Genomic DNA, 57,671 nt, shown 5'->3' on the forward strand with positions numbered 1-57,671 from the left:
AGCAGCGTGGTCTTGCCGGTGCCGTTGGGGGCGACCAGACCGATCACCTGACCGTCCTGCAGGTCAAAGGCGACGTTGTCGAGAATCGGCTTGTCGTGGAAGGCGAAGGTTAGGTTTTTGACGGTTAACAAATTCTCACCCCATACTCATTTTGGTCTCATCATATCACCGGTGACGGCGCAAGTCATTACTATTTTTTTATTCTTTAGCATTTTTGTAGTTCTCCTCGAACCGCTCGCTGACATCGGTTACAATGGGGCAGAGGTGAGCGTATGCAATTTCCGGAATTGGCCGATGGGTCGCTGTATTATCCGAGTGGCCACGCGATGCTTGAGGCTCAGCTGGCCTGCCAGGACCGCCTGGCGCAAGCCAACGCGCTTGCGCCGACCGCGCCGAACCGCCAGGCGGCCTACGCGGCGCTGTTCGCGGCGGCCGGGCCGGGCTGCCACGTGGCCGGCGCCTTAGCCGCCAACTGGGGCGGGGCTCATGTGCGGCTCGGCGCCGGCGTCCGCATCGGCTACGGCGTGATGCTGGTGGATGACGGCCCGATTACCATCGGGGCCCGGACCGTTTTGGCCGCCCGGGTGACCGTCGCCACCGGGGCCCATCCGGTGTGGCCGGCGCTTAGAGCGGCCGGCTACGTCCACAACCAGGCGGTGCGAATCGGCGCCGATTGTGTGCTGGGCGTCGGCGCCACGGTGCTGCCCGGCGTGACCATCGGCGATGGGGCCTGGGTGGCGCCGGGCAGCGTGGTCGACCGTGATGTGCCGGCCAGCAGCCGGATTGGCGGTGTTCCCGCCAGAATATTGAAGAAAGAAGCGGATTTCACAATGAAAATGGAACAACTGAGCAATGGTGACCTGTACCTGCCCAACGACGCGGCCCTGATGAAGGAGCAGATGCACTGGCAGGACCTGCAGGCCAAGTACAACCAGACGCTGCCTTCCGAGCAAAGCAAGCGAACCGCAATGCTGGCGGCCATGTTCGGCCAGATTGGGGAAGGTTGCTACATTGAAGCGCCGCTGCATGCCAACTGGGGTGGTCACCACTGCACGTTCGGCAAGGCGATTTACGCCAACTACGGCCTGACGATGGTCGACGACGGGCCGATCACCGTGGGGGACAACACGATGTTTGGCCCCAACGTCGTTTTGGCGACGGCCGGCCACCCGGTCGAGCCCAGCCTGCGAGCCCAGGGTTACCAGTACAACCTGCCGATTGTGATCGGGCGCAACTGCTGGTTCGGTGCCGGCGCCATCGTGCTGCCCGGCGTGACCATCGGCGACAACGTGGTGGTCGGGGCCGGTGCCGTGGTTACCCACGACCTGCCGAGCAACGTGGTGGCGGTCGGCAGCCCCGCCAAGGTGCTGCGCCAGGTCAACGCGCATGACCATGAGTTCTACTACAAGGACCGCCGCATCGACTGGGACGCGATCGGGAACGTGAATGCGTAGACGCCTGGCCGTCGGGGCGTTCGGCCTGCTGGTCAGCGCCGTCATCGGGCTGGGCGCCGCCGGCTTTTTGATTGCCGACAACGCCTTGACCGCGCTGTTGTGGCACGGCGAACTGGCCCCTGGCCTGGTGATCGGTGCGGCGATCGTGCTGCTGTGGGGGCTTCAGACCCGCTGGCCGGCGGCACCGGCCACCGCCGCCCAGGCCCTGTCCGCGCTATTTTGCCCCGTTCAGCTGGCGCCGGTGGTGCTGATTGTGACCGCGCTGACCTGGGCGAGTCGCCGGTTTTGGCCCGGCGCAACCCCGGCGTGACGGCATGTAACAGCCTTGTTGCTGGGCAAGCCGGCCGCGGCGGTGGATACTTTCTCTTGGAGGTGGGAGACATGACTTTGGGTGCGAACCTGCAGGCGGCGCGAGTGGCCGCGAACATGAGCCAGGAAACGGTGGCGCAGGCCCTGTACATCACGCGGCAGACCGTGTCGCGCTGGGAGCAGGGCCACACGCTGCCCAACATCTACGCGCTTAGCGACTTGTGTCAGCTGTACGGCTGCAGTCTGGACGCCTTGGTCGGTCCTTCCGCCGCAAAAAAGGAGGAAGTCAACATGCACAAAATCAATTGGATGGCGCTGTTTGGCCTGATCTGGTTTGACATCATCGTCGCCTTGGCGGTCGTCAGCGTAATCGGCAGTCTGATACTCACCGCCTGGGCCATCGAGGTCAGCTTCGTCGTGTCGCCGCTTCTGGTGATCGGCGCCAACCTGCTGGGCTACGCGGTGCCGTGGCACCAGCTCGCGTTCGCCGCGGTGCTGGCCGGCGTCGGCATCGCGCTGTACCAGCCGGTGCTGCGGCTGACCCTGTACGTGTGGCAGATGCTGCGCCACTACCTGCGCTACAGCCGCCAAGCCGTCTTTTCCCGGTGATATTTCCCGGGCAATATCACCGGCGGGAGCCTGCCGGTTTCGCAGCGGCGCTGCCGCAGCGGCCCGACTATTTCCCGGGCAATAACGCCAAAAAGGCGCGGTACCATCGCATTTTTAAGCGGTGGTGCCGCGCTTTTTGGCCGGTTGACTCGGTTGTGATTGACACCCGTTGCGCAAGCGCTCATGATGGGGACACCCAAACAGATTGGAGTGGTCACATGCAAGCCAAGTTGATTCCGTACATCGCCTATCCCAGCGCCAAGGCGGCGCTGGCGTACTACCAGCGCGTTTTTGGCGCCACCGACGTTTACCGCCTGAGCCCGACGCCCGAGCAGGCCAGTCAGTTCGGCATTCCGGCTGGTCAGGACCTGGACGCCCTGACCATGCACGGCGGCTTTCGGGTGCTGGGGACCCAGGTGGAATGCGCCGACGCCTTCAACGGCGCCGCGGCCCCGGCCCAGCAGCAGATTGTCCTGCAGCTGGACGTCAATTCGGAGGATCCGGCCAGTGCCCAGGCGGCGGATGACCTCTGGGCCCGGCTGCAGGGCCAGGTGACGGTTACGATGCCTTACGCACCGCAGTTTTGGGGTGGCAAAATGGGCCAGTTTACCGACCAGTTCGGTGTGACCTGGATGCTACACGCGCAGCCGTGGTCCAACCGCCCGGCGGAGGAGCAAAAATGAGCTATCAAGTGGATTTCAAAACCGTCTCGCTCGTTGGCCTGGAAACCTCGCCGGTGGCCCCGGCCCTGGCCGGTCTGCGAGCCAACGAGGCGCGGTACTTCTGGAACAAGTACAAGGCGGCGTTCGTTACCGAGCCGGCCGCGGCGCATCCGGACTGGCTGGACTATGTGGCTGCCATCCTCAGCGAACGTGACGTGGTGATCGAAGCCAAGCCGCTCGAGGTCGCCCGGCTTGAGGTCGCAGGCATCCGCTACACCTACGTGTTCTACGAAGACGGGCTGTGCCTCAACGTGCTGTGGACGCTTGAGGACGGCGGCAAACGCGCCGTGGGCTTCAAGCTGAGCGCCGGCATGCCGGCGCCGGCGGCCTTGGCCGACAAGTTCAAGTTCGCTCGCCAAAAGTCCAAGCTCGCCGGCACCATCCGCGGCAGCTATTTCGTGATCAAGGGCACGTACTGATGCGCTAGCTGGACAGGCAGGGCCGCTCACGCCGAGCGGCCTTTTTGGTGGTCCGACGCAAGCAAGCTTAAAAATTGACGGATAAAATGAGAGGGTTTACACTGACTTTGGATGATTATTCTAGGACAGGGAGGCGGCTCCCGGACAGGGCCGTCGCAATGCCACTGCCCCAGGGGGAATGGCCGGAGCATAAGCATCTCCAGTACCCCCGCCCATACCAAGCCGAACCTGGCTTTCAACACACGTGTTTTCGCGTTACGGCTCCCCTCGATGGGACCGAATACCAGGGTGTACGCCACCACCCACGCGCAGTCTCACTGTCTCTCCTACTCGCTTGCGAGGTAGCTGCGGAGAGCCTCGGCGCGTGGCTTGTTTCAACCGGCCTTGAACGCAGCACCACGCCGAGGCCAATCCTGCAAGATTGCAACGAATCAGCAAAAATACCGAGGCTGCCGGGGTTCTAGGACCCGCGGTGGCTTCGGCGCGTCCGGCGCCGGCAGGCCTGCCGGCGCTTTTTGCGTGACCCAACGCAACCGCCCGATTCACCCGGTTGTTGCCAGGAAAACGGGCGGCTCGGCGACTGTGTGGTGCAACCGCTCAGCAGTGGGTGGCGGCATACGCCAGCATGTCGGCGTTTTGCTGGTTGAGCAGCGGTGGCAGGGCGTCGAAGGGCCAGAACTTGACCGCGACGGTTTCGTCGGTCGCCTGGGTCAAGGGGGCCCCGCCGGTTTGCTCAACCAGATACAGCATCGCGATTGTGTGTGCAACATCACCATTGGGGTAGCGGGTCTCGCCCTTGTCGAACAGGTGCAGCTGCCGCACGACGCGAACTTCGATGCCGGAATCCTCGCGGTACTCCCGCACCATCGCCTCGGCGTAGCCCTCGCCGTACTCGAGGTAGCCGCCGGGCAGGCTCCAGTTACCGGTATCTTGGCGCAAGTTCAGCAGCACCTCGTGGCGGTCGTTGAGCAGAATGCCGCCGCAGCAGTTCAGGATGATCGGCGTGTGGCCGACCAGGTTGCGAATTTTTTGGATGTAGCCATAGGTCATGGCGCGTTCCTCCTTGTGTTGTCTCCCACTATCATAACGTTTTTGAAAACAGGCGTGTTAGAATGGAGGCAGAAAGAGGGGGTTATCTGATGAAAATCACAGTAGTGGGCGCCGGCGGCATGGGCAGCCGGTTCGCCCTGGCGCTTCACGGCGCCGGCTTCGATGTCACGCTGGTCGACGGCTGGCAGGCCAACATCGACGCGATTCGCCGAGATGGCTTGCAGGCCGAGCTGAACGGCGAGCACGTGGTGGCCAAGCTGCCGATTTACTCGCCGAGTGAAATCGACCAAAGCGGCGTTTCCGCCGACTTGATCATCGCCTTCACCAAGTCCAACCAGTTGGCGTCGATGTTCGAGCAGATTCGCCCGATCATTCACAAAGACACGTACGTGCTGTGCCTGCTCAACGGCATCGGGCACGAGGACGTGCTCGAGCGCTTCGTGCCCAAGGACCACCTGATTCTGGGCATCACGATGTGGACCGCCGGCATGACCGGCCCGGGCCACGTCAAGCTCGAAGGCTCCGGCGAAGTCGAGCTGCAAAACTTCGCCCCGGCCGGCGAGCCGTTCGCGCTCGATGTCGTGAACGCCTTCACCAAGGCCGGCCTGAACCCGAAGTACTCGCAAAACGTGAAGTATTCGATCTGGCGCAAGGCCTGCGTCAACGGCACCCTGAACAGCCTCTGCGCTCTGCTCGACTGCAACATCGGTGAGCTGGGTCGAACGGCCCAGGCCGAGACCTTTTTGCGGGAAATCATCGCCGAGTTCGCGGCGGTGGCCGAGCACGAGGGTCTTAACCTCGACCAAGAGGAAATCTACCACCACGTGGCCGCGACCTTCACGGCCAACATCGCCGGCCACTACCCGTCGATGCACCAGGACCTGGTCGTCAACCACCGCATTACCGAAATCGACTTCATCAACGGCGCCGTGGTGCGAAAAGGTGAGAAGTACGGCGTCGCCACGCCTTACAACGCGCTATTGACCCAGCTGATCCACGCCAAGGAGCAGCTGATCGGAGCTAAGTGAATCACAACACGAAAAGGACCGCCGCGGCGGCCCTTTTCGTGTGGCCTTAGCGGCTGGATGGCGGCGTCACCGCGACCCAGGCGTCACCGCGACCCAGGCGTCGCTGCAACGCGGTCCGTCACCGCGACCGCGCCGGTCCCGACGACCTGTTCGGGGTAATCCGCCGGCTGCCAGGCGGGGCGGCCGGCCAGCCACGCCAGCGGCCGCAAACGCAGCAGGGCCCAGGCCAGCGCGAAGCTCGCGGCGACCACCGCGGCGTAGCCCAGCGGCAGCGCCGCCACCAGGGCCCAATCCGGCAGGTTGGCTGCGGTCAAGGCGCCGCGCAACCCGGCCAGCACCAGGGTCTGGTCGAGGTAGACGCCAAAGCTTGCCAGGCCACCCAAGTGAATCAGGCGGCGCAACCACCGCGGCCAGCCGGCCCGGGCGACGGCGCCGCGTTCAGCCCAGCCGAACACCGCCAGAATCACGACGGTGTCATAGACCAGCATGAAGGGCTGGTGGGGCGACACCGCGTGAGTGTGATCGAGGCCGAGCAAGCTTTTGTTCAGGAAGTAGTAAGGCACCGTCAGAATTCCCAGCCCCACCGCCCAGGCCGTCAGCGCGGCGAGGTGGCGCTGGCACCAGGCGGTGAAGGCGGCGCGGTGAAAGCTCGCGTAGACGCCCAGCAGCAGGTAGAACTGGTAGGACAGGCAGTTGATGCCGTAAGCGCGGCACCACCACAGCCACTGGCTGCGGTCGACGCCGGGCATCAGGTACTTGATCCAGAAGACGGCGGCCAGCTGCAGCAAAAAGCTGACGCCAAGCACCCAGCCGTGGTGGGAAACCCGCTCAAACAGGCGCAGCACCAGCGGCAGCGCGAGGTAAAACTGGAAGGTGATCACCAGGTAGTACATGTAAAACTGGTTGCCGTGCAGCAGCGCGGCGGCCGCGTTGCGGCTCAGGTAGGCCAACCCGCCGCCGCCAAGCGCCGCAAGCGCCAGGTACAGCGCGTTCCAGGCCAGGTAGGGCAGGCCGGTGGCGGTGAAGCGCCGCGCGAAAAAGTGCCCCCACCGCCGGGTGCCGCGGTAGCGGTAGGTCAGCACGTAGCCGGTGAGGAACATGAAGCCCATGCGGGTGAAGTGAATGGTGAGGTGGGTCCCGAGCAGCGCGGTGCGAGCGGTGCTGGCGCTTGAAAGCTGCTGGATGAAGGCGGTGGTGGTGTGGTTGAGCAGCACCCCGCAGATGAAAAACACGCGCATCAGGTCCAGCGCATGCAGGTAAGGACGGTTGGCAGGCGACATGGCGGCACTCCCTTTTGGGCTTTTCCTCCACGTTACGGGGCGGCTGTGCCCAAAATGTGGCCAAAAACGGCGGAGTTTGTGAAAAACGCCGCCCGGTCGCGCCAACAATGCGCCTTGCCTCACGATGCCGGTTCGCGATGCCGGTTCACGATGCCGGTTCGCTGCCGCCGCTCGCCTTCGCCGCACAGCTCCACACAGCTCCACTATTGCTGCCCGGCTTGGCCTCCGCTGCCGCCCGGCTCCGCAGTCGTCGCCGCCTCGAAACAGCCGGCGTTGAGCCGCTGTTGCCACCTCGAGACCTGCGTTGCTCGACCGCCGCCGAGCCGTTGGCGCCGGATCACCAGCCAGGTTGCGGCCAACCGGCCACTCCGTTGCGGCCAACCGCGACGCCGCCGCGATTGGCGGTTGCTTTTGGCTGTCAGTTCGGTAAACTAGTTGCTAATCGGTTCGTGCGAATGGACACGGGAAGAAGGCAGCGGATGACTGGAGAATTGAGTTTCAAGGCGGGACTGCGGGATGTGCTACCCACCGTTTTTGGCTACATCGGCGTCGGGCTGGCCTTTGGCATCGTCGCGCGAACCAACCACCTGAGCGTGTGGCTGGTGCTGTTGATGTCGCTGGTGGTTTACGGCGGCTCGGTGCAGTTCGTTTTGGCGACGATGCTGGCCAGCGCCAGCCCGATCGGGGCGATGCTGGTGTCGGCGGTGTTGATTCACGCCCGGATGAGCCTGATGAGCATGACGGTGGCGCCGTACCTGCGCCGCGAGCCGACCTGGCAGAACGTGCTGATCGGGACGCTTTTGACCGACGAGACCTTCGCGTTATCGATGAATAAGTTGAATAAAACGGGCCGGGTGCTGCGGCCGGCGTGGTTCCACGCGGCCAACTTGACCGCCTACCTGGTCTGGGCGGCGGCGACGGTGGTCGGCGCGATGCTCGGCGGCCTGGTGCCGGATTCCCAGGCGCTGGGGCTGGACTTCGCCGCCGTGGCGATGTTCATCGGCCTGTTGTACCTGCAGATGATCACCGACCGCAGCAAGCCGCTGGTTCGCCACCTCGAAGTCGCCGCCTTCGTCGCCGTCGCGATGGTGGTTGCGATGCGTTTCGTGCCGGGAACCACGGCGATTCTGATCGCGACGGTGGCCGGGTGCCTGTTTGGAATGGTGGTGGAAAATCATGGCCACTAGTTACGTGGTATCGACCATTGTGGTCTGCGGGGTCGCGATGTGGCTTTTGAAGGTGGTGCCGTTCCTTTTGGTCAAGGCCGTTGCGCTGCCGCAGTGGCTGCTGCAGTTCCTGAGCTTCGTGCCGGTGGCGATCTTGACGGCGATTTTCGTGGAAAGCCTGCTGGTGTCCCGCCCCGGCCAGTGGCCCGGCATCAACTGGGAGAACGCCGTCGCGTCCCTGCCGGCGGTGGCCACGGCAATCCTGACCAAGAGCCTGCTGGCGGTGGTGGTGGTCGGCGTCGTCGCGATGGCGCTGCTGCGGCTGTTTGGGTTCTAGCCCCCACGATAGACGCCAAAATCGCCCAGAATTGGTCTGTGAAAACCAATTCCGGGCGATTTTTGCGTTTGATTTGGGTTTTGGCCATGCGTCGTCGCAGTGAACTGCCGAGGTGGCCCCAAGCGGTCGGCGGCCTGACCCGGCTCGCAGTCCGTGGTCCGTTGCGGCTCGCAGCCGCCGGCCGCTCACGGGCTCACATGCGCCGCGGCGCCAGCTGCTCGGTGGCTCACTTGGGCGACTCCAGCGTCAGGAGGATGTCGTCCTCGCGCAGGATGGTGTCGCTGTTGACCGGCACCTGGGGGCGACCGTCGCGGATCAAGGCGATCACCTCGACCTTGGCGCTGCGGCGAATGTCGGCCTCGGCCAGGGTCTGGCCGACCCAGGCGGCGTCCGGGTGGCGCTCGGCGATGCCGATGCCGGCGACTTGGTCCAGCACGTCGACGATGTTGGGGTTGACCAGGCTCTTGGCCACCTTGGCGCCCATTTCGACCTCGGGCAGCACGACCTCATCGGCGCCGATGCGGCGGAGGATTTTGGCCTGCCGGGCGTCTAGGGCCTTGACCACCACGCGGGGGCAGCCCATTTCCTTGGCGGTCATCGTGGCGAGGATGCTGGCCTCGAACTCCTCGCCCATGGCGAAGACGACGACGTCAAAATGCGCCACCGCCACGCGTTCGAGAAATTCGGGGTCGCTGGCGTCGCCGGCGACGGCGGAGTCGACCAGGTTGGCGACGGCTTCGACCCGTGCGAGGTCGCGGTCGGCGGCCAGCACCTCGACGCCGGCGGCCGCGAGGTGCTCAACAATGCTGGTGCCGAAGCGGCCGAGGCCGAACACGGCAAAGGCGGTAGCTGTTTGCGGTTTCACGTGGAACATGTTGTCCTCCTTAGAGTGGCCGGCGGCAATCAGCCGACGATGACTTTTGCCTCTGGGTAGGCGATGGTGTGGGGATGCGCGTCCAGGCGGGTGTTCAAGGCGACGGCCAGCGTCAGCGGCGACAGGCGGCCGATGAACATGCATAAGGCGAGCACCAGCTTGCCGGCACTGGACAGCGCCGGCGTGATGCCGGTGGTCAAACCGACCGTGCCGGCGGCCGAGGTGACCTCAAACAAGAGGTCCAAGGCCGCGGTGCCGGGTTCGGTGAAGTGCAACACCACAACGGCACCGGCGACCACACCAGCGAGGGTGCCGACGATCGCCAGCACCTTTTGCAGCACGGCCACGGGCAACGCCTGGCGGAAAATCACCAGCTGGGCGTGGCCGCGCAGCGCCGACACCACCGCGGCGCCGAGCACCGCCAGCGTGATGGTTTTGATGCCGCCGGCGGTGCCGGAAGGGGAGCCGCCGATGAACATCAAGGCGCAGGCGACCAGCTTGCTCAGGTCGCCCAGCTGGGCCTGGCCGACGGTTTCAAAGCCGGCTGTGCGAAGCGTCACAGACTCAAAGGCCGCGGCGAGCCATTTTTGTGCGGGACTGAACGCAGCGAAGGCGCCGCGCCACTCCAGCAGGGCGAATAAGGCGGTGCCGCCGAGCGTCAGCGCCAGGCTGACGCTCAACACCAGCTTGGTGTGGACGCTCAGCCGACGCTTGCGGTGGGTCCAGTGAAAGCGCAGCTCGTGCAGCACCGGAAAACCCAGGCCGCCCAGCGTGATCAGCGCCATCAACGTCAGCTGCAGCGGCCAGTCGCCGGTGAAGTCGGCCAAGGAGTGGGTGCCGACGATGTCGAACCCCGCGTTGCAAAAGGCCGACACCGCGTGGAACACGCCGTACCACAGCGCCTCCCCCAGCCCGTAGCCGCGGTCGGCCGCCAGGAAGCCGGCGGTCAGCAAGACGGCGCCGGCGCCTTCGATCGCGGCGGTGTATTTTAGCACCCGCTTGACCAGCCCGGCCATGCCGCCGAGGGTCTGCTGGTTGAACATGGTCTGGATGGTCAGCCGCTGGCGCAGCCCGATGCGCCGGCGAAACACGATCAAGGCGCTGGTGACGATGGTGATGAAGCCGATGCCGCCGAGCTGGATCAGGGCCAAAATCACGAGCTGACCGAACAGCGTCCAGTGCTGGGCGGTATTGACCACCACCAGGCCGGTCACGCAGTTGGCGGAGGTGGCGGTGAACAGCGCGTTGAGCCAGCCGACGCTTTGGCCGTTTTGCGACGCCACCGGCAGCGCCAAAAGCGCGGTGCCGACCGCAATCATCGCGGCAAAGCTGATGAGAATCGCCTGTGCGGCGGATAGGTGCCAGTGCTTGTGCGTCAATGCGTCGCCTCCCTGCGTTTAGTTCCAATGTAGCAAACTTCAGGGCAAAACAAAACCCCGCCAGCGGCGGGGTCAGTTAGGGTTGATTCGTTTTAGGGGGACGAATCAAGGAAGGAGTTGGATATGAAGAAGTTTGTTGGCCCGTATTAGGGGTGGGACCAACAGCTTATGAAGAAAAGTGGTTAGGGGTTGTAGAAGTAAGTGGCTGGCTCATTTCTATGTTGCTTATACTACAGGGAGATTGTGAAGAAACTGTGTTGAGGAAGTCAAGATTTTGCAAAGCTCGCGGCAAGTGCTGGCCTTTTTTGCACAAACAACCCCCGCTGTTCGGGCAGCGGGGGTGTTGGCCAATTCAGCTTAGGGGGACTGATTGGTTGGTCTGGGAGGACCGTGTTTGAAGTGGATCCGCTTAGGGGGACGGATCGAAGGAGTTTGGATGTGGTCTGGGAGGACCAAGATGAAGAAAAGTGGTTGGGGTAGAAGTAAGTGGCTGGCTCATTTCTATGTTTCCTATACTACCGGCGATCTGTGAAGAATCTGTGGTCGGTGCGTCAAGATTCTGCGGCGGTTGCGTGAAAAACGGTGGCGCGGCGGTTGCGAACTGCAGGCGTCGCCCCGGTTTCGGGCCCTGGTGGCCGCCTCGGTTTCCGGTGCCGCCTCGGCTTCCGGCGCCGCCTCGATTTCAGGCCCTGCCTCGGTCTCTGGCGGCACCTCGCCTCGGCTTCCGGCCCCGGCGGCCGCCTATCGCCTTGCGCCGCCCACTGCCTCGCGCCTACCTGAGCCGCAGCGTCAGCGCGTTGGCCGCCACCGCGACGGTCGACAGCGACATGATGATCGCGCCGACCGCCGGGCTCAAGACGATGCCGACGCCGGCGAGCAGCCCGGCCGCCAGGGGGATGGCGACGATGTTGTAGCCGGCCCCCCACCAGAGGTTCTCGGTCATTTTGCGGTTGGTCGCCTGGGCGAGGTTCAGGAAGTTCAAAATATCCTGCGGGTCGCTGCGAACCAGGATGACGTCGGCGGATTCGATCGCGACGTCGGTGCCGGCGCCGATCGCCACGCCGATGTCGGCCGAGGCGAGGCTCGGTGCATCGTTGACCCCGTCGCCGACCATCATCACGCGGTGGCCTTGGGTCTGATACTCCCGCACCAGCCGCGCCTTGTCGGCCGGCTTGAGCTCGGCATGCACGGTGAGGCCGCCGAGCCGGGCCGCGACGGCCTCTGCCGCCGGCGCGTTGTCGCCGGTCAGCATCACCGGTTGAATGCCGCGCTTTTTCAGCGCCGCGATCAGCGCCTGGGCCCGTGGCTTGATCTGGTCGCCTTGCGCCACCAGGCCGAGGACTTGGTCGCCTTGCGTCAGGTAGCTGACCGAGTTGCCGGCCGCGGCCAGCTGCTGGAACTGCTTTTCGTCAAAAGCCAGGTGCGACCGCCGCAGGTAGCTTGCGGTCACCACCGCGTAGTCCTGCCCGGCGATGGTGCCGGTGAGCCCGACGCCTGGCACCGTCTGCACGTTCGTGGCGGCGGGAGCGGCGAGCCCCGCGGCCTTGGCGGCGGTCAGAATGCCGCTGGCCAGCGGGTGGCTTGAGGTCGCCTCAAGCTGGGCGAACAGCGTCAGCACCGCGTCCGTTGAGTGCTTGGGGGTCAGGGACCGCACCGCGTTGACCTTGAACACGCCTTCGGTCAGGGTGCCGGTTTTGTCCATCAGCACCACGTCCAGGTGGCGAACCTGCTCAAGGGCTCGCCGGTTGCGGATCAAAAGGCCGTGCGACGCGGCCAGGCTGGTGCTGCGGGACACCACCAGCGGGATCGCGAGGCCCAAGGCGTGGGGGCAGGCGATCACCAGCACCGTCACCAGGCGGTTGAGGGCGACGTTCAGGTCGGCGACGGCCAACCATGCGAAAAAGGCCACAAGCCCGACGCCTAGTGCAGCGTAGAACAACCACTTCGCCACGCGGTCGGCCGCGGTTTCGGCCCGGGATTTTTCGGCCTGGGCCTGGCTGACCAGCCGCCCGACCTGGGCCAAAAAGCCGGTTTCCCCGGTGCCGGTCACCGTCACCGTCAGCGTCCCGTCGCCGTTGACCGCGCCACCGATGACTTGGCTGCCGACAGTTTTGGCCACCGCCTTGGCCTCGCCGGTCACCAGCGCCTCGTTGACCGCGCTTTGGCCGGCGGTGACGGTGCCATCCGCCGGCACCTTTTCCCCGGCGCGAATCACGACGGACTGGCCCGTGGTCAGGGCGGCCAGCGGCACGTCTTGGGTGGTGCCATCGGCCTGTTGCACATGCGCCTCGCCCGGCAGCAGCTTGGCCAGCCCGGCCAGCGCGTCGCCGGCACTCATGGTCGCCGCCATCTCGATCCAGTGGCCCAGCAGCATGATGACGATCAGGCTGGCGAGCTCCCAGAAGAAGTCCATCACGTGGCGGCCGCCGAGGAAGTGATTGGCGACGAACGCGTAGAGGCTGTAGCCGTAAGCGACGCCGATGCCCATCGTGATCAGGGTCATCATCGCCGGGCTTTTGGCTTTAAGCTCCGCCTTCGCCCCGCTGAAAAACGGCTGGCCGCCCCAGAAAAATAGGAAGCTGGCCAGAATCAGCACCACCCAGTCCGAGCCGGGGAAGCTGGCCTGAAACGGCAGGTGGAGCCCCATGAACGGGGACAGCACGAACACCGGCAGCGCGGCGACCAAAGACACCCAAAACCGCCGCTTGAAGTTGCCCATGTGGTCGCCGTGGCCCATGTTCATGCCGGGCATGTCGTCGCCGGCCGCGTGATGCGTGTGGCCGCCGTTGCCCATGTTCATCCCGGGCATGTCGGGCATGTGACCGCCGTGGTCCATGTCCATGCCGGCCATGCCGTGGTCGTCGTGGTCCATGTCCATCCCGGCCATCTCGTGCGGGTGGGCGGCGTGGGCGCTGGTCGTCGTTTCGTGGTCGTGGTGCATGTCGGCCACGTCGTGTTTATTTGTCGGATTGTGCTTCGCTGTCATGACGGATCCTCCTGTCGCTATTGTCTACGATTGTAAACCACAAGTCCAGCTTACCACGTTGTTTACATTTGTCAACAGAATAACTCGGTGTCGCAATCGAGGCGATGTGCCTCCTTTTAGTGTGCGGTTTGGCCGGCGGGTGGGTCAAGTTTGGCGGCGTTCAATAAAGCGCTATAATAACTAAATTTGACCACTTGCACAAAAATTAGCCGTACCGTAAAATTAAGGAATGAGAACCGGGCGGCAACGCACGGACAGCTAAATAAATTGTAAAAGGATGATGGTATATGGACGATCCCGCTGAACAGAGGCCGATGACCCACGTTGAGGTTGCCTCGCTGCAGGAGGAGTTACACGTTGAGGACTTGGATGCTGGCCTGAGTAGCCAGGAGGCCAAGCGCCGCCTGGCCGAGAACGGGCCGAACGCCTTGCAGTCGCACACAACCCCGAAGTGGGTCATCTTTCTCCGTCAGTTCAATAATATAATTATTTATATCCTGATTGGGGCCGCGGTTATGACGATCGCGATGCGCCACACGACGGATACAATTATTATTGCGCTGGTTATTATTATCAATGCGGTGATTGGGTATTACCAGGAAGCCAACGCGTCCAACGCGCTGGAGAAAATCAAACAGATGCTGGCCCACACTGCGACGGTTTACCGCGATGGGCAGCGCGTCGATGTCGACACCGCCGAGCTGGTCGTGGGTGACGTCGTCTTTCTTGAGGCCGGCGACAACGTGCCGGCCGACCTGCGCCTGTTCGACGTCGACAACCTGTCGATTCAGGAGTCGGCCTTGACCGGGGAAAGCAACTCGGTGGACAAGCAAGTGGATGCCCTGCCGGCCGACACCCCGCTGGCCGAGCAGACCAACATGGCCTTCGCCTCGACGGCGGTGGCCTCCGGCTCCGGGATGGGGCTGGTGGTCGCGGTCGGCCAAGACACCGAGATTGGTAAAATCTCGCAGGCCGTCGCCGATGTTCGCAAGGGCAAGACGCCTTTGATGAAGGAACTCGATGGGCTGGGCTCCGGCCTGTCCTACGGGATTTTGATCGCCGCCGTCCTCTTGTTCGGGCTGGGCTGGTGGTCCGGCCACTACACGCTGGGGACCCTGGCGCTGGCCGTGGTCACGATGATCGTCGGCTCGATGCCGGAAGGGCTGCCGGCGACCACCGCGGTGGTTTTGGCCCGGGGCATGCAGCAGCTGATGCACAAGGAGAACACCATCGTCAAGACGATGCCGGCGGTTGAAACGCTGGGCTCCGTGGACATCATCGCGACCGACAAGACCGGGACGCTGACCAAAAACGAGATGACCATCACCCAGATCGTCACCCCGCAGCACACTTACGCCGTGACCGGCACCGGCTACGCGCCGACCGGTGATTTTCGCCTCGCCGAAACCACGGTGACCCCGGCGGATCACGAGGACCTCGCCGCCTTGCTGACGGCCGGGTTCCAGGCCAACGACACGACGCTGGCCGCAATCGACGGCGACTACCAGATCAACGGGGAGCCGACGGACGGCGCCTTTTTGACCGCTTATTACAAAGGCAACACATCCGAGCCGGCAGGTGAAGAACTGGACATGCTGCCGTTCGACTCGGATTACCGCTTCATGGCCAAGCTGGTCGAGCTGCCGGATGGCACCCGCCGCGTCTACCTGAAGGGGTCGCCGGACAAGGTGCTGCCGATGGCGACGGCGGCCGATCCGGACTTTGACGCCGCGCATTACCTGGCGTTGACCAAGCAGTACAGCCAAAACGGCCAGCGCGTGATCGCCGTGGCCAGCCGCGACGTGCCAAGCACGGTTGACGAAATCGACACCGATTTTTGCGAAAGCGGCATGACCTTCCTCGGCTTGGCGGCCATCATCGACCCGCCGCGCGAGGAGGTCATCCAGTCGATTCGCACCATGCGCCGCGCCGGCGTGAAGGTGAAAATGATCACCGGTGACCACCCGGACACCGCCTTGGCAATCGCCAAGAAGCTGGGCCTGGCCGAGTCGCCGGTGGTGGTCACCGGGACCGCCTTGGCCGAGATGAGTGAAGAAGACCGGCGCCGGGCCATGGTGGGGGCGGATGTGTTCGCCCGCACCACGCCGGCCGACAAGCTGGCCATCATCACCACCCTGCAGGAAGCCGGCAACGTCACCGCGATGGTCGGCGACGGGGTCAACGACGCGCCGGCCCTGAAGAAGGCCGACATCGGCGTGGCGATGGGCAAGTCCGGGACCGACGTGGCCAAGGACGCCGCCGACATGATCCTGACCGACGACAAGTTCACCACGATGGAACGCGCGATCGCGCAGGGTCGCCGAATCTACGACAACATCAAAAAGAGCATCCTGTTCCTTTTGCCGACCAGTTTCGCCGAGGGCCTCGTGATTGCCTTCACCATTTTGACCCAAGACGACATGCCGCTGAACGCCAGCCAGATGCTCTGGATCAACATGGTGTCGGCCATCACAATCCAGCTGGCCTTCATCTTCGAGCCGGCCGAGGCCGGCATCATGACCCGGCCGCCGCGTCGCAACGGCGTGTCGATGATGAACAAGCACGACGTCTTCCAGCTGATCTACGTCTCGATCATGATCTCGGGGCTGGGCCTGCTTGCCCATGACTACCTGCTGGACAACCACCTGGTGGATGCGGCGACGGCCAGCACGATGATGGTCAACATCATCATCTTGGGCAAAATTTTCTACCTGTTCAACATCCGCACCCACGCCCTGGCCTTCTCCAAGCAGCTGTTCACCAACCCGATGGCCTTCGCGATCATCGGCGCGATGATGGCGCTGCAGCTGGCGTTGACCTACATTCCGTTCATGCAACACGTCTTCGTCACGGCACCGATGACCCTGCGCGAGTGGGGCATCGCCGTGGCCATCGGCTTCATCACCTTAGTGGTGACCGAAATCGACAAGATCATTCGCATGGGGCTGCGCAAGCTCTCGGCCGAAAAGTCGCCGGCGGTCGCCGCGGCCGCAGCAGCGGCCGGTCACCCGCCGTTGGCGGGGTGACGCCGGCGAGCGTTCGGGCCACCCAGCCAAAGAACGCGGCGCCGCCGCAGCCCGGCGGCCCGACACTAGCCCAAAAGGCGGTCTCCTCACAGGGACCGCCTTTTGCGTCTGTTGCACGGCGCGATTTTGCGGTAATATACCAGTGAACGGCGGAATCGAAAGCCGCCAAGCAGAGATCAGGGGGTAATGTGATGCTAACGAGTGCTGAACGGCAGGCCCAAATCCGGGCCGCCTTAGCTGATAACAACGCACCGATCACCGCGAACCAATTCGGCCAGCGGTTCGGGGTCAGTCGCCAGACCGTGGTCGGCGACATCGCGCTGATGCGGGCCCAGGGCGAGGCCATCATCGCCACGCCGCAGGGCTACCAGTACGAGGAAAAGCCGCGCCACGAGGCCGTCATCGTGTGCCGCCACACGCCGGAGCAGGCGCGTGAGGAGATGAACACGGTGGTCGACCTGGGCGGGGCCATCCTCGACGTGCTGGTCGAACACCCGGTTTACGGCCAGATCAAGGGCCAGCTGCAGGTTCGCACCCGCACGGATGTGAACCTGTTCATGGGTCACCTGCGCCAGCGCGAAGGCCACCTGCTGTCCGAGCTGACCGACGGCGTTCACCTGCACACCATCGGCTACGACACGCCGGATCAGCTGGCCGCCATCAAGGACGCCCTTCGCGCCAAGGGCTTCTTGTACGAAGACACCAAGGGCCTCAGCTGAGGGCCGACCGCCTCGCGTTTACGCGGGGCTTTTTTGTTGCGTTGCAGAAACTTCGTGAAAAAGTTGACAAATCCGTGGCCAGCGAGGAAAATACTGAGGCATAAGATGTCAAGACGTGGGAGTCGCGACAGTCGCAATTATTTCCCGGGAAATGTTCAGGCAGCGGCGCAAAGGCGCCGGGTATGGGAGGAAAACGATGGCAAAAGAAATGACGACGACGAAGCCGGCGAGTCCGGTTCGCCTGGTCACAGGGGTCGGGGTCGCCTGGCTGTTCGACGCGATGGACGTTGGAATGCTGTCCTTCGTGATCGCCGCGGTCAAGGGCGAGTGGGGCCTTAACGCGGTGCAGATGGGCTGGATTGGCTCGGTCAGCTCGATTGGCATGGCGATTGGCGCCGTGCTGTTCGGTATCCTGGCCGACCGCATCGGCCGCAAGACGGTGCTGATTGTGACGCTGCTTTTGTTCTCGCTGGGCTCGGCGGCCAGCGCCTTGGCCACGGGCTACGCGATGTTCATGGTGCTGCGGCTGATCATCGGCGCGGGGCTGGGCGGCGAGCTGCCGGTGGCGTCGACCTTGGTGTCCGAAAGCGTCGAGACCAAGCACCGCGGCCGCTCCGTCGTGCTGCTGGAGAGCTTCTGGGCGGCCGGCTGGCTGCTGGCGGCGGTGGTGTCTTACTTCGTGATTCCGCACTGGGGCTGGCGCGTGGCGATGGTGCTGACCGGGCTTTGCGCCTTGTACGCCTTGTACTTCCGTGAAGGGTTGAACGAATCGCCGGCCTTTTTGGCCCAGACCCATCAGAAGCCTGGCTTCTTCCAGGCGCTGACGGCGCTTTGGCAGCGCAAGTACGCCAAGGCGACGTTGATGCTGTGGGTGGTGTGGTTCATGGTCGTGTTCTCCTACTACGGCATGTTCCTGTGGCTGCCTAGTGTGATGGTGCTCAAGGGTTACTCGATGATCAACAGCTTCGGCTACGTGCTGGTGATGACGCTGGCCCAGCTGCCCGGTTACTTCGTCGCGGCCTGGCTGATCGAAAAATGGGGCCGCAAGAAGGTCCTCGCCACCTTCCTGGTTGGCACCGCGCTGGCGGCCCTGGGCTTTGGCCTGGCCACCGGCCTGCCGGCTTTGATGGCCAGCGGGATGCTGCTGTCGTTCTTCAACCTCGGGGCCTGGGGGGCGCTTTACGCTTACTCGCCCGAGCAGTACCCGAGCGTCATTCGCTCCAGCGGCTCCGGCATGGCGGCCGGGGTCGGCCGCATCGGCGGCATCGTCGGCCCGCTTCTGGTCGGCAGCCTGGTCGCGGCCAACGTCGGCTTCGGCCTGATCTTCGGCATTTTCACCGTGGCGATTCTGATCGGGGTCGTGGCGGTGCTGGCGCTGGGCACGGAAACCATGGGCGAAAAGCTCGACTGACGGCGTTCTCGGCCGCGGTCGGGGCCGGTGCGGCGAGCGGGTTTGCAAGGCCCCCCGTGGCGGCCCCGACCGCCGTTCGCAAACGCGCCACCGCGGCCGCGCAACCAAGTTACACGCCGGACCGAAGACCGCGACCGAGCGGGAGCGTGTGGCCGGTTCAACCGATTTTCAGCAATTTTTTCACGAAGCGACGTCCTGGCGACGGCGCTTTTTGCGTGGCGCCAAACAGTGGTGGCGAGCCCCTGCGGCGAGTGCTATAGTTAAGCCCTTGCCGGAGGACAACTAATGAAAGATTTCATGAACCTCGATCGCAACATCCGCCTGCGGATTGCGACCGTCTTTTTAAGTGTGCTGCTGAGCAGCACGATCATGCCGAACATGGCGATCTACTACGCCCGGTACTTTGGCGCCGCGACCACGGGGCTTTTGTTGGCCGTGGCCGCTGGGGTCGGGCTTGTCGCCGGACTGTTCGGCGGCCACCTGTCGGACGCCCATGGTCGCAAGCCGATCATGCTGTGGGGCGACGGGCTGATGGCGGTCGGCCTGGGCATCGCGGCCTTGGCCAACTCGCCCTTGGGGACGTCCCCGTGGCTGACCTTCGCCGGTTTCTTGCTGGCGCGGATCGGCGGCAACCTCGAGGATCCGGCCGCCCAGGCGATGATGATCGACGTGTCGAGCAGCGAGAACCGCCGCTTCATCTACGCGCTGTTGTACTGGATCATGAACATCTCGGTGATGATCGGTTCGGCCATCGGCGGCTGGTTCTTCCGCGACTGGCTGTTCGAGCTGATGCTGGGCATGGCGCTGATGGCGGTGGTCACCTGGCTGGTCGTGCGGTTTGCGATGAGCGAGACCTTCGTGCCGACCGGGGAGGTGACAAGCTCGCTGTGGCACATGGTGAGAAGCTACACGCAGGTGCTGGCCGACCGGCGCTTCATGGTGTTTTTCACCGGGTCGCTTGCGGTTGAGGTGATTTTCAACCAGCCGATGTCCTACCTGCCCGTGCATCTGGACCGCGATTTTCACACCGTCACACTGTTCGGCATTTCACTTTACGGGCAGCGGATGCTGTCGGTGCTGACGTTGGTCAATACCATCTTGATTGTCACGACGATGGCCCTGATGACGCGGCTGACCAAGAAATGGTCGACCAGCCGCGCCTTTGCCTTCGGAACGCTGCTGTTGGGCGGGGCGACCGGCGTGTCCTTCCTGCTCAACTCGCTGTGGCCGCTGGTGCTCAACGCGGTGGTGCAGACCATCGGCGAGATGATCGCGGTGCCGCCGAGCCAGACGCTGCGAGCGGATCTGATGGATCCCGAGAAGGTCGGCGCGTATTCCGGCGCCTGGACCACGGTGGGGCCGCTGTCGGCGATGATCGCCGGCTTCGGGGTGACCCTGTCTGCGGTGATCGGCAACGGCGGCATGGCCGCCTTGATGGGCCTGCTGGTGCTGATCGCGGTGGTGCTGGTTCACAAGGCCGCCACCTGGCGCGTGGTTGCGGACTGACGGCGGCCGCGGCCGCGGCGAAGCCCGGCCCAAGCCGTGCGACCAACGGCGCAGGCCGGACGACCAACGGCGCAGGCCGGACGACCAACGGCGCAAAGACAATGCAAAAGGACCCTGCGATTGCAAGCCGGTTAGGCTAGCGATTGCAGGGTCCTTGCACTGGGCGGCGGTGGGGCTGACCAGCGCGGTTATTTGGTTGAAATGGCCTTGAGCTTGGCCAGGCCGGCCTGGTACATCGCCTTGGCCGTCTTTTTCGGCATGGCCTTCTTCTCGGTGGTCGCCTTGACGGTCATCTTGGTCCAGCTGCTGCCGTCGCCGGTTTCCTCGAGGCGAATCACCTTGTGCTTGCTGTCGGTGATCAGGCGGGTGCCGGCGAAGTCGTACGGGTACTTGCCGTGGTACGAGGCCTTGATCAGCGCCTTTTTCTGGGCGGCGGTGAGCGTCGCGCCTGGAATTGGCTGCTCGACGGTGCCGACCCATTTGGCCTGCAGGGTGACCTTTTTGCCGTCGACCTTGTAGGTGCCGCTCATCCAGGCCATGTTGCCGTTGGAGCCGGTCTTGGTGTTGGCGTCTTTCTTATCCATCACGCTGATGAAGGTCTTGTCCTGGCCCAGGTAGTAGGTCAGGCTGTTCTTGGTGCCCTTGACGGTGACCGGAATCGTCACCTTGTAATCGGCATTGCCGATGGCGTTTTTGTCCTTGCAGGCACTCAGGCCCAGGCCGATGGTGACCAGGGCCAGCAGGCTCAGGGCGGTTCGTACTAATTTTTTCATGTGTGGGGACCTCCTTTGGCGTGGGTGACCGTGGTGGCCACTTGGCTGTCTAGACCAGCGTACAACGGGTCGCCGCCGATGACAAGTGAAATCGTTTGCGTGTGCGATGAACAAGGGCGTTTCACCCCAAAACCCTAAATATGGTAAAATTAGGGTTAAGAATTCCTTATTATGCGGGTCTGTCCCGCGCCTCTTTGTGAAAGCGAGCGATAACGTGAAAAATCTACTGGCAAAAATCAAGCTGCCGGCGTTCCTGGAGGACGTCCGGCTGCGCTGGATCGTCGCCATCATGGCGGTGTTGGCCGTGGTCGACGTCATCGTGGCCAGCTTCATCCGGCCTTGGCTGGCGCTGTTTCTTTTCATTTTCCTGATCGGGCTGCTCGGGGCGACCATCTTCGCCCTGGCCCGAATTACCGAAAACACGAACAAATACATCTCAAACCTCTCCTACCGCATCAAGCGCGGCGAGCAGGAGGCGCTGATCAAGATGCCGGTTGGGATTTTGATCTACAATGAGCAACTCGAGATCGAATGGGCCAATCCCTACCTGCAGCAGTACTTCGGCGACCACGAGTTCCTCGGCCAGCCGCTGTCGGCCATCGATGCCGAGCTGGCCGACTTGGTCACCTCCAACCAGGACTCCAGCGCCAGAACCAAGATCACCTGGGGCGGCCACCAGTTCGACATGACCATCCAAAAGAGCATCGGCGTGGTGTACCTGATGGACATCACCCCTTACGCCAAGATCGAGGCGGAGGCGGAGAACCGCCGCGTCGCGATCGGCCAGGTGTTCCTCGATAACTACGACGAGATCACCCAGACCATGGATGATCAGGCCATCACGAACCTGAACAGCTACGTCACCAACACGATGAGCGACTGGGCCAGCGCCTTTGGCATGTTCGTCAAGCGCGTCGCCGCCGATCGCTTCATCATGATCGGCTACCTCGCCTCGCTGCGGCAGGTCGAAGACGACAAGTTCAAGATTTTGGACCAGATTCGTGAAGAAACCTCCAAGCAAAACTTCCCGCTGACCCTGTCGATCGGGATCGCTTACGGCGAGAACAACCTGTCGAACCTGGCCGCGGTCAGCCAGTCCAACCTGGACCTGGCGCTGGGCCGCGGCGGCGACCAGGTCGTCGTGCGTGAAAAGGGCGAGCAGGCGCGGTTTTACGGTGGTCGCACCAACCCGATGGAGAAACGCACCCGGGTTCGGGCACGGATGATCTCCCAGGCGCTGCAGGAGCTGTTCAAGCAAACCGACAAAATCTTCGTGGTCGGCCACAAGCGGCCGGACATGGATGCGATCGGCGCCGGGCTGGGCATCCGCCGCATCGCCCAGATGAACGGCAAGGACTGCTACGTGGTGGTCGACCCGGCCAACCTGCACTCCGACGTCGAGCGGCTGATGACCGCGGTCGGCAAGGATCCGGAAATCGCCAACGCCGTGGTGACGCCCGAGGCCGCGCTGTCGCAGGCCACCGACAAGAGCCTTTTGGTGATGGTCGACCACTCGAAGGCCTCCATCACCGCGGCACCGGACCTGTACGAGAAGCTCTCGACCCGCACCGTGATCATCGATCACCACCGCCGCGGCGAGGAGTTCCCCGAAAACCCGATGCTGGTCTACATCGAACCCTACGCCAGCTCGACTTGTGAGCTGTTGACCGAGATGTTCGAGTACCAGCCGACCGGGGTGCCGGGCCTGAACAAGCTGGAGGCGACGGCGATGCTGGCCGGCATCACGGTCGACACCAAGAACTTCGCGATGCGAACCGGTACCCGCACCTTCGACGCCGCGTCCTACCTGCGTTCTAACGGCGCCGATGGCCTGATGACCCAGAACCTGCTGAAGGAAAATATCGACAGCTACATTCAAAAGAATCATCTCATTGATACAATTGAAATGATTGCGCCAAGTATGGCATTATGTGTAGGTGAAGCGGACCGGGTTTACGACCCCGTGATCGCGGCCCAGGCGGCCGACACCTTGCTGACGCTCAACGGCATCACGGCCAGCTTCGTCATCACCCGCCGCTCCGACAACCAGGTCGGCATCTCGGCACGCAGCCTGGGCTCGGTCAACGTCCAGCGCCTGATGGAAAAGCTGGGCGGCGGCGGCCACCTGAGCAACGCGGCCACCCAGATCAAGGGCGAGTCGGTCGCGGCGGTTCGCACCATGCTGGCTCGGGCGATCGAAGACGAGGCGGTCAACAACTAGCCGGTGGCGCGTCACCCCGCCGCTGCGGATAGGCCAAGACGCCCGTGCGGCGGTGGCCAGCGTTGCGTCGCGGCAGTCAGTTCAATGAACCCCAAGCCCCAAGAAGAAAGAAGGACTCACAATGAAGGTTATTTTCACCGAGGATGTGCGTGGCAAAGGCAAGCGCGGTCAGGTCAAGGAAGTCCCGGACGGCTACGCCCAGAACTTCCTGATCAAGAATGGTAAGGCCAAGGCCGCTACCGCCCAGGCGATGTCGGCGCTGCGCGGCCAGCAGAAGCTGGAGGAGAAAAAAGACGCCGCGGCCAAGGCCGAGGCCGTCGCCGTCAAGACCCAGCTGGAGAACGACAAGACCGTCGTTCAGATTCAAAGCAAGGCCGGCGCGGATTCCCGCTTGTTCGGCTCGATTCCAAGCAAGCAAATCGCCCAAGCCCTGGAGAAGCAGTACCAGATCAAGGTCGATAAGCGCAAAATGGACCTGCCGGAGCCGATCAAGGCGCTGGGCTACCGCAACGTGAAGGTCAGCCTGTACCCAGGCGTCGACGCCAACATTCGCGTTCACATCACAGAGCTCAAGTAATCACAACCGCGGCGGGTGCGACAGCACGTCGCGGGACTTCACGGGTGAGCGGCGACTCGCCTTCAATCGTGCGACTGGCCGCGGCCACCGCACGATTTTTGAGTTGCGGCGACCGCGACGGGAAAACCGCAAAGCCGGGCGAGGCAAGGGCTGACGCCGCCGCCACCGGCCGAATCGGCGCCGCGTCGCGCGTTGCGTCCGAGCGGTAACTCGGATAAGATAGATGAGACGTATTGCCCGGGAAATATTGAGGAGGTCCGCACATGGATAATCAGATCAGGCGCATGCCACCGGCGAACCTGGACGCGGAAAAGGCGGTGCTGGGCAGTGTTTTGATGTCGCCCGACGCGCTGATCAGCGCGATGGAATTCGTGACCGAGGCCGATTTTTACAAGCGCGGCAACCAACTGGTGTTCCACGCGCTGACCGAGCTGTCGGACCGCGGCGACGCGATCGATGTGCTGACGGTCGAGGACTACCTGACGGCCAACAACCAGCTGGCCGATGTCGGCGGTAACGGCTACATGATCGAGCTGGCCGACGCGGTGCCGACCGCCGCCAACGTCGCCTACTACGCCAAAATCGTGGCGGATAAGGCCCAGTTGCGGCGGCTGATCGAGACCTCCGAGCAGATCATTCAGACCGCTTACGACGAGCAAGACGACGTGCCGACGGTGGTGGAAAACGCCGAAAGCGCGGTGATGGCCGTCAGCGACGGTGGCTCCCGCTCGGGCTTCAAGCCGATCAAGGACGTGCTGAACAGCACGATGGCCGAGATCGACAAGCTGTACCAAAACGACCAGGAGATCACCGGGCTGCCGACCGGCTTCAAGGAGCTGGACCGCATGACCACCGGGTTGCACGACGACGAGCTGATTATTTTGGCCGCCCGGCCGGCCGTCGGGAAAACCGCGTTCGTGCTCAATATTGCGCAAAACGTCGGGACCAAAACCGGCAAGACCGTCGCGATGTTTTCCCTGGAAATGGGCGCCGAGTCGCTGGTCAACCGCATGCTTTGCGCGGAAGGCAGCATCGACGCGCAGCACCTGCGAACCGGCCAGCTCAACGAGGAGGAGTGGCAGCACCTGATCATCGCGATGGGCAGCCTCAGCCAGGCCAGCATCTACATCGACGACACCCCGGGCGTTCGCATGGCGCAGATTCGCTCGCAGTGCCTCAAGCTGCAAAAGGAGCACGAACACACCGAGACCCCGCTGGGCCTGGTGGTGATCGATTACCTGCAGCTGATCGAAGGCTCCGGGCAGGAAAGCCGCCAGCAGGAAGTCAGCGCGATTTCCCGCCAGCTCAAGAAGCTCGCCAAGGAGCTGCACTGCCCGGTCATCGCCTTGTCGCAGCTGTCGCGTGGCGTCGAGCAGCGCCAGGACAAGCGGCCGGTGCTGTCGGACATCCGCGAATCCGGGTCGATCGAACAAGACGCCGACATCGTCGCCTTCCTGTACCGCGACGACTACTACCGCGATCCGGACGGTGATGGTGAAGAAGAGAACAATCACGATGACGACGACCAAAACGTCGGCGAGGTCGAGGTCATCATCGAAAAGAACCGTTCCGGGGCCCGAGGCACGGTCAAGCTGCTGTTCGTGAAGTCGTACAACAAGTTCAGCTCGATCGCCTACACGCCGGGACAGTAACGACATGGATAAGGAGGATGCATCGTGGATGCCATCCTGATGAGCCTGATGGCTGCCTTGAACGAGCAGCTTTTGATCAACATTTACCAGCGCGACACCGAGGACTTTTACACCGGTTACGTTCAGGCGCTGGGCAAAAACAGTGTGCTGGTCGCCACCTACAACGACGCCGGCCTGGCCGACGGCGCGGTTTTGATCAGCTTCGTGGCGATTTCGCAGGTCGAATTCGCCGGTGCCGACCTGGAGGACATGACCTTCCGGATGCGGGTGGCGGCGCAGGACCACTTCAAGTCGCTGCCGGCGACCAAGGCGCCGCTGCACTTCGACGCGACGCGCGACCTCACGCTGCAGCTGGCCACCCAGGTGCAAAAAAGCGGCCAGCTGATCTTGGTGATGCTGGCCGACGACGACGCCTACCTGGAAGGGCAGGTGACCGCGGTTGACACGGACCGGCTGACGCTGTCGGTGTTCAACAAGTTCAATTACACCGATGTGCGGGTGATGCAGGTGGACTTTTCCGACGTGCTGGTCATCGAGTTCCAGGGCCTGGAGCTGCACTTGGAAACCGCGCTGCAGGCCGGTCGCGACCAGCTCAAGCACCTGCCGACGCAGATTCACCAAAACGACGGCCAGCTCCAGGCGGTTTTGGCTACGGCCCAGACCGCGGGGACGCTGGTGGCGGTGATGCCCAAGGGCGGCGCCGATCAGTTCTACGTCGGCCGGGTGCTCGCGCTCAACGCCGAGCTGGTGGTGCTGCGGCTCAAGGACATGGCCGGGCAGTTCGGCGGGTACGTCGCGCTGCGGCTGACGGGGCTTCAAACCGTGACCACGCAAAGCGACTACCTGCAGACCATCGCCTTTTACAGCCGGTGGGTCGCGGCTCACGACATGGAAAAGCAGCCGGTCCTGAACGCCGACCGCGAGTTCGACGCCAGCGGCGACCTGATCGCCAGCCTGATTCAGTCCGCCGCGGCCTTCGACCGGGTCGTGCGGGTGCGAGGCAAGGAATCCGGCGACCAGCTGATGGGGGTGCCGGAGAACGTGACCGCCACCGGCTTCACGATGCATGCTGACGACACCGATGAGGACGTGCCGTTCACCTTCGCCACGGTGCAGGAGTTGGCGTTCGGCCACATCTACGCCTACCTGCAGGAGGCGCGGATGCGGCAGTGAGTTGCAGCACAAAAACGGCGACCCCGCGGGGCCGCCGTTTTTGTGTTGTAAAGCACTAGCCGATGAGGGAGGAGAATACCCAGATCACGATGGCCATGGAAAGCATGATGAAGTAGACGGAGTTCTCCTCCAGCCAGTCGTAGGCGGTGCGGCCCGGCTGCGGCGGCACGGTGGCGTTGGTCTCAGGGTGGTGGCCCGCGTCCGCGCCGCTGGCAGCGGCGTCCTGGCCAAGGACCAGCCGATCCAGTGAAACGTTGAACAGCGTCGCCAGCCGCACCAGCGTCTCGAGGTCTGGCGTCGCGTCGCCCTGCTCCCACTTCGAAATCGTCTGCCGCGTCAGAAACAGCTGCTGCGCCAGTGCCTCCTGCGACCAGCCGCGTTCCTGTCGGTAAGTGCGAACCTGTGTTGCAAATTTCACGGTTGTCACCGCCCTTCTTCACCCACATGATAGCGGTTGCCGACGCCGCTGACCAGACCGAATTTGGCGCAGGGTCGCAACTGGCGGTTGCGGTCGAAATTAGATTATTTCCCGGGAAATGCCCCGACGAGTTGGCGGGATGTTCGGACCGAGGCGGCCACCGGTGGCTGGACCGACCCTGCCGGTGAACGGGGCAGACCTAGGCGCCGTTGCCACGGCGCGAGCGTCATCGTCCTTCGGGTATTTTTGCAACTTGCGACCGGTTGAAGATCTTCGTTCGGATTTTTGATTTTAAATTCCGATATTCAAATGGATCATTCGGCTTTTAACTTGCCGCGGCGGCCAATTGTTGCTAGAATAGCTAGTGGCAATCGCTAAGCGAACGCACATCGCAATTAAGGAGCACATCAACATGGGGACAGTAGTTATCGTAGGCACACAGTGGGGCGACGAAGGGAAGGGGAAAATCACCGACTTCCTGAGCCAAGGCGCCAACGTGATCAGCCGCTACCAAGGCGGGGATAACGCCGGCCACACCATTCACAACAACGGGGTGGTGTACAAGCTGCGGCTGATTCCGTCGGGCATCCTGTACCCGCACCAGCTGTCGGTGATCGGCAACGGCGTCGTGGTCAACCCGAAGTCTTTGGTTGAGGAGCTGGCGACGCTGCGAGCCAAGGGGGTCGCCGGGGACAACCTGCGCATTTCGGACCGCGCCCATGTGATTTTGCCTTACCACATTGCACTGGACAAGGCCCAGGAGGCGGCCAAGGGCGACGGTAAGATTGGCACCACCAACCGCGGCATCGGCCCGGCCTACATGGACAAGGCCGCTCGCGTCGGCATCCGCTTCGCCGACCTGCTGGAGAAAGACACCTTCGAGACCAAGCTTCGCGCTAACCTGGCGGAGAAAAACGCGCTGTTCACGAAGATTTACGGCGTGGCGCCGATCGCCTTCGATGACATTTTCGAGGAATACTACGACTACGGCCAGCAGCTGGCCCAGTACGTCTGCGACACCACGGTGCTTTTGAACGAGGCGCTGGACAAGGGCGAAAACGTCCTGTTCGAAGGGGCGCAAGGCACGATGCTCGACGTCGATCAAGGCACCTACCCGTTCGTCACTAGCTCCAACCCGGCCGGCGGCGTGGCTACCGGCACCGGCGTCGGCGCCAGCCGCATCGACCGCGTGGCCGGCGTCGCCAAGGCCTACACCTCCCGCGTCGGCGACGGACCCTTCCCAACCGAGCTGTTCGATGCGGATGGCCACTTCATTCGCGAGGCCGGTCACGAGTACGGCACCGTCACCGGGCGGCCGCGCCGCATCGGCTGGTTCGACGCCGTGGTGGTGCGTCACGCCTGCCGCGTCGCCGGCGTCACCGACCTGTGCCTGAACTCCGTGGATGTGCTGACCGGCCTGGCCAGCGTAAAAATCTGCACGGGCTACAAGCTGGGCGGCGAGCTGATCACCCGCTACCCGGCCTCTTTGAAGGAGCTGGCCGCTTGCGAGCCGGTTTACGAGACGCTGCCGGGCTGGACGGAAGACATCACCGCCGCCAAGACCCTGGAAGACCTGCCGGCCAACGCCCGGGCCTACGTCGAACGCATTGCTGAGCTGATCGGCGTCGACCTGTTGACCTTCTCCGTTGGCCCGGACCGCGAGCAGACCAACATTTTGGCCAACATCTGGGACAAGCTCTAAACACGCGTTAAGGTAGACGCAAATCAGGCGCTGCTGCCATCACCATCACGGTGATCGGCGGCAGCGCCTTTTTGGGCGGCAATGGCTACTCGCGGATGCCCAGCAGGTCGTAGGGGCTTAAGAAGCGCGTGTTCATGATGATGGCGCAGACGGTGGCGGGTTCTTCGGGCTTGGCCGACTGCAGCCAGGTCTTGGTGATGGCGAAGAGACCGGAGAGAATCAGCTCCCAGGCGTAGTCCTCCGGGATGTACTTGGTCATCGTGATCTGCCCCTTGATGCGATCCAGCCCGTCGCCGATCGCGTCGCGCAGCAGGCGCTTGAGCCGCAGCTCGAACCTGGGGTCGCCGTTGGGGCCGAACAGCGCCTTGAACAAGTCGAACTCGTTGGCCACTAGGCTCACGACGTTTTCGACCACGGGGTAGGTGTAGATGCCGTTGGTCTTCACCGACTGGTAGGTCATGGTACCGGTCAGATTGGTGGCCAGCAGCTTGGTGATGGTCGCGACCAGCCGGTCCTCGTATTGCGTCAGCAGGTCGTACTTGTCGACGTAATGCAGGTAAAACGTGCCGCGGTTGATGCCGGCGCGAACGCTCAGGTCACGCACCGAAATTTTCTCGAAAGTCTTGGTCTGCAGCAGGTCGACGAAGGCGGCCTTGATGCTCGCCTCGGTTTCAACGCTTTTTTTATGCAATGCGGTTCCCCCGTCCTATTTTGAGTCAATTATTCCCCGTTTCAGAAAATAAATCAACACCGTGTTCAGCGACAGACCGCTAGGGACAAGGACTCCGGGCGTTTATGACATTTAACTCAACACTCCGGTTGATTCTGATTATTGCTGTGCGTCAGTTGGAACCGTAAGATGAGTGACGTTGTGAACACCGTGTTGAGTACGCAAAAATTCTGGTTTGGAGATGGCTTCATGGACGGCATCATCGATACACATACGCATTACCTGCCGCAGGTCTACACCGCGGCCCTCAAGCGCCACATTCCCGGCGATCCCGACGGCTGGCCGACGCCGAGCTGGCGGCCGGCGACCACGCTGGGCTTCATGCACCAGCACAACATCCGCTACTCGCTGTTGTCGCTGTCGTCGCCGCACTTCAACTTCGGCGACAAGCAAGAGACGCTGACAATCGCCCGGGAGGCCAACGCGGAGGGCGAGCGGTTGACGCTGGCGCATCCGGACCAGCTCGGCTACCTGGCGTCGCTGCCGCTGCCCTACGCGGAGGCGGCGGTGGCCGAGATCGACTGGGCCCTGACCCATTCGGCGCGGGGCTTCACCGTGCCGACCAACACCCGCGGCCTGTACTTCGGCACCCCGATTTTCGATGCGGTCTACGCGAAGCTGAACGCCGAAAAAGCGCTGGTGGCGCTGCACCCTAACCAGCCGGCCGCGCTGCCGTTGAACGTCAACATCGACATGCCGACGCCTTTGATGGGCTTTTTCATCGACACCACCATGACGTTCATGAACTTGCTCAAGTACCACTTCTTCGACCGCTTCCCGGACATTCGCCTGATCGTGCCTCACGCCGGCGCCTTCCTGGGCATCTTGGCCGACCGCGACGCGCCGTTCGTCAAGCAGACCTACCAAAGCGACCTGTATGCGGCGCTGCAGCACGTCTACTTCGACACGGCCGGTGCCGTGTTCCCGCGGCAGCTGCCGACGCTGTTGACCCTGACCGACGAGCACCACATTCTCTACGGCAGCGACATTCCCTACACCAGCTCACCGCTTGCGGGGCAGTTGCTCAGTATGTTCACCCAAAGCGGCGAGCAGGCGGCCAAGAAGCAGCGGCTGATTCAAACCGCGCATCACTTCGACCACTTTTTCGAAAAACGCGCCAAGCTCGCGCGGATTCCCCAGCTGCTGGACATTGAGGTGAAGATGATGAACGGGGCGGAGATCGTGACGCCGCAGCTGCAGCGCGAAATTCTGACCACCAACGCCGAGCAACTGCTCGCCATGTAACAAGGAGGACTCCCAGTGAAACGATTCATCGAACACCACATCGGCGCCTTGCTCGCCTGGCTAATCATCGTGATCGTGGCGGTGGCCGGCATGCCCGACACCGCCGCCTTGGTTCGCGAACGCGGCGACATCCGCGTTCCCAAGACGATGCAAAGCCAGGTGGCGACGGCCATTCAAAACAAGTGGGGTAAGGGCCAAAGTAACGCCCGGCAGGTGGCCGTGGTGTTCAGCAACGGCGACGCCAAGCTGACGGCAAGCCAGCGGCAAAGCGTGGCCCAAACCGTGACCTTCCTGCAAAACAACCGCGCCAAGTACCACATCAAGTCAATCATGGCGCCGTCGGACAACGCGGAGACCAAAAAGCAGCTGGTGGCCAAGGACGGCACGACCCAGATTGTGCAGCTGATGGTCGGCAAGCAACAAACCGTCCGGCAGATGACCGCGACGCTTGAAAAGGCGGTCCAAACCAAACACGTCACCACCTACGTGACCGGCGCCGACATTTTGACCGATGACTTCAACCAGGCGACGGAGGCCGGCATCAAGAAAACCGAGGTAATCGCCGCGGTGTTCATCTTCGTCGTGCTGATTCTGGTGTTCCGCTCGCCGGTGGTGCCGGTGATCTCCCTGGCCACGGTCGGCGTCTCGCTGCTGGTCAGCCTGAGCCTGGTGATGAACCTGGTCAAGTTTCTCGGCTTTCCGCTTTCCGCCTTCACCCAGGTCTTCATGGTGGTGATCTTGTTCGGCATCGGCACGGATTACAATATCCTGCTGTACGACCAGTTCAAGGAGGAGCTGGCCGCGGGACAATCGAACACCGAGGCGGCGGCCAAGGCGCGGCGCGTCGCCGGGCGAACCATTTTGTACAGCGGCTCGTCGGTTTTGATCGGCTTTTCCGCCCTGGGGCTGGCGAAGTTCTCGATCTACCAATCCGCGGTCGGCGTGGCCGTCGGGGTGGCGGTGCTTTTGGTGGTGCTCTTGACGCTCAATCCGTTCTTCATGGCGACGTTGGGCAAGCGGCTGTTTTGGCCGACCAAGGACTTCACCGGCGGCAGCCGCAGCCGGTTCTGGAAGGCGCTGGCCAGCCGCTCGGTGCTGCACCCGCTGATTGCCCTGGCGCTGGTCGCCCTTTGCGCGGTGCCGGTGCTGCTCGGCTACAACGGCTCTTTGAACTACGACACCGTGGTTGAGCTCGGCGCGAAGGTGCCAGCCAAGCAGGGCTTCAAGGTGATCCAGGCCCATTACTCCAAGGGGACCGCGGAGCCTTCCACTTTGTACATTCAAAGCGACAAGAAGCTGGCGGCCAATCAGTACCTGAAGGTGATCGACCAGCTGACCCGCAAGCTGCAGCAAGACCCGAGCATCGAGACGGTCGCCTCGGTCACCCAGCCCGGCGGCAGCGAGATCAGCGACCTGTACGTCAAAAAGCAGTTGGGCACCGTGACCAGTGGCATGACCCAGGCTCGCACCGGGCTGGGCGAGATCAACCGCGGCCTGCAGTCGGCCAGCTCGCAGCTCGCCGGCGCCGACATGGCCAGCGGCCTGGCCGGGGTGCGGCAGCTTGTGTCCGGCACGGACCAGCTTCTGGCCGGGTCCAAGCAGCTGCAATCCGGCACCGGGCAGCTGGCGACCGGTGCCAACACCCTGAACCAAGGCGTCGGTCAGTACACGGGGGCGGTGACGCAGCTCAACGCCGGTACGACGCAGCTGGCGGCCAATTCACCCCAGCTTGAGGCCGGCGTCACCCAGCTGACGCAGCAGACCCAGGCGCTGCCCCTGGCCGTGGCGGGGCTTACGGCCTACACCACCGGCATCAACGGCGGCATCGCCCAGATTAACGGGGCGTTGGCCGACAACGCCGCGGCGTTCGGCCAACTGGCGGCGGCGCAGACGCAGATGCAGGCGCTGACGGCCCAAACCGCGACGATGAGAACCCAGCTGGCCTCCGCGCAGAAGCTGGCGCCGCAGCTGACTGCCGCCATCAAGCTGCTCGATCAGCTCCAAGCCGCCAAGGCCGACTTGACCGCGCTGCAGACCAAGGCGACCGGGCTGACCAAGACGCTGGCGACGGTTCGCACGACGATGACCCAAGTGGCGCTGCGCAACGTGGCCGCCACCGCGGCGGAACGCGCGATCATCACGCAGGCGCAGGCCATCCTGGCCGACGACACGGCCAGCACCGCCGCCAAGAAGGCCGCACAGACCATTGTGACCAAGGCCCAGGCCAACCTGAGCGACAACCTGCAGGCCAACACCAAGGCGATCAGCGGCGTCGCCAGCCAGGCCAGCGCCTTGACGCTGCCTGATCTGACCAAGCTGCGCGAGCTCGCCGCCGCCTTGCCGAGCGACGATGACATCGCCGAGCTGAAAAGCGAGTTGCAAAACGCGCAGGCGCTGATGGAATCGGCCGCCGGTATGCTGGATCAAGCCGACGCGCTGAGCGGCCAGACCGCCAAGCTGGGCGAGCTGACCTCGGCCTTGACTCAGCTGCAAGCCGGGCTCAAGACCCTGCAGACCAACTCCAACGCCGCCGTTCAGATCGCCACGCAGCTCAACGCCGGCGTGAACGGTTCGGGGGTTGACCTGAGCAGCCAAAAGACGATTCAAAACACGATTCAAAACGCCGCGATGACGCGGCAGCTGGCCACCTTGACCAGCGGCGTGTCGCAGTACGTGAGCGGCGTCAACCAGGTGGCGAGCGGCACCAGCCAGCTGGCCGCCAACTCCGCCGGCCTGTCGTCGGGTGCCGCGCAGCTTTTGGCCGGCTCCCAGCAGCTCGCCGCCAACGTGCCGGCCTTAACCAGCGGCCTGACCCAGGAACGCGCTGGGCAGCAGACCATGTACAACACGCTGGTCGGGCTGACCGGGCAGATGACGCAGCTGCAAACCGGGCTCGGCTCGGCCACCGCCGGCCTGACCCAGATCGATGCCGGCGTCCAAACCGCCAACGGCTACCTCACCGGCCTCAAGCGTTCCGCCGCGGCCAAGGAGTTCTACATTCCCAAGGCGCAGCTGACGGGCAAGGCCTTCAAGCCGGCGCTTGACCAGTACCTGTCCAAGGACCAGACCGCGACGCAGCTCACGCTGGTTTTCAAGGTCGATCCGGCCTCCGCAAGGGCGATGGCCAAGGTCACCGCGCTGCAAAAAGAGGTTCAAAACCAGCTCCGCGGCACGGCGCTGGCCGGCGCCACGGTGGCGATCGGCGGCCAGACTGCGTTCACCGCGGATACCCGCGACGTCGCGTCCAGCGACTTCATGCGTACCGCCGTCATCATGCTGGTCGGCATCGCGCTGGCCCTGATGGTGGTGACCCGCTCGCTGCTGCAGCCGGTGTACATCCTCGGGACGCTGCTGCTGGCCTACTTCTCCTCGCTCACGCTGACGCGCCTGCTCAGCGCGGCGCTGCTCGGCCAGGCCGAGCTGACGTGGAACACGCCGTTCTTCGGCTTCATCATGCTGATTGCGCTGGGCGTCGACTACAGCATTTTCCTGATGATGAAGTACCGTGAGTTCGGCCGCGAGCTGGCGCCAAGCCGCGCCATGGTCCAGGCCGCCGAGATCATCGGCGCCGTGGTCATCTCCGCGGCGATCATTCTCGGCGGGACCTTCGCCGCCTTGATGCCATCCGGCGTTCTGACGCTGATTCAGGTCGCCATCACCGTGATCATCGGGCTGATCATTCTGGTGGTGCTGCTACCGATCATTCTGTCGGCGAGCGTCGCCTTGACCTACGACCGGCACGACGCGTAACTGAAAAACCCCGCAAGAAGCGACTGTTTGGGTCGCCTCTTGCGGGGTTTTTGGTGTGAGAGCCACCGCCGTTTGGCCAAAAAAATACCACGAGCAAGCTCGTGGCAGTGGTCGGGTGCGGGAACCTTCAGAACGCCGAAGCGCCGATTCCGTACCCCGACCGTGGTTTGGCACCGTCGTTCAGTATCGCATGTTTGCGCGGCGGCGTCAACGGGAATCGGCGGCAGGGGCGGCGTCCAGCCTTGAACACCGTGGCAACGCGCTATGTCGATGCGGTCACCCGGTTGCTCGAAGCAATCGTCAAGCTGAAAAAGGCATTCCGGAAATTACGGAAATGAGGACGCAAAACGCCGCCCGTTTTTAACTCTGACCGGTTAACTCGGCGGCGTTGTGTGACTCAGTTCATCTGAGGACCACCGTTGTCAAACGGTCGTCTGCTCAAGGGCGACACGGTTAGCAGCGTGTTGCCCTTTGCATTTTCAGTATAGCATGTCCGCATCATCACCGTAAAGCGGCGACCGTGGCCGCCTCACGCACCGCCTGGGGCAGGTCGGCCGCCTCCGCGAAGCCGGCCAGCCAGTTTCGCGCAATGTTCAGCGCGTGGTTGTGGTAGTAGTTCCGGTCGCGCTTGTTCGAGTAGGGCAGCACGGGGGCGGTGGCGACGGACTTGGCCGCCGCCGTCAGCCGCGGAATCACGATCGCGTTAAGCGCCGCCTGCTGCGCCGGCGTCCCGTTGTGCCACGCCAGGCGGTAGTCGTTGACGCCGATGAAGTTCTCGTACTCGCGCTGCGGCAGCGCGTCGATCAGGGCCTGCACCGCGGCTTCGCCGGATGGCACCTCGGTCAGATTATTGTCTTGAAAAATGAGCATGGGAAAACCTCCACTTTTTATATTAAAAGAAGGCCGCACACGTATGCACGACCTCCCAAGTGGTTGATCTGCATCCGTCTATGGTGGGGCACGTTGCCTTCTACGGTACGTTGCCGGTTGGTCACAGTGCATAGCCACTACCAACACTCTTGATACATACAGTCTTCTTTGATTACATCGTAACCGATGTGTAGGGGAATAGCAAGGGGCGAGAGCGCCCTGACAAACGATGTGAGGTCGTGATACACTGGCGGGGCTGGGAGCTCTGCATACCCCAGGGTGATATCGCATCTCCTGGCGGTGAGTTCTCCGTTGTCCGTTCTCTTCACACTGGTGCTCGCCCCCGCGGCGGCAACATTGCTGGCTCAGTTTATCACAGGCCTTTGGGCTGAGTGGCGTCATGCAAGCCAGCACCCTGGTCGACATGCCAGACGCTCGGTAGGTAAACACTGCGTTGTCAACAAGCATCGCAGTAAAAAACCCCGACGTTAATTCATGCGCCGGCCGACAAGCACCGCTCACGGGTCGCACTACTTGTGGGCGGTGTTTTTGCGTGACTGGAGAAAAAACGAGCGTCCCATCTCTGGACGCTCGTCGCCGGCATACATTGGGGCACTACTCCCAATGCGGTTTGTCACCGTGCCGTTCTCTTCAAGGCAATACTACCATATTCGATAGTGTTTGGCTACGTATGCGTACTGCCTTAAACGGGTTCCACCGAGCATCGCCAACGCGTCTAGCTAGGACCGGAACTCGAAGCAAGGAACGCTTCAAGTCCCGGTCCTACGCTAGCCGGTTGGCTAAGCGCTCTGTTCCACCCTCTAAACGGGTTCCACCAGGCAACGCAGACGCGTCCAGCTAGTAAAGGCACTTGGGGCAAAGTGCCGCCCCAAGTGCCTTCACTGCGCTAGCCGGTCTGCTAAACCCGCCTGGCTCCACCCTCTAAACGGGTTCCAAAGCGCAACACGGGAGCGTCCAGCTTGCACCGGCGCTTGAAGCATAACCCGCTTCAAGCACCAGCGCGAAGCTAGCCGTCCCGCTAAACCCGCGCTTTTCCACCCTCTGTTAGTTGGTCATCCCGTCCTCGTACAGCTTGAGCTTACCCTTGACGATGCTTTCGACCAGCTCGCCGTACGGCACGTTTTCGGCCTCGGCCTCCTGCGGGAGCAGGGACAGCGGGGTCATGCCCGGCAGGTTGTTGGCCTCGATCACCCAGACGCCGTCGTCGTTGGTCAGAAAATCGACACGACCGTAGTTTTGCAGGCCGAGGACCTTCATCGTCTGCACGGCGACGCGCTTCATCTCGCTGTGGACGTCGTCGTCGAGGTTGTCCGGCGGGGTCACGAAGTCGGTGTGGCCGGCCTGGAACTTATGCTCGAAGTCGTACCAGCCGTCGTGAACCAGAATCTCGATGGCCGGGAAGGCGTGGCCGTTGACCACGCCCAGCGAGAACTCGCGGCCGGTGATGAATTCCTCGATGATTGCGGAGTTGTCGAAGCGGAACACGTCTGTGAGGCTGTCAACAAGCTCTTGTGCATCATGCACAATGTGGGTCCCGACGGAGGAGCCGCCGGAGGTCGGCTTGACCACGACCGGGTAGCCGAACGGCAGGGTGTGGCCGGTCACGCCTTCGTCGCGGGTGATTTCGACGTAAGCCGCCGTCTTGATGCCGCGCTGCAGCATGATTTCCTTGCTGTAAACCTTGTTCATGGTGATGCCGGACGCGGTCGAGCCGCTGCCGGTGTACTTGATGTTGTTCAGGTCCAGGTAGGCCTGGACCTTCCCGTTCTCGCCGTCGCCGCCGTGCAAGGCGAGAAAGACGATGTCGGCCGCCTGGCAGATGGCCAAGACGTTGGGGCCGAACAGCTGCGTGGTGCCGTCTTGGCGCAGCGCGTTGATGTCCGCGTCGGTCAGGATGGCGTCCGAGATCTTGAGGTCGGCACTGGTGTTGGCGTCGTCAAAAACGCTGACCGGTGCGGCCCCTTCCGGTAGGGCGAACCCCAGGAACAGATCGATGAAGGTGGCCTGGTGTCCCTGCGCCCGCAAGGCGTTGGTGATGCGGTAGCCGCTTGAGATCGAAACATTGCGCTCAGTGCTTCGCCCACCGGCTAGTACGGCAATTTTCATAGGTATTATGCCTCCCGATTGTTTTAGAACCTTAAGCATAACACACCAAACCCTGTTGTGATACAGAAGACACCGCTTTCACCGAACTTTTAGGATTTCGGCCGCGTTAAAATCGAATGAGGACGGTAGCCAGCCGCGTTCGTGATTGCGTATACTAAAATAAAACCAGTGGTACACAATGTTACCGGAGCAGGAGGCGGACTTTTTTTGAAAATCATCACGTACGGTGCCCACGACGACGAGCTGACTTACATGGCGCAGTGGCAGGCGCGAACCGGCCACACGCTTGACATCCACAAGGCGCCGGCGACGGTCGCCAACCTCGCCTGGGCCGCCGGCTACGACGGCATCAACCTGTTGCAGACCACGCCGGTCACCCGCGCGATGTTCGAGCGCATCGCGGCACTCGGCATTCGCTACGTCACCATTCGCAACGTCGGCACCGACAACATCGACCTGGTCGCGGCCCGGGAGCTGGGCGTTCACCTGGCCAACGTGCCGGCGTATTCGCCCAACGCGATTGCCGAGTTCGCGGTCACCGCGACGCTGACGCTGCTGCGGCGGCTGGGGGAAAGCCAGGCGGCGCTTAACGCCGGCGATTACCTGCAGGCGACCAAGTTCATCGGCCGCGAGCTGGCGCAGCAGACCGTCGGCGTGATCGGTGCCGGCCGCATCGGGCGCGAGGCGATCCGGCTTTTTGCGGCGTTCGGGGCCAAGGTCTTGGCCTACGATCCCCACCCGGTGCAAGACGCCAGCCTGGCCTGCCGCTACGTCGACCTGCCGGCGCTGTTGGCGCAAAGCACGGTGGTCGACCTGCACGTGCCGGGCATCGCGGCCAACGACCACCTGATCGACGCCGCGGCGCTGGCCGCGATGCCGCAAGGGGCGCTTTTGATCAACACCGCCCGGGGTAACCTGGTCGACACCCAGGCGCTGATCGCGGCGCTTGAGGCCGGCCACATCGGCGGTGCCGGCATCGATACTTACGAGAACGAATCGGCCAACCTGCTGGCGCTGCACGACCAGGGACGCTTCGAAGACGCCCAGTGGGAGCGGCTTCGGGCGCTGCCGAACGTGCTGTTGACGCCGCACATCGCCTACCACACGGAGACGGCGGTGCAGAACATGGTCGACTTCTCCTTGAATTACCTGGTCGAGTTTCTGACCACCGGTACTACCGCCACCGAGGTGCTGCCGCGGTGAGCTTGCACAACTGAACACATTCACAAGAACGTTCGGCGTATAAAAATTAAAATAAACCGGATTTGCGCTTGAATTTCGGCTCACAATCCCTTACACTGTGTCTATCAAAGGCGAACGAAAGGGTCATCATGGAAAAAATCTTTCAGCTTAAAGCGAATAATACTAAGTTCTCAACCGAAATTATGGCGGGTTTGACGACGTTCTTCGCGATGTCGTACATTCTCTTCGTTAACCCGCAGGTCTTGTCGCAAACCGGGATGCCGTCGCAGGCGGTCTTTTTGGCCACCATCATCGCCAGCGCCGTCGGGACGCTGGTGATGGGGCTTTTCGCCAACGTCCCTTACGCCCTGGCGCCGGGGATGGGGCTCAACGCCTTTTTCACCTACACCGTGGTGTTCGCACTGGGGTACAACTGGAAGCAGGCGCTGGCTTTGGTCTTCATCTGCGGGATGATCAACATCCTGATCACCGTCACCAAGGTGCGGAAGATGATCATCATGGCGATTCCCGAGGTCATGCAACACGCCATCGGCGGCGGGATCGGCGTCTTCATCGCCTACATCGGGCTCAAAAACGCCGGATTTTTGCAGTTCACGTCCGATAGCAGCAACATTTTGAGCATCAACAACGCCGCCTACAACGCGGCGACTAGCAACTACAAGGACGGCGTCACCGGCGTCGTCACCGGCGGCGGCATCGTGCCGGCCCTAGTCAACTTCACCGACCCCGGCGTCCAGCTGGCGCTGATCGGCCTGGTCTTGATGACCATTCTGGTGGTCAAAAAGGTGCCAGGTGCCGTCTTGATCGGCATCGTCGCCGTCACCCTGATCGGTATTCCGATGGGGGTCACCGACCTGACCTTCAACGCCGCCAACAGCCTGGGCAGCTCCTTCTCACAGCTCGGTACCACCTTTGGCGCCGCGTTCTCCCACGCGGGGATGGGGAGTTTGTTCACAAGCCCGACGCAGATTTTCATCTCGCTGATGACAATCTTCGCGTTTAGCTTCTCCGACACCTTCGATACCCTCGGCACCTTCATCGGCACCGGCCGCCGCACCGGCATTTTCTCCGCGGCGGACGAAAAGGCGATGGAGGACGGCCACGGCTTCTCCTCCAAGATGGACAAGGCGCTGTTCGCCGACTCCATCGCCACCAGCATCGGCGCGGTGTTCGGCACCTCTAACACCACGACCTACGTGGAATCCGCCGCCGGCATCGGCGCCGGTGGCCGCACCGGCCTGACCGCGGTCACCACCGCCGTCGCCTTCCTGGTCTCCGCCGTGTTCGCACCGCTGATCTCCATCGTGCCGACTCAGGCCGTCGCCCCGGCCCTGATCCTGGTCGGCGTGATGATGCTGGGCAGCTTCAAGGAAATCGACTGGACCGACCTCGCCGAGGCCGTCCCGGCCTTCATGGCGTCGATCGTCATGGGTCTGGTCTACAACATCTCCTACGGCATCGCGGCCGGCTTCATCTTCTACTGCATCGTCAAGCTGATCACCGGCAAGGCCAAGGAGATTCACCCGATCCTGGCCATCGTCTCGGTCGGCTTCATCCTGAACTTCATCGTGCTGGCGGTGCTGTAAGCCGCCGCGTCAAGATTGTGAAAAAAATGTCGCAGGTCCCCGATCGGTGGGGGCTTGCGACATTTTTGCATACGGGTGGCCTCAAAACTGCAGGAAGCCGTCGTGTTCCGGGTGCAGCAGGGTGACGTCCTCGCCGGCCGCGACCCGGGCGGCGATGGTTGCCTCACCCCAATCGAACATCGCGACCAAAACGGTACGTAGGCTCTTGCCACGCTCGGTGAGGGCGTACTCGACCTTGGGCGGCACCTGGGGGTAGACGGTGCGGCTGACGATGCCGTCTCGCTCAAGTTCGCGCAGCTGCTGCGTCAGCATTTTCTGGGTGATGCCCGGGATGTGGGCGAGCAGGTCGCTCGGCCGGCGGGGGCCGGTGCCCAGGTGGCAGAGGATCACGGGCTTCCACTTGCCGCCGATGACGGCCAGCGTCGCCTCGAGGCCTAACCGGTAAATTGTGGCCATAAACGTTATCGCGCTCCATTTCTTACTTGCAGGTGCCTGACCGACTTTATTGTGGGTACTCGCACAATCGGCCAGTTCGCGTATACTGAATCACGTCGACAAAATGCTAACAAAAAATAAGCAAACCCACAAGGAGAAATGAACATGGACACAAATTTTCTGACCCCGTACCGTTTTCACAATGGCCTGACCGTCAAGAACCGCATCGTGATGAGCCCGATGACCACGATGACCAGCTTCCACAACGGCATGGTCACCACCGACGAGGTCGCCTACTACGCGCGGCGCGGCGGCGGTCCCGGCATGATCATCACCGGCGTCGCCAACGTCGCGGCCAGCGGCAAGGGCTTCGAGGGCGAGCTGTCGGTGGCCACAGACGCGATGATTCCCGGGCTCGCCCGGGTCGCGGCCGCGATTCACCAAGACGGCACCCGCGCGATCCTGCAGATTTTCCACGCCGGGCGCAAGAGCAACCACAAGATTCTGCGCGGCGAGCAGCCGCTCAGCGCAAGCGCCGTGGCGGCCGAGTACCCGGCCGACTCCGAGGTCCCTCGGGCGATGACGGCGGCCGAGATTGACCAGCTGATCGCCGATTTCGCGGCGGCGACGCGCCGCGCGGCCGCCGCCGGCTTCGATGGCGTCGAGCTGCACGGGGCCAACACGTACCTGCTGCAGCAGTTCCTGTCGCCCCACGCCAACCGCCGCAGCGACCAGTGGGGCGGCGACTTGACCCGGCGCATGGCGCTGCCGCTGGCGGTGATCGCCGCCGTCAAGCAGGCGGCCGCGGCGGTGGCGCGGCCGTTCGTCGTCGGCTACCGCCTGTCGCCGGAGGAAATCGAGACGCCGGGGCTGCGGCTGGCCGACACGCTGGCCTTTGCGACGGCGATTCGCGACCAAGTCGACTACCTCCACCTGTCGATGGGCAGCTACAAGCGCAGCTCGCTCAACGACAAGCAAGATACGCAGCCGCTTGTGGCCAAGTTCGCCGCGATTACCGCAGGCCACCTGCCGCTGATCGGCGTTGGCAGCATCGAGCGGCCCGAAGACGCTCAGGCGACGCTTGACCTGGGGGCGGACTTTGCGGCGCTTGGCCGCGAGCTGCTTCGCGAGCCCCAATGGGTCCAAAAGGTCGCGGCGGGGGAGGCGGCAAGCCTGCGCCTCACGCTCAGCCCGGCCGACATGGCCGAGCTGGCGATTCCGCCGGTGATGCAGGTGTACCTGCGCGAGTCGTTCGGTGAGGTGATGCACTTCACGACCGACGCCCAGGCCGCCGCGGATTACCAGGCCCGGCTGGCGCCGATGGAAGGCTTCGAAAAGAAGCTGTAGTCGCCGCGGGGCAGCGCCGATCCTGCACCAGCGTTTTTCGCCTCGGTTTCCTGACTGCCACGCAGGGAACCGGGGCTTTTTTGACGCCGGATTATGAGAAATCCGGCCAGTTATGTTTATTAAATTAGTAAATTATGAGAGAACCGGCGGCCGCGGTTTATAAATTGGAATGAGAATAAATACCTAACGTCCCAGAACACGAACGGTATACACGCATAAATATGCAATAACGAATAAACTAATTGAATTATGACTTTTTTGTGAATGTCGTTGCAAAAACTTAAAACTAAAAATATAATTCGTTCTAAGCAAAAACTAGCCGAATTCTAATTAAAGCCGAACGAGCTGGACGACGGGCGCTGCCATATCAAATTTTGTTCGGGGGTATTTCGATGAAGAAGACACACATTGCGACGCACCTTGCGATGACGGTGATGCTCTTGTCCTCGGTTGGGGCGAACACGCTGCCGCTGGCTCAGGTCATTGCCGCGACCAGCAGCAAGTCGAGCAAGATCGACTCGGCTTCCAAGGCCGCACTGCAAAAGGCCTTGAGTAAGGCATCCACCACCAAGACCAGCAAGAACAACGACAAGTTCAAGACGGCGATCAAGAAACAGCTGACCGCCACCGGCACCGACACCAGCAACCTGACCGCCAGCCAGATTGCCAACAAGGACGTCAAGATCATCGTCCAGCTGAAAAAGGACGCGGCGATTGAGGACACCGGCCGCGCAGACGGCGACGCGGCGACCACCGCGCAGATCAAGTCCGCGACCAACAAGGTCCTGGACGCCCAGCAGACCACGCAAGACAAGGTTGAGGCGATCACCGGCAACAAGGTCAGCCACGAGTACGGCTACCTGATCAACGGTTTTGCCATCAAGGCCTCGTTCAAGGACATCCAAAAGATCAAGGCCCTGCCGAAGGTCCAAAGCGTCTCGGTTCAAAGCCTGTACGAGAAGGAAGACGCCGCCGCCAACGAGACCGGCAACGTCACCTCCGCCTGGAACGCCGATTCCGAGCTGCCTAACGAAGGCGAAGGCACCGCCATTGCGATCATCGACACCGGGATCGATGCCAGCCACAAGGACCTCAAGCTCAGTGAGGAAGGCACGGCCAACGAGAAGTACACCAAGGCCGAGATGACCGACCTGATCACGTCGACCGGGACCAAGGGGACCTGGCTGTCCGACAAGGTGCCGTACTCCTTTGACTACGGCGATAACACCAACAAGATTTCTAAGGACAACGGCACCGGGGCCATGCACGGGATGCACGTTGCCGGGATCGCGGCGGCGGATGGCACCGCGGCCAGCGCAGACGAGGAAGAAGACATCGACTACGTGCGTGGCGTGGCGCCGCAAGCGCAGCTGCTCAACATGAAGATTTTCTCCAACTCCAACGGCGGCGGTGACTGGGACGAGGTCATCATCCAGGCCATCGAGGATTCCGTCAAGCTCGGCGCCGATGTCATCAACATGTCCATCGGCGGCAAGGACGGCAACACCGACACCTCCGAGCCAGAAGAGGCGGCGGTCACTGCCGCCACCCAGGCCGGCGTCGTGGTCGCCGTGGCGGCCGGCAACGCCGGCTCCTCCGACTCGAGCAACGCCTCGTCGGATTCGGCTTTGAACAACACCAACGATAACGGCCAGCAAAGTGATCCCGGCCTGACCCCATCGGCCATCACCGTCGCGTCTTCCGACAACACGGTCACGGTCAACCGCCAGGTCGCCGTGGCCGACGCCTCCGGCAAGCAGATTTTCTCCGCCGACTGGGCGCAGTTCTCCCTGAACAAGTCGCCGATCACCGAGTTCGCCGGCAAGTCCCTGTACTTCGCCAAGAACGGCGAGAACGGGCTGCCGGGCTACGGCGCCACGACCGACTTCGACAGCGGCGTGAAGGGTAAAATCGCCGTGGTCGCCCGGGGCAACAACCTGGACTTCACCGTCAAGCAAAAGAACGCCTTGATGGCCGGTGCGGCCGGTGTCATCATCATCGACAACCAGGCGGCCGACGACGGCACGGCCAGCGCCTTTTCCATCAGCGAGGGCATTCCGACCATCGCCTTGCACAACTCGGACGGCCTGGCCTTCCTGAAGGCCACCGGCTTCGACGGCGGCACGGACTCCGACTCGACTTACACCTTCTCGACCTCCCTGGCCAAAAAGACCCAGGCGACCGGCGGCGAGATGTCTTACTTCAGCTCCATCGGCGCCTCCTCGACGCTGGACTTCAAGCCCGACATCACCGCGCCGGGCGGTGGCATCTGGTCTTTGGCCAACAACAATTCCTACCAGTCCATGAGCGGGACTTCGATGGCGACGCCTTACATCGCCGGCGCCTCCGCCCTGGTGGTTGAGGCCCTGAAGCACGAAGGGCTGTTTGGGGTCGACGCCGCGGCCGCCGCGACGACCGACACCTCGGGCAAAACCATCAACGACCTGATCAACGACGCGATGAACAGCGGCGAAGCGGCCGAGACGACCGACGACCAGATTCCGGCCTACGTCAAGACGCTTTTGATGAACACCGCGACACCGAAGCTGGATTCCGATCACCCGAACGCCGATGGCAGTGCGGCCATCATCTCGCCGCGCCTCGCCGGGGCCGGTGAGGTCAACGTCGCCGGCGCGACCAAGTCCTTGGTCGTGGCCACCAGCGCCAACGCCGCTTCCATGCAGGGCTTCCTCGCGCTGCACGAGATTAACTCAAGCGAAAAGACCCTGGGTGTCACCCTGACCAACAACGGCAAGGCGGATGCGACCTACACCTTCGACGATTACGGTGGGGTTTACACCAACGGCAACAACGACACCGATTCCGCGCAGATGTACGACAAGCAGCTGTTCGGCGCAAGCCTTTCCATCACCTCCGTCAACGGCGGTGACCTGAGCACCAAGGGCTCAACTCAGACGATCACCGTGCCGGCCGGTTCCGCCGCCACCGTCAACATTAAGATGACGCTGCCGCTGACGGCGACGCAGTCCTTTGTTGAAGGCTACCTGGGCTTTGACGCGGTCGGGGATACCGACGGCGTGACGAACCTGTCCGTGCCTTACATGGGCTACTACGGCTCGTGGAACAACGACTCCAACATGTTCGCCGACACCGCGACGGATAACTCGAACCTCTTCCAGCAGAGCTACATCGGCTACTACGCCAACGGCGACACGACCGACGAGGATCAGTTCACCGCGTTTGGCCTGGACAACGACGGCAACATCGTGCCGGACAACGTCGCGCTGTCGCCGGATGCCGAGATCAACACGGCGACCGTTCACGCAACGCTGTACCGCAACGCCAAGGATGTTCGCGGCCAGGTCTACACCAGCGATCCGACCAAGGACGCCAACGCCAAGCTTTTGCGGACCGTTTTCTACCAGGAATCGGCCTTCAAGTCCTTCGCGATGGAGAGCACCGGCGGCCAGTTCGCCCAGCTCGGCGCCGCGGCCACGTACGACCAGTCCAGCCTGAACGGCAACACCTGGGACGGCTCGGCGACGATTAACGGCGAAACCGAAACCGTCAAGGACGGCCAGTACTACTACGTCATCTCCGCCTCCAACTGGGGCTCCGGCAACACCGATCCGGACGCCGAGCTGACGGCCGACGCCGGCGACACCGAAGACACGCCTGTCACCACCAGCGACGTGTCGACGGCCGACAACGCCTTGAAGGGCAAGCACGTCACCGTGCTGCCGATCAAGGTCGACACGACCAAGCCAACCGCGACCATCGAAAAGGACGGCCTGGTTCAAAACGAAGACGGCTCCTACACCGTCAAGGCCAGCCTGAAGGACAACCTGTCCGGCCTGGCGGCGACCGGCAAGCTGGCCGTCGCGGTCAACGGCGTGATCAACACCGTCGACTACACCCTGGACGATCCGACCAACGACCTTGAGCAAGACGTCACCATCGACTTGACCGCGGCCCAGGCGGCGGCGATCAACACCGACACCAAGAACGACATCCAGTTGGGCGTCTACGACAACGCCGACAACTACGGCGAGCAGGACAACTACCTGACCGTCACCAAGGCCGGGGCTGCCGCCGATGACACCGCGGCCAAGGACACCGGGCTTTCCCTGTACGACCTGTACAACGGTGAAGTGATCAGCGGCGCCGACAAGGATTACAGCGCCAACAACCTGGCCTTGCGCGGTGAGTACACCGGCAAGTCCCTGTACCTGAACGGCAAGGCGATCAAGCTGGCGGATGACGGCAGCTTCGCCCAGACCGTCGCGGTACCGACGGACGGCAAGTGGGTCTTCACGACCGACGCCGCCGGGACGGACATCATCCGCACCGTCGAGACCACCAACAAGACCACCCCTGAGTCCGTTTTGACCCTCGACAACGACGAGATCGAAACCAGCGACAACAAGGTGGAGGTCACCGGGAAGATTTCCAACCCGGAGAACGTGGCCAAAATCACCTACATGGTCGGCATGGGTACGGACCTGTCCTTCGACTCCGTCCTGAGCGGCCTGAGCTCGGCTCTGACCGGCGCGGCGACGAAGACCGACATCACCACCGACATGGCGGCCGATGGCACCTTCGACGCCAGCCTGCCGACCAGCTACGGCACGTTCAGCCTGAACATCACGGTCACCGACAAGGACGGCAACTCCAGCATGGTCACCGCCCAAGTGGCCTCGTACGGCGACACCGATTTTGCCACCGACCCACAGAAGCTGATCACCCCGACGGACGGCGCCAAGTTCGACACGCCAAACGTCGTCACCTCCGCCAACTTCGGCGGCCTGGCCGTGCTGTTGATGCTGGCCTCGGGCGCCAACTACGCCTCGCAGGCTGACGACGGCACCGGCACCATCAAGATTGCCGGCCGCCTGAACGCACCGGTCGACCACTTCTACCTCAACGACGTCGACATCATCGCCGACGCCAAGGCCAAGGGCGACACCACCGAGTACAACCCGGAGACCCGGGCGTTCTCCGTGACGATCGATAAGATCGACCTGACCAAGAACCAGGAGCTGAAGATTCCGGCCATCGCCACCAACGACGTGACCGACGGCTCCGGCGATTACGCCGGCGACACTAGCCAAAAGATCATCACCAGCGGCTCCTACGACTTTTTGATCGACGCCACGGCGCCGAACATCAAGCTGGACAAGGACAAGGGCGACGTTTACACCAACCAGTCGACCTACAAGCTGACCGGGACCTACGACATGTCCTCGAGCTACGTTTTGAAGATCAACAACGACGTGATCGACGGCAAGCCGATGTCCTCCGCAATCCTGAACACTGGCGCGACCGATACCACCGAGCAAAAGACCTTCACCTACGACTACCCGCTGACCACCGGCGCCAACTCGGTGAACGTCACCCTGTACGACCAGCTGAACAACAGCAGCACCACGACGTACAAGGTTTACTACTACAGCGCTAAGCTGAACCAGCCGACCGTCACCCAGGACACCACGGCTTTGACCGATGGCAGTGTCAAAATCACCGCCACGGCCGGCGCCGCCCTGGACGACGCGCCGACCAACGAGAAGCGCAGCGTTCAGTACAGCACGGATGGCGGCAAGACCTGGACCACGCTCAACGGCAGCCTGACCACCACCCAAAACACCAAGCTGCAGTTCCGCACCACCGACCAGTACGGCAACACCTCAGACGCAGTTGCTGGGGATGTTACCAACATCGCCACGGACGTTGCCGCAGAGGCCACCGCAGACGTGACCTACAACGCAGACGGCACCGAAGCGACCCTGACCGCCGGCTACGACAAGGACCTGACCGCAACCGAAAAGGCGGCCACCCACCTGGAGTACAGCACGGACGGTGGCAAGACCTGGCAGGCTTACACCAAGCCGGTCACCATCGACCAGTCCGAGGACGTCTTGGTTCGCACCACCGACGACTTCGGCCACACCGGCACCCCGACCAAGGCTGTGATCCAGCTGAAGGCCGCAGGCGACGGTGATACCACCGGCGACACGACCGGGACGGACGACGGCGATACGACCGGTGATACGACCGGGACGGACGACGGCGATACGACCGGCGACACGACCGGGACGGGCGACGGCGATACGACCGGCGACACGACCGGGACAGGCGACGGCGATACGACCGGGACGGACGACGGCGATACGACCGGCGACACGACCGGGACGGACGACGGCGACACAACCGGTGATACGACCGGGACGGACGACGGCAGCACGACCGGCGCAACGACCGGAACCGACGACGGCAGCACGACCGGCGACACGACCGGGACGGACGACGGTAGCACGACCGGCGCCACGACCGGAACCGACGCAGGCACCCCGAACGGTGACGCAATCGGCACCACGACCGGCAGCACCGGCACCACGACCGGTTCGGCCGCAACCACGATTGCCGATGGCACCGGGGTTGCTAAGACCGGCACCACGACTGGTTCCACGACCGGCGCCGCGGCGCCAACCGCAACCGGCTCGACCAGCAAGGGTTCCGACCTCCCGCAGACCGGCGAGAAGGTCGCCTGGAACGTGGCCCTCATGGGTGTCGTTGTGGCGGCAGCCGCTGCGGCAGCCGCTGCGGTTGCAGGGCTGTTCGGCTACAAGCGCAAGCAGGACTAACCCCCAACGCTAATCAACGCAAAGAAGACCTGGTTCACCCAGCAACGGTGAATCAGGTCTTCTTTTTTGCGGCCGTCGCCCGGCGGGTCGCCGGGTGACAAGGATTACCCGGGTAATTTTGACGTCAATCGCGTGGGTTTCACGTGAAACACCGCACATGGCCTAAAGCAGGTTGAACAGCCACGCCCCCAGGGTGCCGCCGACCACCGGCCCCAGCACCGGGATCCACGCGTAGCCCCAATCGGCGCCACCCTTGCCGGCAATCGGCAGGACCGCATGGGCGAGGCGAGGGCCGAGGTCACGCGCCGGGTTGATCGCGTAGCCGGTGGTGCCGCCCAGCGAAAAGCCGATCGCCGTGATCAGCGCCCCGACGCCCAGCGGCGCCAGGCCGGCGGTCCACCGGCCCTTGGTGAAGGCCAAAAGCATGAAGACCAGCACCAGCGTCCCCAGCGCCTCGGAGAAGAAGTTGGCCAGCGGGTTGCGAATCGCAGGCGCGGTCGTGAAGGTGCCGAGGATCGCGGCCTGATCGTGGGTCTCTTGCCAGTGCGGCCAGTACTGAAGCCACACCAGAACAGCGCCGACGAAGGCCCCGAGCATCTGGGCCGCGATGAACGGCACCACGCCGGCCCAAGGAAAGTGGCCGCTGGCGGCGAACGCCAGGGTGACGGCCGGGTTCAGGTGAGCGGGACCGAGAAAGGCCGCCGCATACACCCCCAGCGTCACCGCCAGGCCCCAGCCCAGCGCGATCGCCAGCCAGCCAGCGCCTTGGGCCTTGGACTTGGTCAAGGAGACCCCGGCCACGACGCCGTCGCCGAGCAGCACCAAAACCAACGTGCCGATGAATTCGCCCAACGCCTGGGTCATGATTGTCGTCGTCATGCCAAGGCCTCCTTTTTCAGGGCGGTCAGCTGGCTTTCGGCAATGGTCTGGTCCAGCTGAGCGGCCATCGCGGCTGCGGTCGCTTCGTTCCAGTCCAGAAGCCGCGCCATTTCGGCCAGCACGGGCCGCTTCAGCGCGGCCAGGGTCTCCGCGTGAAACAGAATCGCGTTGGTGCGGCGCAGCAGGTAGTCGACCGGCGTCAAGGCCATTTCCTCGTTCACCGCGTAGCGCAGCGAAAGGGTCTCCTTCAAAGACAGCCCGGCGGCCGCGCCGCCTTCGCCGTAGGTCACCACGCGGCCGGTGTTGCTGCCGAAGCGGTTGGCCAGGTCGGCGGCCGCCGCCTCGGGGATGCCGGCGTCTTGGGCGATGCGGGTGTAGAACTTCAGCGTCTCCTCGACGTTGGTCGGGTCAAAATGGCCCCCGGACACCTGCAGCTTTTTGCTGTCGACGTCCTTGGTCGCCTGCTGGAAGCGATCTTGCAGCACCCGGCGGATCAGCGCCAGGGCCCCGGCCGCCATTTTCCGGTAGTCCGTGATTTTGCCGCCGGCCAGCGTGATCAGGCCGTCTGACTCAAGCGTCAGCGCCGAGCCGCGGGAGACCTGAGACGGGCTCAGGTGTTCCTCGGCATGGGCCGTCTTGAGGCCGCTGATTGCTCGCTCGACCGCGGCCTTGGTCACTTGCTGGTTCTCGTACTGGTTGACCGTGTCGATCAGCTGCTGGAAGCTTTCGTCCGAGACCTTGCCGGCGTTGGCGCCGCCGCCGTTGTAATCGGAGCTACCGTTGGCGGCGATCAGCGGCCGCAGCCCGACCCAGCTGGCCTCGATGTCGGCCAGCGTGATCGCGGCCTCAGGGTAGCGGTGGTTGATTGCGGCCAGCAGGTAGGTCGTGTCGGCCGCGGTGACCGTCGGGTGCTGGTAGTCGCCGGTGAAATCCGTGTCGGTGGTGCCAAAGTACGTTTTGCCCTCGCGCGGCACGACGAAAATCATCCGGCCGTCATGGGCCCCGGAGTCGAAGTAGGTCGGCTGCGGCACCGAGAGCTTCGCCGCGTCGATCACCAGGTGAACGCCCTTGGTCGGCCGCAGCTGCGGGTCGTGGCGCAGCTTGGCGTCGACCGCTCGCAGCTTGTCGACCCAGGGACCGGTGGTGTTGATCACGACCTTGGCGCGAATCTCGAAGGTCGCCCCGGTCAACCCGTCCTGGGCCACGACGCCGATCGCGCGGCCGGTCGGGTCGTGCAACACGCCGGTGGCCTTGACGCGGCTGGCGACCAAGGCGCCCAGCTCGGCGGCCTCCTTGATGTTTTCGATCACCAGCCGGGCATCGTTGTTCACAAAGTCGAGGTAGACGCCGCCGCCGAGCAGGTTGTCGGCTCGCAGCCCGGGTTCGCGCTGCAGGACCTCTTTTTTATCAATCGTGTAATTGGCGTATTGGGTGCCGTCGACGCCGGCCAGCCGGTCGTACAGATCCATCGCGATTTTGACCGAAAACATGTCGTAGGTCGCCTCGGGTTCGGCGTAAATCGGCATCAGCATCGGGAAGGGCCGCGGAATGTGCGGGGCGATGCCTTGCACGACGGCGCGTTCCTTGACGGTGTCACTCACCACGCCGACGTCGAAGGTCTTCAGGTAGCGAATGCCGCCATGCACCAGCTTGGTCGAGCGCGAGGACGTACCCTCGGCGAAGTCCTGCATCTCGATCAAACCGGTGGTGATGCCGCTGGCGGCGGCCTGAATCGCCACTCCGGCGCCGGTGATGCCGCCGCCGATAATCAACAGATCCAAGGGCGTCGCCTCAAGCTGGGCGAGGGAATGCTTGCGCGTTGTTGCTGAAAATGCCATGGTTTCTCCTCCTATGTGAATGATGACGGCCGGCTCAGTCCGCCGCCGGCTTGAATGCGATGGTGGCCGCGATGGCGCGTTGCCAGCCGGCGTAAAGCTGCGTTCGCCGCGCCGCCGGCATGATCGGCTCAAACCGCTTGCCGACGCCGGTCAGGCGCGTCAGCTCGTCAGTGTCCTGCCAGAACCCGACGGCCAGGCCGGCCAGGAAGGCGGCCCCCATCGCGGTGGTTTCCAGGTTGGCCGCCCGTTCGACCGGGGTGCCGAGAATGTCGGCCTGAAACTGCATCAGAAAATCGTTTCGCGCCGCCCCACCGTCGACGCGCAGGGCCGGGATCCGAATGTGCGTGTCCTGATACATGGTCTCGACCACGTCGCGGCTTTGGTAGGCCAAAGCCTGCAGGGTGGCCTTGATGAAGTCGTTGCGCGTGGTGCCGCGGGTGAGGCTAAACACCGCGCCACGGGCGTCCGATTCCCAGTACGGGGCCCCAAGCCCGGTGAAGGCCGGCACGACGTAGACCTCGTCAAGGCTGGTTGAGGCCTTGGCCGCCTGCTCTGAATCCGGCGCCGATTGCACCAGCTCCATCGCGTCGCGCAGCCACTGAATCGCGCTGCCGGCGACGAACACCGAGCCTTCCAGGGCGTAGGTCACCTTGCCGTTGATGCCGTAGCCGATGGTGGTCAGCAGGTTGTGCGTCGACATCGTCGGGGTTTCGCCGGTGTTCATCACGATGAAGGAGCCGGTGCCGTAAGTGTTTTTGACCATGCCGGGTTCAAGGGCCAGCTGGCCGAACAACGCGCTTTGCTGATCGCCGGCCATGCCGGCGATGGGGACGCTGCTGCCGTAAAAATGGTACGCCGCGGTCGCCCCGTAGACCTCCGAGTTGCCACGCACCGCCGGCAGCATCGCCTTGGGAATGTTCAACAGCGCCAGGATCTCGTCGTCCCATTGCAGGGTGTGGATGTTGAACAGCATCGTGCGGCTCGCGTTGGTGTAATCCGTCACGTGGATCGCGCCGCCGGACAGCTTCCAGGAGAGCCAGGTGTCGATGGTGCCGAACAGCAGCTCACCTTTTTCGGCGCGTTCCTGGGCCCCGGGGACCTGATCCAGGATCCAGCGGATTTTGGTCGCCGAGAAGTAGGCGTCGATCAACAGCCCGGTGTGAGCGTGGATCAGCTCGCCGTGGCCGGCCGCCTTCAGCGCGTCTGCGATGTGGCTGGTCTGGCGCGACTGCCAGACCACGGCGTTGTAGATTGGCAAGCCGGTCTGCTTGTCCCACACGACCGTGGTTTCGCGCTGGTTCGTGATGCCGACGCCGGCGATCTGCCGCGGCTGAATCCCGCTGTTGATGAAGGCCGTCGCAATCGTCGACAGCACCGCGTTCCAGATCTCGTTGGCGTTGTGCTCCACCCACCCGGGCTGCGGAAAATACTGCGGAAACTCGCGCTGCGCGTCTGCGACGATGCTGCCGGCGTGATCGATGATCAAGGCCCGGGTGCTGGTGGTTCCCTCATCAATGGCGAGGACGTATTGTTGGTCTGCCATCTGTATTCCTCCTCGAGAATTTCTTTTGTACGAGCCCATGATAGCGGTTTCAATTCGCCAAGTAAATCGATTGTGTGCAATTCTAATAATTGAATTGGAAGCGTTTGAATTTTGCACAGTTAAAAACGGTCGAAGGCGGTGCGGCATCCGGGTTGGGGGCCGGTGGCCGGCGATGATACCGTGATGAGAATGATGAGAAGGGCGGCGAGCCGACGAGCCGAGGGCTTTTGGCCGGTGGTGGTTACGCGGGTCGCAGCGTGGCGGCGTCGGCGGCCGAGTGAGCGGAGGACCGTGGCGCCGGTGCCGGGCCGGGTGCTGCCGGGGTAGTTGGCGCCGGGCAGTCCGGCTTGTCCCAATTCGACCAGATTCGCGGCGCCGGCAAAAAAGCCGACCGCTGTGGCGGTCGGCCCGGAAGCCCGGAAACCCGGAAACCCGGAAACCCGGAAACCCGGAAACCCGGAAACCCGGAAGCCCGGAAGCCCGGAAGCCCGGAAGCCCGGAAGCCCGGAAGCCCGGAAAGCCACAAAACCAGAAAATCTGAAGCCCCGGAAACCGGCGGCACGGCTGGCGGCGCCAGCCGGCTTCCCTTATAATGATGGGGATGCGGCGCGGCGGCGCCGAAAAGAAACGAGGAGTCGGAATATGAAAATTTTGATAGTCGGCGCCGGTCTTTACGGTGCCGTCAGCGCCAGGGAGCTGGCGGCGGCCGGCCACCAGGTGACGGTGATCGACAAGCGCGACCACATCGCCGGCAATGTCTACACCGAAGACGTCGCGGGCATCCAGGTGCATCGCTTCGGCGCCCACATTTTTCACACGGCCGATGCGGCAGTGTGGCAGTACGTGCAGCGGTTCGCAGACTTCAACCGCTTCACCAACGAGGTGATCGCCAATTACAAGGGCGAGCTGTACAACCTGCCGTTCAACATGAACACCTTCAACCGCATGTGGGGCGTGACCACGCCGGCGGAGGCCCAGGCGAAAATCGCGGCCCAACGCGCCGTGCTGGCCGGCAAAACGCCGACCAACCTGGAGGAGCAGGCGATTTCTCTGGTCGGCACCGACATCTACGAGAAGCTTGTGCGAGATTACACGGCCAAGCAGTGGGGTCAGGCGCCGCGCGACCTGCCGGCGTTCATCATCCGCCGGCTGCCGGTGCGGTTCACCTTCGATAACAACTACTTCAACGACCCGTACCAAGGCATTCCCATCGGCGGCTACACCGCGCTGGTGGCCAAAATCCTGGCGCTACCAAACATTGAGGTACGGCTAAACTGCGACTTTTTCGCGCAACGCACCGCCTACCTGAGCGATTTTGACCGCGTGATTTTCACCGGCGCCATCGATCAGTTCTGCGACTACCGCTTCGGCGCCTTGGCTTACCGCTCGTTGCGCTTTGAAACCCAGACGCTGGCCGTGGACAACTTCCAGGGCAACGCGGTGATCAATTACACCGATGCCGCCACGCCCTTCACGCGCATCATCGAGCACAAATTCTTCGACCCCGCCAACAGTCGCCCGGGCCACACCGTGATCACCCACGAGTACCCACAGGACTGGACGCCGGGGGCGGAACCGTACTACCCGGTCAATAACCCGACCACCGCGGCGCTTCTGGCGCGGTACCAGGACTTCGCGGCCGCGACCTACCCGACGGTTCGCTTCGGCGGTCGCCTGGGGGCGTATCGCTACTACAACATGGATCAAGTCATTCGCGCGGCGCTGGACGCCGTGCCGCAGGTGACCGAATAGGATTTTCGGGTTGCGGCTTGCGGGCCACAACCCGTTTTTGTTATACGGAAAATTAATTTAAGGCTGGCCACAGATTTGTGACGGTTGATTAATGGTGATGGGGCAGGGGGACGGGTGCCGGTGCCATTGCGACCGCACCGGTTAGGTAAACGCCGGTGCGGTCGCGCCGTCACTGGTGACCCAGCGGCCTTTTGCCGGCATTTTGCTGCCACTGAGCGAACAGGTGGTGGCGGTAGGCGGCGTCCTTCAGCTGCGTGTGGTCGATGCGCAGCTGCGGCAGCATCGCGCCGTCTTCGATGGTGTCTTGAGCGGTGACGTGATCCAGGAACCAGGCGGGGAAGGTCAACGCCAGCCACTTTTGGGTGAAGGCCGCCCAGGTGGCGTCCAACCGCTCGGCAAGCTGCGCATCGAGCCTCGGCACAAGCCCTGCCAGCTGCTTGCGGTAGCCGGCAAAGGTCAGCCGGCCTGCCGCCAGCCGGTCGGTTAGGCGCGTGAGGTTCGGTTGCGGTGTGGTGAGGAACCGCGCAAGCAGCCGACGCAGGTGGTGAATGGCCTGCGCGTGGGCGCGTTCAAGCGCCTGCCGCTTGGCGGGGGTGATCAGTCGGACCTGCCGCAGGGTGCCGCTCAAGGCGCCTTGGTAGCCCGGTGTCAGCTGCAGCAAGGCCAGCGCCGCGTCGTAAACCAAAAACGTGGGTAGGTGTGGATCAAAGTACACGCCGTTGTCGGGATCTTCGGCGCTCTTGCGTCGCGAGCGGCCGCGCGTCGGCGGTGCCACCGTGGGTTCAGGGACGCCGAACTCGCTCACACGAACTGCCAAGACGTCGACGGGGGTGAGGCGGCCGTTGGGCGCGGCCACGCACACGGTTTGGGCCTGCTGCAGGGCGATGGTCAGCTTGGCCGGGGCGGGAGCGGGGGCCGGGGTGAAGGAGGTTGACTTGTGCGTAATCGTCGGTGACGCGACCGTGGTTGTAGATTTCGCGGCTGCTTCCAGTTTGGGCAGGTCCGTCTCGGTAAGTGAGTTGAAAGTAGTAGAATCGACCGGAATGCTGGCCGAATTGGTTTGAAACAACGGTGTTTGAGAGGTGATTCGGTTCAGCAATGTTTTTTGGTAATCAGATTCTTGAAGCCGATTTTTGTCTAGAGGAATGGCTTTTTGACGACCGGCTGGTGCTTGGGTGGTCAGGTTTTGAGTTTGAATATTGCGAGCATCAATGATGAAGGGATGCTCGGGTGCTGTGCGTGTGAGGCTCTGATAGATTGCACGCATGGCGCTTATTTGCTGTTGCTGATTGTGCTGGAGTAGGGCCCGATGTTGCGCCGGCAGGGACTGTGCCAATCGTGTGAGCTGTTCTTGGAACGGCTCGAAGCTCAGTTTGTTATTTTTATAACGTGAAAGCGTTGCAACCAACTGACGCCGTTTTTGAGAGCGCGGCAGTTGGTTGAGCCACACCTGCGTTTGATTGATGATGAACTTTTGTGTTTGCCGATATTCAGTGATCAACCGGGTGTGAATTTTGTGGCCGGGATACTCGAACCTTGGCACGATGCTGCCGGTAACTTGAAATGTGTCGCCGACTTGCCAGATAAATGCGCCGAAGCGAGAGACCTCAGGATGAAATTCGAGATAGGCAAGTTCCGGTGGAAAGGAAAAAACGGTACCGTCGTTCAATGTCGCCGCATTGATGGCGACAACGAGAAGGTTTTGCTGTGTCACCCTGAGCGATTGATCCAAGAGTTTGCCAGTGAAGCCGCCCACGATTTGGACGGTGAGGTGGAGCCGGTGGCGGTTTGAGTACACTTCATCACCCACTTTCCCTATTTCTTGCCAGTATAAGCGGAATTGGTTGAAAAGTAACGAAATCTGCCTGAACTTGAAATTTGTCATTTTTCGGCATGACAGGCATGGTCTTATCGCGATTGAAAACGGGATGAAATCAAGGATTGCCGCGGGGAATTGCAAGCCTATGATGCAAAATGATTTTGGACGAGTCAAACTAGTTGACGTGAAATTGGTCTGGTGTTAAGATGACTGCGATGATTATCAAGTGCGGGGATGGCGCTGTGGCCGCAGCGCCTGCACCTCTACTGCATAGGGGAACGATCCGGAGCGCAAGCGCCTCTAGTACCCAACCCATGCCAAGTCGCAGTGTATTGCCACACGACTTTAAACTCGAGAGCTTTAGTGCAACCCCTTCAACTTAGGAGGGGATACCAGGGCACCGGACCACCATCCACTGGTCGCACCACATCGGGACCTACTCGCAATGCGAGGCAGCTGCGGCTCCGATCAGACCGGTGGTTGTACCACCCACACCACGAAGCTGGTAAGATGAGGTTAGAACCTAACAGAATTAGGCCAAGGCCACCGCGTAGTGTAAGCGCGGTGGCTTCGGCGCGTCCATCGAACTCAGCGATTGCGCAGAGACCAAAAACAGGCCCGTGCCGCCCATTTTTTCGGGTGGCACGGGCCTGTTTGCGTTGTGGTGAGGTTAGCCGAGGTAGGCGAAGACCTCTTTTTCGTCGTAAATGTGCAGCAGCTTCTCGTAAACCAGGCGCGAGGCCAAGCCGGCCGCGATTGGAATCACGAACCAGACCAGCAGCGCAATCAGCACGTTCAGCCCGGCGTTAATCGAGGCCAGCGGCCCAACCAGGCCGACCAGCCCGAAACCGGCGCTGGCCGGGGTGCCGAGGACGTTGAAGAGCGCCACCGGGATGCCGGAGATAATCGCGGTGGTCAGAATCGGCAGCAGAATGATCGGGTGGCGGAACAGGTTGGGAATCATCAGCTTCATCGCGCCCAGGCCGACGGCGATCGTGACCCCGGATTTGTTAGTCCGCCAGGAGTGAATGACCAAAACCACGGTGGTCACGGCAACGCCCATCGCAGCCGCACCGGCAGACAGGCCGTTGAGCTGAATGGCCATGCCGATCGCAACGGTGGAAATCGGGGTGATGATCAGCATCGCGAACATG

Annotated in this window: 41 protein-coding genes and 1 pseudogene (1 of these 42 running past the window's edge); 25 read left to right on the top strand and 17 right to left on the bottom strand. The window is 62.8% G+C overall.

Features of this window, described 5'->3' with window-relative positions; genetic code table 11:
- Positions 1-131: ATP-binding cassette domain-containing protein (locus tag ACYVRZ_RS02590; RefSeq protein ID WP_461224896.1), on the bottom strand; the 131-nt coding region annotated here is incomplete at its 3' end.
- A 396-nt stretch (positions 132-527) separates the two neighbouring features.
- On the opposite strand from ACYVRZ_RS02590, the pseudogene ACYVRZ_RS02595 reads away from it, so the two are divergent.
- The 6 genes and pseudogenes from ACYVRZ_RS02595 to ACYVRZ_RS02620 form a co-directional block, all read left to right on the top strand.
- Positions 528-749, top strand: a pseudogene (locus ACYVRZ_RS02595) (DapH/DapD/GlmU-related protein); the annotation flags it as partial.
- 81 nt (positions 750-830) lie between these two features.
- Positions 831-1,454: a sugar O-acetyltransferase gene (locus ACYVRZ_RS02600; protein ID WP_461224898.1), complete on the top strand. Its 624-nt coding sequence runs from the start codon at positions 831-833 to the stop codon at positions 1,452-1,454.
- A complete protein-coding gene (locus ACYVRZ_RS02605) occupies positions 1,447-1,764 on the top strand; it encodes a hypothetical protein (RefSeq protein WP_461224549.1) in 318 nt (105 codons plus the stop codon). Before ACYVRZ_RS02600 ends, ACYVRZ_RS02605 begins: the two co-directional genes overlap by 8 nt.
- Positions 1,765-1,835: 71 nt before the next feature.
- Positions 1,836-2,372, top strand: a complete 537-nt coding sequence (locus ACYVRZ_RS02610; RefSeq protein WP_461224551.1) for a helix-turn-helix domain-containing protein — start codon at positions 1,836-1,838, stop codon at positions 2,370-2,372.
- A gap of 218 nt (positions 2,373-2,590) precedes the next feature.
- Positions 2,591-3,055 (top strand): VOC family protein, encoded by a 465-nt coding sequence (locus tag ACYVRZ_RS02615; protein WP_461224552.1) that lies wholly within the window; start codon positions 2,591-2,593, stop codon positions 3,053-3,055.
- On the top strand, positions 3,052-3,513 hold the full coding sequence (locus ACYVRZ_RS02620) for a phage tail protein (RefSeq protein WP_461224554.1): 462 nt from the start codon (positions 3,052-3,054) through the stop codon (positions 3,511-3,513). The genes ACYVRZ_RS02615 and ACYVRZ_RS02620 overlap by 4 nt, the downstream gene beginning before the upstream one ends.
- Before the next feature lie 597 nt (positions 3,514-4,110).
- Here the strand turns inward: ACYVRZ_RS02620 and ACYVRZ_RS02625 are convergent.
- The gene (locus ACYVRZ_RS02625; RefSeq protein WP_461224555.1) at positions 4,111-4,563 is read right to left on the bottom strand and encodes an NUDIX hydrolase; all 453 of its coding nucleotides are present in this window, start codon (positions 4,561-4,563) and stop codon (positions 4,111-4,113) included.
- 89 nt (positions 4,564-4,652) lie between these two features.
- Here ACYVRZ_RS02625 and ACYVRZ_RS02630 point away from each other — a divergent pair, with 89 nt between their 5' ends.
- Positions 4,653-5,591: a 2-dehydropantoate 2-reductase gene (locus ACYVRZ_RS02630; protein WP_461224557.1), complete on the top strand. Its 939-nt coding sequence runs from the start codon at positions 4,653-4,655 to the stop codon at positions 5,589-5,591.
- 83 nt (positions 5,592-5,674) lie between these two features.
- Here the strand turns inward: ACYVRZ_RS02630 and ACYVRZ_RS02635 are convergent, their stop codons facing one another.
- Positions 5,675-6,871 (bottom strand): acyltransferase, encoded by a 1,197-nt coding sequence (locus ACYVRZ_RS02635; protein WP_461224559.1) that lies wholly within the window; start codon positions 6,869-6,871, stop codon positions 5,675-5,677.
- A gap of 479 nt (positions 6,872-7,350) precedes the next feature.
- Between ACYVRZ_RS02635 and ACYVRZ_RS02640 the strand changes: the two genes are divergently transcribed.
- Positions 7,351-8,058 carry an AzlC family ABC transporter permease gene (locus tag ACYVRZ_RS02640; protein WP_461224561.1) on the top strand — a complete coding sequence of 236 codons (708 nt, stop codon included), beginning with the start codon at positions 7,351-7,353 and terminating at the stop codon, positions 8,056-8,058.
- Positions 8,048-8,374, top strand: a complete 327-nt coding sequence (locus tag ACYVRZ_RS02645) for an AzlD domain-containing protein (protein WP_461224563.1) — start codon at positions 8,048-8,050, stop codon at positions 8,372-8,374. Before ACYVRZ_RS02640 ends, ACYVRZ_RS02645 begins: the two co-directional genes overlap by 11 nt.
- A gap of 226 nt (positions 8,375-8,600) precedes the next feature.
- Here ACYVRZ_RS02645 and ACYVRZ_RS02650 read toward each other — a convergent pair whose 3' ends face one another.
- The 3 genes from ACYVRZ_RS02650 to ACYVRZ_RS02660 form a co-directional block, all read right to left on the bottom strand.
- Positions 8,601-9,248 carry a potassium channel family protein gene (locus ACYVRZ_RS02650; protein ID WP_461224565.1) on the bottom strand — a complete coding sequence of 216 codons (648 nt, stop codon included), beginning with the start codon at positions 9,246-9,248 and terminating at the stop codon, positions 8,601-8,603.
- A gap of 29 nt (positions 9,249-9,277) precedes the next feature.
- On the bottom strand, positions 9,278-10,627 hold the full coding sequence (locus ACYVRZ_RS02655; RefSeq protein ID WP_461224566.1) for a TrkH family potassium uptake protein: 1,350 nt from the start codon (positions 10,625-10,627) through the stop codon (positions 9,278-9,280).
- Between the two features lie 772 nt (positions 10,628-11,399).
- Positions 11,400-13,613: a copper-translocating P-type ATPase gene (locus ACYVRZ_RS02660; RefSeq protein WP_461224568.1), complete on the bottom strand. Its 2,214-nt coding sequence runs from the start codon at positions 13,611-13,613 to the stop codon at positions 11,400-11,402.
- 287 nt (positions 13,614-13,900) lie between these two features.
- On the opposite strand from ACYVRZ_RS02660, the gene ACYVRZ_RS02665 reads away from it, so the two are divergent.
- The 4 genes from ACYVRZ_RS02665 to ACYVRZ_RS02680 all read left to right on the top strand — a co-directional run bounded on the left by ACYVRZ_RS02665 (position 13,901) and on the right by ACYVRZ_RS02680 (position 20,275).
- Positions 13,901-16,639 (top strand): HAD-IC family P-type ATPase, encoded by a 2,739-nt coding sequence (locus ACYVRZ_RS02665; RefSeq protein ID WP_461224569.1) that lies wholly within the window; start codon positions 13,901-13,903, stop codon positions 16,637-16,639.
- A 191-nt stretch (positions 16,640-16,830) separates the two neighbouring features.
- On the top strand, positions 16,831-17,358 hold the full coding sequence (locus tag ACYVRZ_RS02670; protein ID WP_262315990.1) for a transcription repressor NadR: 528 nt from the start codon (positions 16,831-16,833) through the stop codon (positions 17,356-17,358).
- 196 nt (positions 17,359-17,554) lie between these two features.
- Positions 17,555-18,769 (top strand): MFS transporter, encoded by a 1,215-nt coding sequence (locus ACYVRZ_RS02675; protein ID WP_461224570.1) that lies wholly within the window; start codon positions 17,555-17,557, stop codon positions 18,767-18,769.
- A 285-nt stretch (positions 18,770-19,054) separates the two neighbouring features.
- Complete coding sequence (locus ACYVRZ_RS02680) at positions 19,055-20,275, top strand: MDR family MFS transporter (RefSeq protein WP_461224572.1); 1,221 nt, start codon at positions 19,055-19,057, stop codon at positions 20,273-20,275.
- Positions 20,276-20,463: 188 nt separating this feature from the next.
- On the opposite strand, the gene ACYVRZ_RS02685 is transcribed toward ACYVRZ_RS02680, so the two are convergent.
- Positions 20,464-21,048 carry a hypothetical protein gene (locus ACYVRZ_RS02685; protein WP_461224574.1) on the bottom strand — a complete coding sequence of 195 codons (585 nt, stop codon included), beginning with the start codon at positions 21,046-21,048 and terminating at the stop codon, positions 20,464-20,466.
- Between the two features lie 214 nt (positions 21,049-21,262).
- Between ACYVRZ_RS02685 and ACYVRZ_RS02690 the strand changes: the two genes are divergently transcribed.
- From ACYVRZ_RS02690 to ACYVRZ_RS02705, 4 genes are all read left to right on the top strand, one after another.
- Positions 21,263-23,269, top strand: a complete 2,007-nt coding sequence (locus ACYVRZ_RS02690) for a DHH family phosphoesterase (protein ID WP_461224576.1) — start codon at positions 21,263-21,265, stop codon at positions 23,267-23,269.
- 121 nt (positions 23,270-23,390) lie between these two features.
- Entirely contained in the window at positions 23,391-23,846 is a 456-nt protein-coding gene (gene rplI, locus ACYVRZ_RS02695; RefSeq protein WP_461224578.1) for a 50S ribosomal protein L9, read from the top strand.
- Between the two features lie 263 nt (positions 23,847-24,109).
- The gene (gene dnaB, locus ACYVRZ_RS02700) at positions 24,110-25,498 is read left to right on the top strand and encodes a replicative DNA helicase (RefSeq protein WP_262315985.1); all 1,389 of its coding nucleotides are present in this window, start codon (positions 24,110-24,112) and stop codon (positions 25,496-25,498) included.
- 24 nt (positions 25,499-25,522) lie between these two features.
- Positions 25,523-26,671 (top strand): hypothetical protein, encoded by a 1,149-nt coding sequence (locus ACYVRZ_RS02705; protein WP_461224580.1) that lies wholly within the window; start codon positions 25,523-25,525, stop codon positions 26,669-26,671.
- A 55-nt stretch (positions 26,672-26,726) separates the two neighbouring features.
- On the opposite strand, the gene ACYVRZ_RS02710 is transcribed toward ACYVRZ_RS02705, so the two are convergent.
- The gene (locus ACYVRZ_RS02710; RefSeq protein ID WP_461224582.1) at positions 26,727-27,089 is read right to left on the bottom strand and encodes a helix-turn-helix domain-containing protein; all 363 of its coding nucleotides are present in this window, start codon (positions 27,087-27,089) and stop codon (positions 26,727-26,729) included.
- Between the two features lie 412 nt (positions 27,090-27,501).
- Between ACYVRZ_RS02710 and ACYVRZ_RS02715 the strand changes: the two genes are divergently transcribed.
- Entirely contained in the window at positions 27,502-28,791 is a 1,290-nt protein-coding gene (locus ACYVRZ_RS02715) for an adenylosuccinate synthase (protein ID WP_461224583.1), read from the top strand.
- Positions 28,792-28,876: 85 nt separating this feature from the next.
- On the opposite strand, the gene ACYVRZ_RS02720 is transcribed toward ACYVRZ_RS02715, so the two are convergent.
- Entirely contained in the window at positions 28,877-29,482 is a 606-nt protein-coding gene (locus tag ACYVRZ_RS02720; protein ID WP_461224585.1) for a TetR/AcrR family transcriptional regulator C-terminal domain-containing protein, read from the bottom strand.
- Between the two features lie 228 nt (positions 29,483-29,710).
- On the opposite strand from ACYVRZ_RS02720, the gene ACYVRZ_RS02725 reads away from it, so the two are divergent.
- Together ACYVRZ_RS02725 and ACYVRZ_RS02730 are read left to right on the top strand one after the other, a co-directional pair.
- Complete coding sequence (locus ACYVRZ_RS02725; RefSeq protein ID WP_461224900.1) at positions 29,711-30,766, top strand: amidohydrolase family protein; 1,056 nt, start codon at positions 29,711-29,713, stop codon at positions 30,764-30,766.
- A 15-nt stretch (positions 30,767-30,781) separates the two neighbouring features.
- Entirely contained in the window at positions 30,782-34,516 is a 3,735-nt protein-coding gene (locus tag ACYVRZ_RS02730; RefSeq protein ID WP_461224587.1) for an MMPL family transporter, read from the top strand.
- Positions 34,517-35,017: 501 nt separating this feature from the next.
- Here ACYVRZ_RS02730 and ACYVRZ_RS02735 read toward each other — a convergent pair.
- Complete coding sequence (locus ACYVRZ_RS02735) at positions 35,018-35,386, bottom strand: hypothetical protein (protein WP_461224589.1); 369 nt, start codon at positions 35,384-35,386, stop codon at positions 35,018-35,020.
- Between the two features lie 1,065 nt (positions 35,387-36,451).
- Entirely contained in the window at positions 36,452-37,513 is a 1,062-nt protein-coding gene (locus ACYVRZ_RS02740) for a D-alanine--D-alanine ligase family protein (protein ID WP_461224591.1), read from the bottom strand.
- Between the two features lie 207 nt (positions 37,514-37,720).
- On the opposite strand from ACYVRZ_RS02740, the gene ACYVRZ_RS02745 reads away from it, so the two are divergent.
- On the top strand, positions 37,721-38,716 hold the full coding sequence (locus ACYVRZ_RS02745; protein WP_461224593.1) for a D-2-hydroxyacid dehydrogenase: 996 nt from the start codon (positions 37,721-37,723) through the stop codon (positions 38,714-38,716).
- Between the two features lie 128 nt (positions 38,717-38,844).
- Positions 38,845-40,302 carry an NCS2 family permease gene (locus tag ACYVRZ_RS02750; RefSeq protein WP_461224595.1) on the top strand — a complete coding sequence of 486 codons (1,458 nt, stop codon included), beginning with the start codon at positions 38,845-38,847 and terminating at the stop codon, positions 40,300-40,302.
- A gap of 81 nt (positions 40,303-40,383) precedes the next feature.
- Here ACYVRZ_RS02750 and ACYVRZ_RS02755 read toward each other — a convergent pair whose 3' ends face one another.
- Positions 40,384-40,758 carry a winged helix-turn-helix transcriptional regulator gene (locus ACYVRZ_RS02755; RefSeq protein ID WP_461224597.1) on the bottom strand — a complete coding sequence of 125 codons (375 nt, stop codon included), beginning with the start codon at positions 40,756-40,758 and terminating at the stop codon, positions 40,384-40,386.
- 144 nt (positions 40,759-40,902) lie between these two features.
- On the opposite strand from ACYVRZ_RS02755, the gene ACYVRZ_RS02760 reads away from it, so the two are divergent.
- The gene (locus ACYVRZ_RS02760; protein WP_461224598.1) at positions 40,903-42,084 is read left to right on the top strand and encodes an NADH-dependent flavin oxidoreductase; all 1,182 of its coding nucleotides are present in this window, start codon (positions 40,903-40,905) and stop codon (positions 42,082-42,084) included.
- Between the two features lie 392 nt (positions 42,085-42,476).
- On the top strand, positions 42,477-48,686 hold the full coding sequence (locus ACYVRZ_RS02765) for a S8 family serine peptidase (RefSeq protein WP_461224600.1): 6,210 nt from the start codon (positions 42,477-42,479) through the stop codon (positions 48,684-48,686).
- Positions 48,687-48,848: 162 nt separating this feature from the next.
- Here ACYVRZ_RS02765 and ACYVRZ_RS02770 read toward each other — a convergent pair whose 3' ends face one another.
- Genes ACYVRZ_RS02770 through glpK form a run of 3 tightly spaced genes read right to left on the bottom strand, consistent with a single transcriptional unit; the run spans position 48,849 to position 52,946 of the window.
- Entirely contained in the window at positions 48,849-49,553 is a 705-nt protein-coding gene (locus ACYVRZ_RS02770) for an MIP/aquaporin family protein (protein WP_461224902.1), read from the bottom strand.
- Between the two features lie 8 nt (positions 49,554-49,561).
- Positions 49,562-51,403 (bottom strand): type 1 glycerol-3-phosphate oxidase, encoded by a 1,842-nt coding sequence (gene glpO, locus ACYVRZ_RS02775; protein WP_461224602.1) that lies wholly within the window; start codon positions 51,401-51,403, stop codon positions 49,562-49,564.
- Positions 51,404-51,437: 34 nt separating this feature from the next.
- Positions 51,438-52,946, bottom strand: a complete 1,509-nt coding sequence (glpK, locus tag ACYVRZ_RS02780; RefSeq protein WP_461224604.1) for a glycerol kinase GlpK — start codon at positions 52,944-52,946, stop codon at positions 51,438-51,440.
- Between the two features lie 642 nt (positions 52,947-53,588).
- Between glpK and glf the strand changes: the two genes are divergently transcribed.
- Complete coding sequence (gene glf, locus ACYVRZ_RS02785; protein ID WP_461224606.1) at positions 53,589-54,698, top strand: UDP-galactopyranose mutase; 1,110 nt, start codon at positions 53,589-53,591, stop codon at positions 54,696-54,698.
- A gap of 169 nt (positions 54,699-54,867) precedes the next feature.
- Here glf and ACYVRZ_RS02790 read toward each other — a convergent pair whose 3' ends face one another.
- Both ACYVRZ_RS02790 and ACYVRZ_RS02795 read right to left on the bottom strand, forming a co-directional pair.
- Positions 54,868-56,508, bottom strand: a complete 1,641-nt coding sequence (locus ACYVRZ_RS02790) for a hypothetical protein (RefSeq protein ID WP_461224608.1) — start codon at positions 56,506-56,508, stop codon at positions 54,868-54,870.
- Positions 56,509-57,187: 679 nt separating this feature from the next.
- Positions 57,188-57,671 carry the 3' portion of a PTS sugar transporter subunit IIC gene (locus ACYVRZ_RS02795; RefSeq protein ID WP_461224610.1) on the bottom strand. It continues 590 nt past the right edge of the window, so the window shows 484 of its 1,074 coding nt (coding positions 591-1,074); the start codon falls outside the window, past its right edge; it ends in the stop codon at positions 57,188-57,190.

Source organism: Lacticaseibacillus suihuaensis (assembly GCF_054785075.1).

Excerpts from the sequence above, each read along its gene's own strand:
- ACYVRZ_RS02665 (WP_461224569.1), top strand. The coding sequence starts at position 13,901 with ATGGACGATCCCGCTGAACAGAGGCCGATGACCCACGTTGAGGTTGCC.
- ACYVRZ_RS02685 (WP_461224574.1), bottom strand. The coding sequence starts at position 21,048 with ATGAAAAAATTAGTACGAACCGCCCTGAGCCTGCTGGCCCTGGTCACC.
- ACYVRZ_RS02765 (WP_461224600.1), top strand. The coding sequence starts at position 42,477 with ATGAAGAAGACACACATTGCGACGCACCTTGCGATGACGGTGATGCTC.
- glpK (WP_461224604.1), bottom strand. The coding sequence starts at position 52,946 with ATGGCAGACCAACAATACGTCCTCGCCATTGATGAGGGAACCACCAGC.
- ACYVRZ_RS02610 (WP_461224551.1), top strand. The coding sequence starts at position 1,836 with ATGACTTTGGGTGCGAACCTGCAGGCGGCGCGAGTGGCCGCGAACATG.
- ACYVRZ_RS02660 (WP_461224568.1), bottom strand. The coding sequence starts at position 13,613 with ATGACAGCGAAGCACAATCCGACAAATAAACACGACGTGGCCGACATG.
- ACYVRZ_RS02675 (WP_461224570.1), top strand. The coding sequence starts at position 17,555 with ATGGCAAAAGAAATGACGACGACGAAGCCGGCGAGTCCGGTTCGCCTG.
- ACYVRZ_RS02680 (WP_461224572.1), top strand. The coding sequence starts at position 19,055 with ATGAAAGATTTCATGAACCTCGATCGCAACATCCGCCTGCGGATTGCG.
- ACYVRZ_RS02670 (WP_262315990.1), top strand. The coding sequence starts at position 16,831 with ATGCTAACGAGTGCTGAACGGCAGGCCCAAATCCGGGCCGCCTTAGCT.
- ACYVRZ_RS02750 (WP_461224595.1), top strand. The coding sequence starts at position 38,845 with ATGGAAAAAATCTTTCAGCTTAAAGCGAATAATACTAAGTTCTCAACC.
- ACYVRZ_RS02615 (WP_461224552.1), top strand. The coding sequence starts at position 2,591 with ATGCAAGCCAAGTTGATTCCGTACATCGCCTATCCCAGCGCCAAGGCG.
- ACYVRZ_RS02625 (WP_461224555.1), bottom strand. The coding sequence starts at position 4,563 with ATGACCTATGGCTACATCCAAAAAATTCGCAACCTGGTCGGCCACACG.
- ACYVRZ_RS02715 (WP_461224583.1), top strand. The coding sequence starts at position 27,502 with ATGGGGACAGTAGTTATCGTAGGCACACAGTGGGGCGACGAAGGGAAG.
- ACYVRZ_RS02645 (WP_461224563.1), top strand. The coding sequence starts at position 8,048 with ATGGCCACTAGTTACGTGGTATCGACCATTGTGGTCTGCGGGGTCGCG.
- ACYVRZ_RS02630 (WP_461224557.1), top strand. The coding sequence starts at position 4,653 with ATGAAAATCACAGTAGTGGGCGCCGGCGGCATGGGCAGCCGGTTCGCC.
- ACYVRZ_RS02735 (WP_461224589.1), bottom strand. The coding sequence starts at position 35,386 with ATGCTCATTTTTCAAGACAATAATCTGACCGAGGTGCCATCCGGCGAA.
- ACYVRZ_RS02635 (WP_461224559.1), bottom strand. The coding sequence starts at position 6,871 with ATGTCGCCTGCCAACCGTCCTTACCTGCATGCGCTGGACCTGATGCGC.
- ACYVRZ_RS02755 (WP_461224597.1), bottom strand. The coding sequence starts at position 40,758 with ATGGCCACAATTTACCGGTTAGGCCTCGAGGCGACGCTGGCCGTCATC.
- ACYVRZ_RS02640 (WP_461224561.1), top strand. The coding sequence starts at position 7,351 with ATGACTGGAGAATTGAGTTTCAAGGCGGGACTGCGGGATGTGCTACCC.
- ACYVRZ_RS02600 (WP_461224898.1), top strand. The coding sequence starts at position 831 with ATGAAAATGGAACAACTGAGCAATGGTGACCTGTACCTGCCCAACGAC.
- ACYVRZ_RS02605 (WP_461224549.1), top strand. The coding sequence starts at position 1,447 with ATGCGTAGACGCCTGGCCGTCGGGGCGTTCGGCCTGCTGGTCAGCGCC.
- glpO (WP_461224602.1), bottom strand. The coding sequence starts at position 51,403 with ATGGCATTTTCAGCAACAACGCGCAAGCATTCCCTCGCCCAGCTTGAG.
- rplI (WP_461224578.1), top strand. The coding sequence starts at position 23,391 with ATGAAGGTTATTTTCACCGAGGATGTGCGTGGCAAAGGCAAGCGCGGT.
- ACYVRZ_RS02760 (WP_461224598.1), top strand. The coding sequence starts at position 40,903 with ATGGACACAAATTTTCTGACCCCGTACCGTTTTCACAATGGCCTGACC.
- ACYVRZ_RS02650 (WP_461224565.1), bottom strand. The coding sequence starts at position 9,248 with ATGTTCCACGTGAAACCGCAAACAGCTACCGCCTTTGCCGTGTTCGGC.
- ACYVRZ_RS02725 (WP_461224900.1), top strand. The coding sequence starts at position 29,711 with ATGGACGGCATCATCGATACACATACGCATTACCTGCCGCAGGTCTAC.
- dnaB (WP_262315985.1), top strand. The coding sequence starts at position 24,110 with ATGGATAATCAGATCAGGCGCATGCCACCGGCGAACCTGGACGCGGAA.
- glf (WP_461224606.1), top strand. The coding sequence starts at position 53,589 with ATGAAAATTTTGATAGTCGGCGCCGGTCTTTACGGTGCCGTCAGCGCC.
- ACYVRZ_RS02620 (WP_461224554.1), top strand. The coding sequence starts at position 3,052 with ATGAGCTATCAAGTGGATTTCAAAACCGTCTCGCTCGTTGGCCTGGAA.
- ACYVRZ_RS02740 (WP_461224591.1), bottom strand. The coding sequence starts at position 37,513 with ATGAAAATTGCCGTACTAGCCGGTGGGCGAAGCACTGAGCGCAATGTT.